Raw genomic sequence first — 56,128 nt, forward strand, 5'->3', positions numbered from 1 at the left:
GATCAAGGCTGACTGAAAACATCAGTCAGCCTTTTTTAGGAGGAACTTATAATGGATTTTAGTCGGATTTATGATTCTATGCCGTATATTCTTGAAGGGATCCCGGTCATGTTCCAAGTCGTGCTCGTCTCGGCGCTGTTCGGGATCACGTTCGGTGTCGTCGTGGCCACGTTCAAGATTGTGCCGAACCGTCTCGTCAACTTCATCGGACACGCCTACACGGCCGTGTTCCGGGGAACACCGCTCATCTTGCAACTCGCCATCATCCACTTCGGCTTGCCGCAGTTGACGGGCTTTATCACGACACCTTATCAATCGGCCGTCATCGCCTTCTCGCTCAACTCGGCGGCGTACATCTCGGAGATCATTCGGGCCGGGATTCAAGCGGTCGACAAAGGCCAGTGGGAAGCGTCTGACGCACTCGGTGTCCCTTATGTCAAACAGCTGCGCTCGATCATCTTGCCGCAGGCGTTTAAAAACATCTTGCCTGCACTCGTCAACGAGATGATCACGCTCACGAAAGAGTCGGCACTCGTCTCGACGGTCGGCGTCCTCGATATTATGCGCCGGGCCCAAATCGTCGGAGGACAGAAGGCGATCTACTTCGAACCGCTCCTGTTCGCCGGTGTGATATACTTTACGATAGTAATGGTGTTGACATACTTTGGTCAACGTCTTGAAAAACGGTTAAGAAAGAGTGATGGCAGATGATACAAGTAAAGGATTTATACAAACAGTTCGGTGACCTTGAAGTGTTGAAAGGGATTACGACTTCGATTGAAAAAGGAGAAGTCGTCGCCGTCATCGGTCCGTCGGGTTCCGGTAAGTCGACGTTCTTACGTTGTTTGAACATGCTCGAAGTGCCGACAAGCGGAACGGTCAGCGTCGCCGGATACGAGTTGACGAAAAAAGGGGCCAACGTCTCGAAGGCACGGCAAAATATCGGGATGGTGTTCCAACAGTTCAACTTGTTCCCGCATATGAACGTGCTCGACAACTTGACGTACGCACCGATCAACGTGTTGAAAGTCAGCAAGGCTGAAGCGATCGAACGAGCGAAGACGTTGCTCGAGCGTGTCGGATTATCGGAGAAGATCGATGCTTATCCGAGTCAGTTGTCAGGCGGACAAAAACAACGTGTCGCGATCGCCCGGGCGCTTGCCATGGAGCCGAACGTCATGCTGTTTGACGAGCCGACGTCGGCGCTCGACCCAGAGATGGTCAATGAAGTGCTCGACGTCATGAAAGGACTCGCCGATTCAGGGATGACGATGGTCGTCGTCACGCACGAGATGGGCTTTGCCCGTGAAGTGGCTGACCGTGTCCTGTTCCTTGATGAAGGCATCTTGATGGAGGAAGGCAAACCGGCCGACCTGCTCCTCAACCCGCAGACGGACCGGGCCAAACGGTTCTTAGAAAAAGTCTTGTGATGACACGTTCCATCTGACACTAGAAAGGGAGGGTTCGAATGAAGATCACTTACTATGGCCATGCGACAGTCCAGCTCGATATCGACGAAATGAGCGTCTTGATCGATCCGTTTTTGACGAGTAACCCGCATACAGACGTCGACCCGGCGACATTGAAAGCCGACTACATCTTGTTGACGCACGCGCATTTCGACCATATCGAGGACGTCGAACTGATCGCAAAGGAAACGGGCGCGACGATCGTCGCGACACATGAACTCGCGACCTATTACGAGAAAAAAGGCTATTCGGTCCACGGCATGAACATCGGGGGCGGGTATTCCTTCCCGTTCGGCCGTGTGACGATGACGCAGGCGTTCCACAGCTCGAGCCTTGACATGGGCGACGTCCCGGTCTATATGGGGATGCCGGGGGGCTTCATCATCGAGACGAACTCGCTGACGCTTTACCATGCGGGTGATACGGCATTGTTCTCGGACATGAAACTGTACGGTGAACGGTTCGAGATCGACGTCGCCTTCCTGCCGATCGGGGACAACTTCACGATGGGGCCGGTTGACGCGCTCGATGCCGCCCATTGGCTGCAGGCGAAACGAATCGTCCCGATCCATTTCGATACGTTCCCACCGATCAAACAAGATGCACGTGCTTTCTGTGACCAGTTACATCAGCGCGGTCTGTTGATCGAACCGAACACGACGATCGAGATTTGATGACGCGTCAAGCGATTCAAGCTACTGAACGTTTCGTGACGAAGCTTCATACCGGGGATCATACCGGGCATGACGTGAGTCATCTCGAACGGGTGCGTCGGCTCGCCGAACATCTCGCTGAAGGGATGGCGGTCGACCCGCTCGTCGTCACACTCGCGGCACTGCTTCATGACGTCGAGGACGCGAAACTCGGTCGAGCCAAAGGGCTCGTCCGACATCATCTCGAGACGATCGCCCTCAGTACAAGCCAGACGGACCACGTACTCGCCGTCATCGCGGAGACATCGTTCTCGCAAGGCAGACTGCCGACGACGCTCGAGAGTGCGATCATTCAAGACGCGGACCGGCTCGATGCGGTCGGTGCGATCGGCATCGCCAGGACGTTCCAGTATGCCGGATCACGCGGGACACCACTCTATGATCCGGATGACCCGTCGAGCGCCATCGCGCATTTTAGTGACAAACTGCTCTTGCTCGCGGACGGGATGCATACGGACCGGGCGAAAGCGATCGCCCGCGACCGTCACGCGTTCATGACGTCTTTCTTGAAGCGGTTCGAGGCGGAATGGGTTGGCGAAGATATGTAAAACGGCCGAGGAGGGATCCTCGGCCGTTTGGCGTTAAAATGGATGTTTATTGAGCCAATGCCCGCCGTCGAGCGAGATGCATTCACCGTTCAAGTAACGCATCTCATCCGACGTCATCCAGAAAGCGAGGTCGGCGATCTCTTCCGGTGTCCCGAAGCGGCCGAGCGGGACGTTGCGGCGGATGCGTTCGACTTCTTTGACGTGGACGGCGAGTTTGTCGGCCCCGCCGGTCCGTTCGATCGGCCCCGGGCTGATCGCGTTCACGCGGGCCCCGAACTGATAGCCCCATTCGACGGCGAGCGTCCGGGTCAAGTTCAGGACGCCTGCTTTAGCGGCGGCGCTTGGTGCGACACCAGCACCCGCCTGCCACGCGTACGACGCGACCATGTTGATGATCGAGCCGTCACGTAGTTGTTCGCGCTCCCAGTGCTTTCCGAGGACGTGCGTACAGTTGAACGTGCCGTTCAAGACGATGTCGATGACACTCGTCCAACCGTTCGGTGTCAAATCGAGCATCGGACAGACGAAATTGCCGGCGGCGTTATTGACGAGCGCATGCACCGGACCGAATCGTTCGACAATCTGATCGAGCGCTTGGGCGCACGCCTCGTAATCGCGGACGTCGTGTTGGACGGGTAACGCTTGTCCCGCACCGATCGCCTCGAGTTCAGCCATCGTTTCTTGCAGGCGCTCCTCGTTACGGCCGCTGATGGCGACGTTCCAGCCTTCGGTTTTAAATTTTAGCGCCATCGCTTTCCCCATGCCGGACGAACCTCCGGTAATCCAAATCGTTTTCAAATGAATCTCCCCCTTTGAATGAATGGTCGTTCATTTTTAGTATTCGGGTTTGACTCTAGGGATTCCTGCAAAAAAAACGACGGCCGTTTGGCCGTCACTGGAGCTGTTTCAAATAGTTTAATCCGAGCTCGCGGTCGATGCGATACATCGTCCCGGCGACTTTCTCGCCCCAATACGGATCCGAGGCGTAGAAGACGTTGACACCTTCCTGTTTGTTGCCGGGGAACGGGCCGCGGTCGTACGATCCGGTCACATACTTCTCGGCGAACAAGCGGGCCGCAGCATCGACACTCGCCTCGACTGAAGCGAACGTCGAGGCGTTTCCGCTCGGGTCGTCATCCGTCGCTTTGAACCCGAAGAGATTATTTTTATCGCGGGCGATCGCGGACGTCCCGTATCCCGATTCGTGACCGGCGACGGCGAGTAAGAACAGGGCGTTAATACCGAACGCGGCTTCAGCGTCCTTGAACGCATCACCTTTTCCGGTGAGCGGACTGTCACCGAGCGTGGCAAGAAATTGATCGAGTTCGCGGGCCGAGTACGGGGATTTGGACTGAATCGAGGCGAATTGGTACGGTGAATCGAAGACGTCCCGGACGTTTTCGGTATAAAACCGGTCCGACGCTTCCTGCGGGGCCGGTCCGACCAAAAACGTCCCAGCCAAGTTCCCGTTCGCTTCGACGGTATGGAGTACTTGTCCGTCCCGCATCTCGTAATAGCCGCGTTTCTCGACGACGGCGTCCGGGTAGAGCGTCATGTCGGCCAGCGGTACGTACACGTCGGCACCGGAGATGGTGACTCGCAAATGGTCGGAACCCTTTCCGACGAGCCTAAGCCGGGTGCCGCCGGCGACGTACGACTGCCGCTCCTTGAACTCGGCATCTTTATACAGGTTCGTGACCCGGTCGGTCGGCGTGACGGCGATCCCGGTACCGGTAAAGTCGATGACTTCGCCGGACGGGCCGAGCAAGGCGCGATTGTCGCCGCGTTCCATGTAGGTGCGGGCTTCAGCGAGCGACTCGAAGTGACGGGACGAGACGTCACCATCAGCGAACGTCTCGACGGTGTACGTCCCATTGCCCCGCTCTTGTAACCAAAGAAAGCCGAAGATGGCAAGTGCTAAGGTGAGCAGGGCGGGCAAGAGCCGGCGTCGTTGTTTTTTCTTCAATAGGATCACTTCCAAACTTGAGGATTGCCAAACAGAGAAAACTAGTAAACAATTTTGTATGAGAGGAGGGAATGATATGAAAATTGGTACACGTACGTTAAAGACGGCGGTCGCGGCGGGGATCGCGATGCTCATCGCTGAGACGATCGATCTCGATTACTACGTCTTCGCGGCCATCATCGCCATCCTCAGCATCCAAGAGACGCGCAAGAAGTCATTCCGGGCCTCATATGAACGTGTCATGGCAAGCTTGCTCGCCATCGGGATGGGCGCGTTGATGTTCACGTTACTTGGCTATTCGCCGGCGACGCTCACACTTTATTTTGTCATGTTCATCCCGCTCGTTCAACAGCTCAAACTGCAGGACGGCATGATCACGAGTGTCGTCATCTTGACCCATCTGTACACCGAAGGACGGTTCTCGCTCGACTTGTTCTTGAACGAACTCCTGTTGATCGCGATCGGGGTTGGCGTCGGGCTCGTCGTTAACATGTATATGCCGACGCTCGATAAAGACATCGAGCGCATTAAAGAGAGTATCAACCGGGCGCTCGCGGTCCACTTCTATGACGTCGCAGCCTGTGTCGAGACCGGTGTGTACAATAACCATTCGATGATGCTGTTGAAGACGCGTGACTATTTAAAGAACGGGAAAGACTTGGCGCTCCGCCGGATGGGAAACTCGATCGGGAAGCGCAACGAAGACATGGACTATCTATACTTTCGGATGCGCGAGCGCCAGTACGATATTTTGAAGCGGATTGCTGATAATGCGCGGGAAATCACGATGGTCGTCAATGAGGCGAAACCCGTCGCCGCGTTTTTACGCCGCGTCGGCGACAACGTCAACGAGCAGGCTGACGCCTCGGCGTTTCTTCGCGAGCTCGAGGACATCATCGACCATTATCGAAAAAACGTACCTCTCCCCACATCGCGTGAGGAATTTGAGGTACGCTCGTCGCTGCTCAATATTTTGTCAGATGTGAAGAGTTACTTGATCTTGAAAGAACGGTACATTCTCCTGTTACAGGAACATGGCCATCCCCGACAAAAACGTGCTAAGCAAGAAGATTGATACGATGACGACGACGCCGATTTGAATGATGCGTTGTCGTTTCTGTTGTTTTTTTCTCATGAGGATCCTCCAAAACGTGTTTGACCTCATTGTACAGAATGGAAAAGGTTCGTGCAAACGACATGAGTTTGTTATAATGACCAAGAAATGTTTGGATGGAGGGATGTTTTTATGGTAAACGAGACACGTGTGCTGGACACATTTTTACAGTTGGTCAGCATCGATTCAGAGACAAAAGAAGAAGCAGTCATCTGTGAGCATTTAAAGTCGGTCTTCACAGAACTCGGATGTGACGTCTACGAAGACGACGCATCGACAAAAACTGCACATTCAGGAAACAATCTTATCGTCACGTTGGCTGCGACGAAACAGGGCGTTGACCCGATTTACTTCACGGCCCACATGGATACGGTCACACCAGGTAAAGGCATCAAAACGAGTATTAAAGACGGTTATATCGTCACGGACGGGACGACGATTCTCGGTGCCGATGACAAGACGGGGCTTACGGCGATGATCGAACTCGTTCGGGTCTTGAAAGAGGAGGCGATCCCACACGGTCAGATCCAGTTCGTCATCACGGTCGGTGAAGAATCGGGTCTCGTCGGTGCGAAAGTGCTCGACCTCTCGAAAATCGATGCGAAATTCGGTTTCGCACTCGACTCGGACGGATCGGTCGGCGATATTATCGTGGCAGCTCCAACCCAAGCAAAAGTGAACGCGAAAATTTACGGGAAGACGGCCCACGCCGGCGTCGCCCCAGAAAAAGGCGTCTCGGCGATTCAAATCGCAGCGAAAGCGATCGCAAAAATGAAGCTCGGCCGGATCGATGAAGAGACGACGGCTAACATCGGACGCTTCGAAGGCGGCCGCGCGACGAATATCGTCTGTGATTACGTCGAAGTGCTCGCCGAGGCCCGTTCGCTTATCCACGATAAGATGGAAGCGCAAGCCGAAGCGATGAAACAAGCGTATATCGAAGCGGCTGAGACGCACGGCGGTCGTGCTGAAGTCGAGATTGACATCATGTACCCGGGCTTCAAGTTCGAAGAAGGCGACGAGGTCGTCGAAGTGGCGAAGTCAGCCGTGACAGCAATTGGACGTCCGATTCGTATCCTTCATTCGGGCGGGGGCTCGGATGCGAACGTGATCGCCGGTGGAGGAATTCCGACGGTTAACCTTGCGGTCGGGTATGAAGAAATCCATACGACGAACGAACGCATGCCGCTCGTCGAACTGTATAAGTTGATTGAACTCGTTGTTGAAATTGTCGGGCAAGTCGCAACACCGGAAACAAACTAAAAAAAGAGCCGACGCTAAGTCGGCTCTTCCTATGTGTTCGTGTGTTTATGCGGCGAACTCCAACGATTCTAAAACGAGTTCGTCTGAGCAGTGAAGTTCGGTCGCTATGTCGTGAATTCGGATCGAGGTGCCTGCTTCTTGTTGGTGTTTGCGATTCATTGAAGTCGCTCGTTCCCGAATTACTTCATACAAAGCGTCGGAATGTTCAACTTTATTCATCACGGATCACATCCTTTTCAACGAGTGACTCAAGTATAGCATGGATTAGGCTAGCAGAAAGGACAAATATATTTATGAAGTTACATTTTTTAGGAACTGGTTCAGGCATGCCTTCGAAACAACGGAACGTTTCCGGGCTCGCACTCACATTGCCTAAACAGACGTGGCTGATCGATTGCGGGGAGGCGACCCAGCACCAGATTCTCCATACCACGATCAAACCGCGAAAAGTATCGGCTGTTTGGATCACGCATCTACACGGGGACCATGTCTTCGGGTTGCCAGGTTTCTTATCGACGCGTTCCGCCCTCGACGGAAAGGATCCGCTCACGCTGTACGGGCCGCGTGGCATCAAGCAATGGCTCGAGCTGACGTTGAAACTGACCGGTTCATATTTAGGCTATGACCTGACGATTGTCGAATATGAGGACGGGGACACGTTCGAGCAAGACGGTCACCTCGTCACGGTGCGGAAGCTCGCGCATCGCTTTCCATCTTACGGGTTTCGCATCGAGGCACCGGCGCGTCCGGGGACGCTCCTCGTCGACAAAGTGAGAGCACTCGGTATTCCGAGCGGTCCAATCTATCGGACAATCAAACAAGCAGACACGTTTGAATTTGCAGGGAAAACATACGCGTCTAAAGAATATGTCACAGAATCGGTCCGTGGAGCGATCGTCGCCATCTTAGGGGATACGACTCCGTGCGAGAATGCATTCGTGCTCGCACAAGCTGCCGACGTCCTCGTCCACGAGGCGACGTTTATGCAAGGGGAGTCAAAACTTGCGAGACAGTACGGTCACTCGACGACGATCGAAGCTGCAATGCTCGCGAACAAGGCGGGCGCGGGCCGATTGATCGTCACCCATATCTCAGCCCGCTACCAAGGCCGGGAAGCAGAATTTGAGGCCGAGGTCGTGTCTGGGTTTGCGGATAGCCATGTGGCAACCGACTTTTCCGAGTTTATAGTGGGGGATTGATGTGACAATACAACTATACGTTTGGCTAGGTTTCATCGTCATCAGCATGTTGCTAGGTGTAAGATTGAATCAGTTGAAAGAGCCAGAACCGAACTTTTTCGCCAAGTTCTTATTCTACTCGTTGCTCGGAATCGTTTCGTTTCCGATCGGCGGGTTTCATATCCCAATCGGATTTTTGATGTCATTCTTGTTCTTTCCGAAACGAAACAGCCGGTATAAATGGTACGGGGCGCTCGTCGGCTTCTTCTTCTTCATCGTTTTACTGTTCGTACCTTTGTTCGACCAATCCGAATTCCGGGCCGAATCTCAACAAATCGGGCCGGTGTCGGTGCAAGACGAGTCGTTCGACCGGATGACAGATACGATTTTACGCCGGATCAACGGCGAGGTGATCAAGCTCGATCGTAGCAAAATGATTGTCGACCGGGACGGTGAACTGCAATCACTCGAGTATTTGCTCATGGTCGAACGCAACAGCTCGTTCCAGCAAATCCGCATCAACTATGACGACTCAGGGGAACTTGAATATCGTCAAGTCGATGAGATGAACAAAGGTTCTGGCCGAGCCTTTTTCGAGAAGCTCGTCGACTTCGAACACGTGATCGAAGCCGTACGGGGGACAGTGTGGGAAGACTTTGCCAAACAAGTCGAGGCACCGCTCTTACAGTTCTCATTTGATGGACTGTACGACATGTACACGTTCGAGAACGAAGCGATGCTCATGATCAACCGGGACGGACGAATCGTCAAATTCTGGCTCCAGCGAGAACCTGTGCTCGCCAACAGTATTCAATTGACCGGTTTGACCCGTGAAGGCAGAGCGACAGGCGAAAAATATACGATTCTTTACAACTATTCCATCCACCAACGAGAGGATTTGACGGATCAATGAAAAAATTGCTCATCATGAGTGTGATGATACCTTTATTGGCAGCTTGTGCCGGAGAAGAGACGTCGAACGGACAAAGTGAGTCTTGTGACGTCGAACCGACGATTTCCGTTTATGACGCGTCGACGGAAGAGACGTTGTACCATGAGAAAAGTGTCTGCCTAGAGGATGGGGCGACGGTGCTCGATGCCCTCAAAGCGACAGAATTACCGATTGATTCTGTCGGAAGCGGGGAGATGACCTACGTCACGGCAATCGGTGGGATACAAGAAAAATCGGCCGGTCAGTCATCTGGCTGGGTGTATGCCTTTAACGGCAGCCCTGGCGATGAAGGGGCGGCTGCAAAAGAAGTCGAGTCCACCGATATTATCCAATGGCGGTTTGAAGAAGATGCGATTTCTTTCTTCGAATGAGGCGGATTTGGAGCGTAGACATGCTGTCACGCTCCTTTTCTTTCTACTCGTCCATCTGTACGTCTTGATTCATGTGAACGGTTCGTTAAGTCTGCTCGCCGGGCTGGTCGGGTTGTTACTGTTGGAGCGGCGCTTTCCCGTCGCGATGCTCGGTCTGCTTGTCGCGTTCGCGCTGATCTCGCTCGCACCGATCCTGTTCCAGTGGGACGTCTCCATCCGTGCGCTCAGCGACCAAATTGTCCGCTTGGCGACGTTTTTATTCGGAATGGTTTGGGCGAGCCGTTTCATGCGATTAGAACGGCTATTGCCGCTCTTGCGACGCTTTCCGCAATCGACCCGGTTGCTATACGGTGCTTGGGCGCTCGTCCCGTCCATGGAACGGGCCATCCGTTTGTCGCTCCGCAGTCACCAGCGACAAGACTGGCGAGAAGCGATCGTCGTCGGGATTGACAGCCAGCGCCGTGAACCCGTTTACGCGTTGCCGCGCCTACGTTCATTCCAAGGCGATGATCTCGTTCATCTGTTCATCCTGTTTATTTGCTTTGTGGCGGCGCTTAAGTGGTCACCACTCATCTGGTTGCTTTACCCGTATTTGACGAAAGGAGGTGTGCGAGATGCGTTGGTTATCCTCAGAGCACGGACGTCAGCAAATTGAGGAGTGGGTCGCTTCAGAGCGGGCCCATATCGTCAATCTCGATGACCCGCTCGCCGGTTCGGTCGCCTCACTGCTCGCCGGTGATGATGCGATGCGCGGCGCCGAACTGGCAGCGCTCTTACAAATCGATCATCTGTCCAAAAAACGATTTGATGAATGCTCGAGCGGAGAACAACAGCTCGTTCGAATCGCTCATGTGCTCGGCGAAAATCCCGATGCGCTCGTTCTCATCGAGCCGTTCCGTTATCTCGATCGATTCCGAAGCGAACACTTATCGATGCTACTTCGGCGGCTAGGACAGCTCGGGATTAGCGTTGCTTATACGGACCGGTCGCGTGAAGGCGGTGCAACACATGCGTTCACGGTCGTTAAGTCGTCTAGTGAAGCATCGATTAACGTCAAAGACGTGTCCTATCGTCATCCGTTGCAACCCGCCTACGCGGTCGAACACGTGTCGTATCGGTCTGACGGACCAGGGTTAACCGTGTGCATCGGGACGAACGGCAGTGGCAAGTCGACACTCCTAGAACTGATGGCGAAGAGCCTGCATCCGTTATACGGGAAAGTGAAGTTATCAGAGCGGCCGCTCTATCTTCCGGCAGACCCCGAGTACGGGCCGTTCCCAAAATCATTGAATCGACGGGTCGAACAGTTGCAGGCGGTACTCGCGTCCACGTCGTCACTCATCGTCCTCGACGAGCCGACGGTCGGACTGTCGGAGAACGAACGCGACGCCTTCGTTGCGGCAATCGTACAAAAAGCCGAGACGGCGCGTGTTTTATGTGCGACCCACGATGAACGCTTGATTGCGGCGGCAGGTCATGTCTTATGTATGGCGAGCGGAGCGGTCGTGTTTGACGGCACGCGCGAACAGTACGTGGATCGGAGTACGTTATGGTCACTTACGTCCTCGCCCTCATAACCGCATTCGCACTTTTGTCGAAGTTTGAGCGGACGAAGTCACCTATTTCCGTATTGACACAGCTTCTCGCGCTCGCCGTCATCGGACGGTGGCTTTTCATGGCCATCCCGAACGTGCAACCGACGACCGCACTATTGATGCTGACCGCGCTCTATTTTGGATGGACGAGTGCAGGCATGCTCGCTTTATTCGTCCCGCTTCTATCGGGACTTTTACTCGGCCTCGGTCCGTTCGTTTTGTATCAGTTTCTCGGTTGGTTGCTCGTGATCACGCTCGTTTACTTGTTACGACCGATCTTGTTGCGGTCGCGCATGTTACTTTGGTCAATCGGGCTCGGCTCTGGTTTTTTATTCGGCTGGACGACGAACTTGTCGTTCGCGGAAGTGATTGGAGCCGACTTTATCAAATTGCTCATCCTTAGCTTGCCGTTCGATTTGGCGCACGGAATCGCAAACGTCTTCTTTTTGATCGTCCTACATGATTTATTCGTTCGCATATTTGTCCGCGAAGACGGGTAAACATGAGTACTACTCGAGTGAGGTGGTTGAGCATGGGCGGATACGTCAATATGTATGAAATCGGTTTGTTCCTCTTCATCGGACTATTGTTTATGGCCGTCAATATCTTCTTGATGTCGCGTCGGCTCATTCGGACACGATACGCGATGTTGAGCATCCTCGCTTCGAGCGTCTGGCCGGCACTGATGATCGTCTTGTCCGTTCAAAACGTCAATCTTCTCGAGGAGATGCGAGCCCGAGCGGCGACACTTGAAGCTGTGTTCGCCTGGTCTCTCGTCGTCACGACGGCGCTCATGACGGTTATACCAGCTTTTATCTTTATTCGACGTCTGATTCAGCTGTCACGCCATGGCGGCTGATTCCTCAACCTAAAAAAGCAGAGCGACTCAAACGTTTGAGTCGCTCTGCTTTTTTAGGTTCAAGATGTCGGGAGCTGTTCGACCGAGGCATCTGTCGGTTTTTGGAATCGACGTAAAATTTCGAGACTGACAGCTCGCGGCATAATTTTCGCGAGTCCGACGAGCGCTTGGTTCGACAAGCCCGGGATGATGACCCGTTTATTTTTCATGACGCCCTTATAACCGAAGAAAGCGACGAGATGAGACGGCATTTTCGATACCATCATTTCGCTGCCGGCCCGGTTAAAGAAACCGGTGTCGGTCGGACCCGGGCAAAGGACGCTGACGTTTACGCCTGTGCCTTTCGTCTCGGCATGGAGCGCTTCTGTGAGTGATAAGACGTACGCTTTCGTCGCGTAATAGACGGCCATATACGGTCCCGGCTGGAATGCGGCGACAGAGGCGACGTTTAAGACGTAGCCGTGATTGCGGGCGACCATGTCAGGCAAGTACGCTTTCGTCAACTCGGTCAAGGCGTTGACATTCAACCGGACCTCTTCGGCCTCGGTTTCCGCATCGAGCTCGATAAACTCGCCGGCTGTACCGAAACCAGCGTTATTGATTAAAAAATCGACCGTGAGCCCGGCATCGTCAATCGCGTTCGTCAACCGCTTCACGGCGTTGTGTTCAGATAGGTCGAGGGCGAACACGTGCACGTTAATTGTGTATCGTTTTTCAAGTACTTTTTTGAGTTCATGTAACCGTGGCTCGCTACGAGCTACGAGAATACAGTCAAATCCATCTCGGGCCGCTAAGACGGCGAGATCTAGACCGATGCCAGTCGAGGCACCGGTAATCAAGGCTGTTTTTGTCAAAATCGTCCACTCCTTCGATTAAAAAGTCATACATTGTTACTGATTTCTTCACCAGTTGTTAAATTCCTGCTTCGTCGACACGCTTGAACGTGTGCTAAAGTATATCAAGAATATGTGATTAGACTCACAAAGTCAGGAGAAGAAGCGAAATGATGATTCAGCTAGTGACTACGGCACAAAGCGTCGACCAAGCAGAGGCGCTGATCATGGCGGGCTCCGACCGCATTTATATCGGAGAATCGAAATACGGGTTACGCCATAAAGGCGACTGGTCGTTACCGGCTGTGAGAGAAGTCACAGCGCTCGCCCATCGTTACGGCAAAGAAGTGACGGTCGCCGTCAATAATTTGATGCATAACGATCAAATCGAGGCGTTACCGGATTATTTACACACGCTCAAGCAAATCGGGATCGACAGTGTGACGGCGGGCGACCCAGGTGCCATCCGCTTGATCCGTAATGCCAATATCCCCTATTGGTACGATGCTCAAACGCTCGTCACGTCGGCGCGACACATTCAATTTTGGGGTAAGCGCGACGCCATCGGGGCAGTCGCGGCCCGTGAAGTGACACTGACCGAACTCGGGATGATTCAACAGCAGATCGGGCTCCCCGTCGAGGTTCAAGTGTACGGACCAACATGTATCCATCACTCGAAACGACCGCTATTGACGAACTATTTCAATGAGATCGGCCGGTCGAGAGAGGAGGCGGAAGTGCGCGAGTACTATATGAGCGAACCGTCTGATGCGGACAGTCGCTATCCCGTCTACCAAGACGACAACGGGACGCACGTCTTCTCCGAAGATTTGACGCTCATGGGTCAATTGCCGGCGCTCTTAAAAGGCGGACTGCATACGTGGAAACTCGAAGGGTGGCATGCCGGGGACGCGTTCGTCGACATCGTCCGTCTGTTCGACAAAGCCCGATCGGATTTGTTGAACGGCCAGTTCGACCGCACGCTCATGGAACGGCGTCTCGCCGAACTCCAACCTGAACAATTCCGGCTTGGGACCGGACTGTTGTTACGAAATCCAGAAGAGATCAAGTGAGGGGATCAAGATGAAAAAACGTCCAGAACTACTAGCTCCGGCAGGAAACTTAGAAAAATTAAAGATGGCGATTCTCTACGGGGCCGATGCGGTCTTTATCGGTGGTCAACAGTTCGGGCTCCGCTCGCGGGCCGGTAACTTCGGATACGAGGAGATGGCCGAAGGCGTCGCTTTCGCGCACGCGCGCGGGGCGAAAGTGTATGTCGCCGCGAACATGGTGACCCATGAAGGGGATATCGATGGCGCGGGCGATTTCTTCTGTCGACTCCGTGACATCGGCATCGACGCCGTCATCGTCTCGGACCCGGCCATGATCGAGGTCTGTCTCACGGACGCGCCCGGTCTTCCGGTCCATTTATCGACGCAGGCGTCGGCGACGAACTACGAGACGCTCCGTTTTTGGCAAGAGGAAGGGCTAGAGCGAATCGTCCTCGCCCGTGAAGTGTCGATGGAAGAGATCAAAGAGATGAAACGTCAAGTCGACGTCGAGATCGAGGCGTTCGTCCATGGCGCGATGTGTATCTCCTACTCGGGACGTTGCACGCTGTCGAACCATATGGCGCTCCGCGATGCGAACCGCGGCGGCTGTGCCCAGTCGTGCCGCTGGAAATACGGCTTCTTCGAGGCGGATGAGCTGTTGACAGACGACATGGCAGCGCGCGATGAGGAACCGTTCTCGATGAGTTCGGTCGATCTTGCGATGGTCCGGCACATACCCGATTTGGTCGATGCCGGCGTCGATAGCTTGAAAGTCGAGGGACGGATGAAATCGATCCATTACGTAGCGACCGTCTGTAACGTCTATCGTCAAGTCATCGACGCCTACTGCGGGGATCCTGAAGGATTCGTCTTCGACCCGGCATGGGAAGAAGAGATTTGGAAAGCAGCGCAACGAGAGCTCGCGAGCGGGTTCTATTACGGCATCCCGACCGAGAAAGAGCAACTGTTCGGCAAGCCGCGCGCCATCCCGCAATATGCGTTCGCAGCGCGCGTCATCTCGTATGAAGCGTCGACAGGCATGGCGACGCTCGAGCAGCGTAACCATTTCCGCCGCGGAGAAGAAGTCGAATTCTTTGGTCCCGGGTTCGTCCGCTTCACGCAACGGATCGACGAGTTGTTCGATGAGACCGGGATGCCGCTCGAGACGGCGAACCAGGCGATGATGACGGTACGCGTCAAAGTCGACCAACCTGTCGCGACCGACTTCATCATGCGAAAACGAAAAGCGGCAGCAGTGAAAGTTCCCGCTTCGAGTGCCCGTTGACACATCCGGCAAGGCAACATAGTCGACCGTTCCATCCAATCTTGCTACCCTATTAACATATACGAAAAAGGGGATGAAAGGATGAATCAGAACACGGAGCAACTTCGGACCGATCCGATCGGACGCCTGCTGTTTAAGCTGTCGCTGCCGGCGATGATCGGTATGCTGGTGACGGCGCTCTATAATATAATTGACACGATTTTCGTCTCGCGTGGCATCGGACCGGCTGCGGTGGCCGCGATCGGGATCGCGTTCCCGATTCAAATGATTCTGATGGCCGTCTCGAGTGCGGTCGGTCTCGGCGGGGCCTCGATCAGTTCGCGGAAACTCGGCAAAGGAGACGACGCCGGTGCCGCCGTCACGTTCATGAACGTGCTCGTGCTCGTTGGTGTGTTCGCCGCGTTCGCGGTCAGTTCGGCCATCTTCATGCTCGATTCGATCTTGACCGTGTTCGGGGCGACGTCGGAGATCATGGAATTGAGTCGTCAATACTTATCGGTCACGCTGATCAGTTCGCCGTTCTTCATGTTCACGCTCGCGGCGAGCGCGATGGTACGGGCCGAAGGACAGGCACCTTATCAGATGAAAGTGATGCTCACGACCGTCGTCGTCAACTTGGTGTCGACGCCGCTGTTCATCTTCACGTTCGGATGGGGTATTTACGGGGCGGCCTGGTCGACGGCACTCGCTCAAGTCGTCGGGTCGGTGCTCATGTTACGCTTCTTTTTCGCAAAAAATCGCCGAACCGAGCTCGACTTCCAATGGCGGAAGTTTCGGCTGCGGTTCGGCGAATTGAAGGAGATTATGGCAATCGGGTCATCCTCGTTCGTCATGATGGTGTCGCAATCGATCTTGTTCGTCTTCGTCAACATCATGCTCGGGACGTATGGTGGGACCCAAGAATTGGCCACGTTCGCCATTTTGAATAAGTTCATGGCGCTCGTCGGAATGCCGATCATGGGCATCGTCCAAGGCATGCAACCGATAGTCGGCTATAACTTCGGGGCGCGACAGTTCGAGCGGATGCGCGAGACGATTTGGACGGCGCTACGGGCTGGGATCGCGATTGCGGTCTTCATCTGGCTGACGCTCCAGCTGTTCCCAGAACCGCTCATGCGCATGTTCACGTCCGACGCGAACTTGATTGCTGGCGGGGTGACGGCGATTCATGTCCTGTTCGCTGTCTCGTTCTTAACGAGCGTCCAAATGCTCGTCAACGGCATCTATCAATCACTCGGGAAAGCCCGGGTCGCGATGTTCTTGTCGTTGTCTCGGCAGACGCTTTATACGATTCCGCTCGTCTTTATCTTACCGAACTTCTTCGGTGTGTTCGGTGTGTGGCTCGCCTTCCCAATCGCCGACGGCTTGACCTTCCTGACAGCGATCGGCATGGCGATTTGGGACCGGAAACTGCTGTTCCGTCCGTCAGAAGATGAGGTGGAAGCGAAAGCGAAAGCGACCAATTTATGAAACGACGTCCGTTCTTGTTGAACGGGCGTCTTCTTTTAGGAACAAGTAAATCCCACCGAGCAAAACGGCCGCGCCGATCCATTGCATCACGCCGAGCCGTTCCTCGAAGAAGACGAAGCCGAATAGCATGCCCCAGAGCGCCTCGCCGAGAATGGTGATGCTGACGACGGTCGCACTGACGCGGGCGAGGGCGTAGTTGAACAAGTTATGGCCGAGGAGCGTCGGGAAGAAGGCGAGGGCGATGAAATACCACCAATTCACTCCTTCGAAGCCGACGAACGTCGTGTCCCGAACGAGCAACATGAAACCGAGAACGAACGTGGCGACGAAATAGACGCTGAACGAGTAGTCGTTCGTCTTCATCTCGGTCCGAATGTGTTGACCGACGAGCCAGTAGCCGGCGATCAACAAGGCGGCGAGAAGCGCGAGCACATCCCCGTAGAGCGCGTCGCGACCGATTTGGATATCACCGGCCGCGACGAGCATGCCGCCGAGGACGGCGACGAGTGCAAATGCCAAACCTTTTCGGGTCGGATGTTTTTTAAAGAACAGGGCGTTCCCGATGAGGACGAAAATCGGGCTCGACGTCACGAACAACGTCGAACTCGCGACGGTCGTGTAGTCGAGCGATAAAAACCAGAGCCAGAAATGGAAGGCGAGGAGCGTCCCGCTGAGCAAGATCGCGTAGCGGGTGTTCGAGCGTAACGAGAAGAGCGAGCGGTAATCGAGAAACGGTAACAACATGAGGCTCGAGAACAGCATGCGGTAGAAAGCGGCCGTCTCCGCCGGAGCGGACGTCCATTTGACGAACAAGACGCTCGTCGACAGGAAAAAGACGGCGGCAAATAAAATTAAATAAGACAACAGGCATCCCCCTTTGGTTTTGTACATATTCCTCTAATGATATAATGAAACATACGAGAAAAAACATTCTTTTTCGAAAGTGTCGTTTCGACGAGATCGTTCGAACGACAACGAAAGTAGGGATCACATGAGATTAATCATTGCGGAGAAACCGTCGCAGGCACAAAAGCTGGCGGCGCCGTATCCATCAAAAAAGAGAAAAGACGAGATTGAAATCGCAGCATGCCAACGTTTCCCGGAAGGTGCCATCGTCGTTTGGGCAGTTGGCCACTTATGTGAACTCCAAGAGCCGTCCCACTACCGCCCGGAGTGGAAGTCTTGGAAGTATGAATCACTTCCGATTGTCCCAGACCGGTTCGACTATCGCATCTCGAAGGGCAAGTCGAAGCCGTTCCAGACAATCAAAAAATGGCTCCACGACCGCTCGATCACGGACGTCATCATCGCTTCTGACGCCGAGCGGGAAGGAGAGGCGATCGTTCGTCTCATCTTGCGCCTTGCCGGCAACAAAAAACCGCTCGAGCGCTTATGGATCTCGAGTTTGACCGAGCAGGCGGTCGACCGCGGCTTCGCGCAGCTGTTGCCGGGAGAGCAGACGATTCCGTATTACCATGAGGCGATGAGTCGTGCCTGTGCCGACTGGCTCGTCGGTATGAACGCATCGCGCGCATATACGACGCTCTTGAAGACGATTGGCATCGAAGACGTGTTCTCACTCGGCCGCGTCCAGACACCGACGCTCGCCTTGATCGTCAATCGAGAGCGCGAGATCAAACAGTTCGTCCCGGAGGCGTACTTCGAGGTCGAAGCGACGCTCCAAAAAGGACGGGGCACGTTCAAAGCGAAATACACACTTGGAAAGACGACGAAACTGAAGACGCGTGAACAAGCTGACGCCGTCGTCGACCGATCGACCGGAACGGCGGTCGTGCGGTCGATTGATAAGGAAGACAAGACGGAACACCCACCGTTCTGGTTCAGCTTATCGGGTCTCCAGGCCGAGGCCGGCAAACGGTTCGGCTTCGGGGCGAAGAAGACGCTCGATATCGCCCAAAAGTTGTATACGAAAGGGTGGATCAGTTATCCGCGGACAGATTCTAGTTTCGTCACGCCCGACGAGGCGACGCTGTTCCCGCAGACGAAAGCACGGCTGTTGAAGTCTGCGGCATATGCTGGACTCGCTGACGTGTTGACCGAGAACCCGTCCCGGAACAGCCGCTACGTCAACGCGAAAAAAGTGAGCGATCACTATGCGATCATTCCGACCGAAGCGTGCGGCGATGTGGGTCGACTTAGCGGGGATGAGGCGAAACTGTATGACTTGATCAACCGCCGCTTTCTGGCGGCGTTCGCCCCCTCGGCCAAACTCGAGAAGACGACCGTCGACTTGATGGACGGGGAAGACTTATACCGGGCAAAAGGGACGGTCGTTGTCAGCCCCGGGTACCGTCAAGTCGTCGAGATGAAGTCAAAAGACGTCGAGCTTCCGGTGCTGACAACCGGTGAGCCGTTGACTGAAAAGAAAGTCGAAGTGTTATCGAAACAGACAGAGCCTCCAAAACGGTATACGGAAGGCGCGCTCATCATGGCGATGAAAGTCGCCGGGAAACAGCTCGACGACGAGGAACTGATCCATATCATGAAAGAAGTCGAGGGGCTCGGCACGGAAGCGACTCGGGCGAACATAATCGACGGCTTGAAGAAGCGGGGTTATGTTGAACTTCAAAAGAAAGAGCTCGTTCCGACCGATAAAGGCCGTCTGTTAATCGATGTGCTCGGCGACAGCATTCTCGCCTCGCCGGCCATGACCGCGAAATGGGAGAAGCGGCTCCATGAGATCGGACAGGCGTCTGCGTCTGCGGCCGAATTCATCGACCAGGCGAAAAAGATGTCGATTCATCTCGTCGAAGAAGCCAAAGCGAGAGTCGCGGCGGCGAATCCGGAAGGCTATACGATTGAACCGAGACGATTCGGGAAGAAATCTGCCTCGCGGCCAAAAGCGTCGTTTGGCGTCTGTCCGAGCTGTGGAAAAGGACTCGTCGAGCATCCGAAGTTCATCGGTTGCAGCGGCTACCGCGAAGGGTGCAAATTCACCGTGTCAAAACAAGTGCTCGGTGTCGGACTCGCGAAAGATGAACTGAAACAGATGATCAACGGCGGGCAGTCAAATGTTCATGCGTTCAAAAAAGGCGACAAGACGTTTGAGGCCACGCTCTATCTTGAAAAAGGGGCGATACGCTTCGAGTTCAATTGAACTACCCCCACCTACGCTTCGCTTAGAGGGGGAGGATTCCTGAGTTATCCGACCTAACAGTCGAAACCTGATCAGGCTAGCCCCGTCGTCCCGACGGTTGAAGAGGCGAAGATACGCCGAGCCTCTCGTTTGAGGTTCAGTCCTGCGTTCACATCGCGGTCGTGGTGGGTCCCGCAGCCCGGGCATGTCCACTCACGCAGACCAAGATGCTTCACGTCTTTGTGTCGATGACCGCAACTCGAACAGAGCTGGCTCGAGGCGAAGGTCTTCCCGACCTTCACGACGGTCTTGCCGTACCAGTCCGCCTTGTATTCGAGCATGCGGAAGAACTCCGACCAACTCACCTCCGAGATGGACTTGCTGAGCGCGCGGTTCTTCTGCATGTTCTTCACCTGCAAGGTCTCGATGCCGATAATGTCGTGGTTTTTGACGATCTCGGTCGATACCTTGTGCAGGAAGTCGGTGCGCTTGTTGGCGATCTTCTCATGGATGCAGGCGACCTTCCGTTTCTGTTTCTGATAGTTCTTCGCCTCCGACAGCTTGATGTTCCGGTTCAGGGCGATGAGCCGACGACGGGAGAGCTTGCGCTGCTCACGTGCCAGTTTCTTCTCGAGCGTGCGAAAGTAGCGGTCGTTTTGGTACACCGTGCCGTCGGACAGGATGGCGAAGTTCTTGAGCCCGACGTCGACGCCGACGGTTGAGCCGGTCTTCGGCAGTTCGTCGATTTCCTGCTCGACGAGGAGGGAGACGAAGTATTTGCCTGAGGCGTTACGTCGGATCGTGGCGTTCAAGATACGGCCCTCGACCTGCTTCGAGTTGGCGAACCGGACCCACTTCAACTTCGGCAGCTTGAGCCGGTTGCCGACGATCGACACCTCAGGAAGTTGAGACTTGCCCTGGATGTTCGTCGTTTAGAAGTGGGCGTATTCTCGCCTAATTTTGATAAAAATAGAGCCATCCGTCGTGGATGGCTCTATTTGTCCTGCTGATCTTGTTCGGTGATGCGGCGATTGATCTCATCGTAGTCGAGAACGATGTCATCTTTGTTGTCTTTGTAGGCGTATCCTTTTTGGATGACGACGACAGAGGCGATCAAGACGAGCAAAATGATCAATCCACTTACGGCAAATATCCATCCCATGGCGCATTCCTCGCTTTCTTTTTTTTAGTATGACAAAAAGCTGAGACGTTCTCCATGTTTGAGCCTCTCACAACTGTTACAGGTTTGAAATGGTTGGTCTCTTGATTAGATATGATACAATAACATATAGAAGAACACTGACAGAGAAGGTAGGGATGACTATGGCGATTTTGATTGTCGACGACGAACCGGTCAATACGATGGTTCTCGAACAATTATTGCATCAACACGATTATGAGACGGTCTCGGTCTCAAGTGGTGAAGATGCTCTCGCGCTCCTCATGGACCCGCAAGCCCCGTCGCTGTATGACCTTGTCCTGCTCGATGTCGAGATGCCGGGCATCTCAGGGATTGAAACGTGCAAACGGATTCGACAAATGACAGGATATGAAGAACTGCCGGTAATCATGGTGTCGGGCCGGACCGAAGAGAAGCAAATTGCCGAAGGGCTAGATGCTGAAGCGTCCGACTATACGACGAAGCCGATCAAAATCACCGAACTCCTCGCCCGGATTCGCTCGGCGCTCCGTTACAAAGCGGCCGTCGATGAACGGAAAAAATATGAGGCTCGTCTCCAATATGACCTGGATTTGGCCCAAAAGATTCAGCAGAGCGCACTGACCCCACCAATCAGTAGCGCGGAAATCGATATGCGGGCGCTGTACCTGCCATCTAAAAAATTGGCGGGTGACATGTACGCCTGGTTCCAAGTCGCGCCTGATCGTTACGGTGTCATCATTTTCGACGTGATGGGTCACGGCGTGTCTTCAGCCTTGATCACGATGGGAATCCGCTCGATCTTGCCAGGCCTTGTCGCCAACGTCCAGTACCCGGTCGACGTCATGACCGAACTGAACCGACAGATGACGTTCCTGTTTTCAGGCGACGATATGCAAAGTTATTTCACGGCCGTCTATTGTTACATCGATACGACGAATCAACGCATCGAGTATGTCAATGCCGGCCATCCGCCTGTGATCGTGACGTCTCCGGAAGGGATGACTCGTCTCGAGACGACTGGGGTGCCGGTCGGCATGTTCGAGGAACCGAATTATGAATCGAAAGAAATCAAGATCACGCCAGGTATGGTCCTGCATATGTACACGGACGGACTGATGGAATGTTATAGCAAAGACATCGATGACGGCATCCGTTGGCTTGAAAAAGACATCGCCACGTACGGCTTAGATTATGCCCGTCACGTTGCCGAACGGCTCGTCCCGAAAATCGAGATTGACGACGACTTGTGCCTCGTCACGGTAAAGCTAACTTAAACGACAAAAGGATGAGACCGTCGCTCATGACGATTTCATCCTTTTGTCTAGAAATAACGTTTCCGCCATAAAATATAAAAGGCGAGACTCGAAAAACCGACCATCATGGCAAGTGCGAACACGAAACCGATTGATTGTCCTTCCCATGGGACTTGGACGTTCATCCCAAAGATCCCGGAAATCATCGTCGGAATACTGAGCACGATCGTGATCGACGCCAAGAACTTCATGACGAAGTTGACGTTGTTCGAGATGATCGACCCGAACGCATCCATCTTAATGCTGATGATGTCGTTATAAATCGAGGCCATCTCCATCGCCTGACGATGCTCGACGAATACGTCTTCTAACAAGTCTTCGTCTTCTTCATGCTTCTCAAGACTCGGCGTCTTGACGATGCGGTCGAGGACGCTGTCATTCGCTTTGAGCGATGTCATGAAGTAGACGAGCGACTTCTGTAAGTTCATCAACTGGAAAATTTCCTGATTTCGCATCGAACGTTGAAGTTCTTGCTCTAGCTCTTCCATTCGCCGGTCGATCTGGCGAAGGAACCGCAAGTACGTCATGCTGACTCGGTGCAAAATCTGGAAGACGAACCGGCTACGATAGTTTGTCCGGAACAAGCGGGCTTTGCCGTTAGCGAACAAGTTGAGTACATCGAGGTCACGCGAACAGACGGTGATGAAATGTCGTCCCGTGACGATGATACCGAGTGGGATCGTATTATAGGCACGTCCCGTATCGTCTTCTTCAACGTATGGAACGTCAATGATCATGAGCAGGCCTTCGTCATCTTTCTCAAAGCGCGGCTTTTCTTCAATATCAAGTGGGTCGTACACGAAGTCTTCAGGAATGCCGGAGGCGGCAATGACTTGATCGGCCTCGTCTTTCGTCGGGTTGACGAGTTGGATCCAGCTTCCTTTGTCAAAGTCTTCGATCTCGTGCACACGACCAGATGCGTCGGTACGGTAAATCGTTAGCATAATCTTCCTCCTACCTTAGCTCAACTTTATTATAGGTAGGCGAGTAGGAGAGTGCAATCGCAAAGAAGGAGATTTTTTGTTTTCTCTCGAAAACATCCTACAGTGAGTTAGAATGTCAGAAGGAATGAGTAGAAGGAGGGATGGAGATGACTCAAACACCCCAAAACGCTCTGTTTAACGAAGATAAATTAGCAGAGCTCCATCAAATCGCAAGTGGAAATAAAGATTTTCTGAAAAAGATTGCCGAGACTTACGTCGCGCAGTTCGAGGCGAAGTTTCCTGAATTAAAGCGCGTGGTCGAGACGAAAGATCATGAACAAATCGAACAACTCGCCCACTTGTTAAAGGGAGCCTCTTATTCGGTCGGACTTGACGAGACGGCGTCGCGTTTCCAACAACTTGAACTCGCCGGTGAGACGAACGAAGTCGAGAACCTTGAACCGGTGCTTGAGGACATCGAGCGTCAAATGCAACGGTTCGCTGTCGAATGGGACGCCTATTTCAATCGATTGGTGTAATGAAAGAGGGGCCGCAATTTTGCGGCCCCTCGGTTTGTCATTTGGCTAAAAACTCATCGAGCGTCGCAATCAACATGCCGATTTCAGGCTTCGTGATTTGTGCGTTCGCGCCGACGGCATCGCCTTTATGTTTCAAGTCGTCTGAGATGAGTGACGAGAAAATTACGATCGGCAACGCCGCGTAGCGGTCCATTTCGCGTAGTCGTCTCGTCAAATGCAATCCGTCCATTTGTGGCATCTCGATGTCGGTGATGAGCAGATCGCATTCGACACCATCTTGCTCGAACGCATCAAGCGCTTCTTTCCCGTTGTTGAAGATTGTCGTGTTGAAGTAGCCTGCATCGTCGAGCGTGTCGATGATCAAGGTGCGGAGCATCTCCGAATCTTCTGCGATCCACACTTGTTTGTTCGAGCGTTCCCTTGCACCGAGTCGTTTGACGGATTCACGAGCCATGATGTCTTTTCGTGACAACTCGAGAGCGATGCGCTCATAGTCGAGAAGAATGATCATTTGGTCTCCTGTTTTGACGACGCCGTTCGTGATGCCTTGGACACCGCGGGCAAGATCTGACGGTGTGTCGATCTGTTCCCATGAGATGCGCTTGATCTCCGTCACTTGGTCGACCCGGAGCACTGATTTCTCGCCGTTAAACTCACAGACGATCAAGCGGTCCCCGTCTCCGGCTTCACGAGGATGACCGATGACCATCGGGAGATCGATGACCGTCATGACTTCGCCGCGCAATTCGATCAATCCCATGATCGCCTCAGGCGTTCCGGGTAACGGGGTAAGTGGAAGCATCGTGATGATCTCGCGAACCTTCATGACGTTAATCCCGAAAATAAACGGGCCTGACTGGAAAATGACGATTTCTAACTCGTTCGTACCTGCTTCAAGTAAAATATTATGATCCATGCTCAATGGTGGTCCCTCCTATATCGCGTTCTCTCTTCCTTTCTATCGGTCAAATCGACCAAAGTCTTCAGTTGAAAAGTGTCAAAGTCGGGTCAAAAATCACGAAAAGTCACTGAGTAACCGCTTACATTACACAAACTGAATCTTTATAGTTGTTCAACGGAATTGATTTTGCATACAATGAGGGTGGCAACGAGATATCACAGCTTACTCAGGAGGCAGATAGAGATTATGAGTATGAACACGTATCCATATTTAATTAACGGGCAATGGCAAGAATCAACAACAAATGAAACGATCGAACTCGTTTCACCTTATACAGAAGAAATCGTCGGACACGTCCAAGCGATGTCGCGCGACGAAGTCGACGAGGCGATTCACGGTGCCAAACGTGCACAACAAGAGTGGGCGGCGCTTCCGGTCAACAAGCGCGCCGAGCTGTTGTACGCATGGGCGGACAAACTCGAAGAGCGCGTCGATGAGATCGGTCAAATCATCATGCGCGAAGTTGGGAAGAACTTGAACGACGCGAAAAAAGAAGTCGTCCGCACAGCTGAGATTATTCGTTATACGGCTGAGGAAGGACTTCGTTTCACAGGTGGATTCATGCAAGGCGATTCGTTCCCGGGCGGATCAAAGAACAAAATGGCGATCATCAAAAAAGAGGCACTCGGTGTCGTTCTCGCGATCTCACCGTTCAACTATCCGGTCAACTTAGCCGCTGCTAAAATCGCCCCGGCCCTTATTACGGGGAACGCGGTCGTCTTCAAACCGGCGACGCAAGGTGCGATCAGTGGCGTCAAAATGGTCGAGGCACTGCAAGACGCCGGTCTTCCGAGCGGATTGTTGAACCTCGTGACGGGTCGCGGTTCGGTCATCGGCGACTACTTGACGTCGCACCCAGGTGTCGACATGATCACATTCACAGGCGGTACAGGAACCGGTCAACATTTGTCACAACAGGCATCGATGGTCCCGGTCGTCTTAGAGCTCGGCGGCAAAGACCCGGCGCTCGTCTTAGAAGACGCGGACATGACGCTTGCGGCGGATCAAATCGTCAGCGGTGCGTTCTCTTACTCGGGTCAGCGTTGCACAGCGATCAAACGCGTCTTCGTGCTCGAAGATCAAGCGGACGAACTCGTCGCCATGTTGAAACAGCGCGTCGAGAAACTCACGGTCGGTTCGCCAGTTGACAACAGCTTCATCGTCCCGCTCATCGACAAGAAGTCGGCTGACTATGTTCAAGGCTTGATCGACGACGCCGTCAACAAGCGTGCGACGGTCGTCCACGGCAACGAACGCGATGGCAACCTGCTCCACCCGACGCTGCTCGACCACGTCACGCGTGAGATGCGTGTCGCTTGGGAAGAACCGTTCGGACCTGTTCTTCCGATCATCCGTGTCAGCTCACTCGACGAGATGATCGAACTGACGAACGAGTCAGAGTTCGGTCTTCAAGCGAGCGTGTTCACGCAAAACGTGAACAGTGCGTTCACGGTCGCCGAAAAGCTCGAAGTCGGTACGGTCCAAGTCAACGGTCGAACGGAACGCGGTCCTGACCACTTCCCGTTCATCGGTGTGAAACAATCAGGTCTCGGTGTCCAAGGGATTGGACGCAGTCTTGAAACGATGACACGTGATAAAGTGACCGTCATCAACTTATAAACGATTGGAGGGGAGACATCCCCTCCTTTTTTTGTGCCATTGAAATCCCTTCATTCTGACAGGTATAATGAATGAAGATAGGTGGAAGGGGTTGTGTGGACGTGGCGAACTGGATTTCAAGTCAACTGGCAAGACTCGATATTCCGACACCGTTTGAGGTCGGTAACGTGAACGTATACATCGTAGAGCATGGGGGCCGGTTTTTCATGGTCGACTGTGGGCCAGATACGGAAGAGGCATGGGCGTCCTTGAACGACGAATTGGCTGAACTCGAACTGACGCTCGCGGACATCGATTTTCTATTTTTAACGCACCATCATGCTGACCATGCCGGTCAAGCTTGGCGGCTGCGGGATGTCTCGATTCCAGTCTATGGTCACGAGAAGCTCGTTCGTTATTTGGAACAGACACCGAACTTTATTAAAAAAGGCAATCACTTCTTATATGAACTGGCTCATTGGTTTGGGGCACCGGAGTCGATCATCACCAAGTTGCCGGACTACCGGGAGGCGCTACGTTGGATCGGTCCGACGACCGTCACGATGACGTTCGAAGAAGGACAAGACGTGACGAGCGACGGGGCTTGGAAGACGATTCATCTACCGGGACACGCGAGCGATCAACTCGGACTGCTCGGGCCGGGCGGCGTCTTGATCGCCGGTGATCATTTGATCGATGCGGTCGAACCGAACCCGTTGATCGAACAACCGTATGAGGACGAAGGGTTTGCGTCACCGGTCTTACTTTATCTCGATTCGCTTAGAAAGTTACAGGCGCTTGATATTAAGCTTGTCGTGAGCGGACACGGCAATCCGATTCAGCATCCGCGGGTACTCATCGAATCAAGGATCAGTCAACGCTATGAACGGAGCGAGCAGCTGCTGAACGACTGGGCCGACGGCTTGAGTGTGTTCGATTGGTCGATGCGGCTGTACGGGCGGAAGATGCGCCGGGCGATGCCGCTTGTCTTCAGCGAAGTGTTCGCGCGGTTGACATTGCTCGAGGAACGCGGTCATGTCGTCAAGCAGTTAGCCGATGGCAAATGGATTTATGTGAGAGTGGAGGAAGCAATGGAATGAGACATATTGTGATCACAGGTGCGTCGAGCGGCTTTGGTGCCGCTTTGGCGCATTCTTTTTCGGCAGCGGGCTATAAGCTGACGTTAATTGCCAGAAACGAGACGCGCCTTCGAGAGCTCGGGACGAAACTATCTGCAGACTGGATGGTCACGGATGTTTTGACAAGTTATGAGACGCTCGTCGACGATGTCGTACAGAAATATGGACCGATCGACGGTTGGATCAACAACGCCGGCGTCGGTGAGTTTGACCGGGTCGTTGATCAAACGACGGACGTCATCGAAGAGACGATGCGCTTGAACGCGATCGCGCCGATGGTGATGTCGCGTGACTGTGGGCGCCGGATGAAGCGAGGCGGGACGATCATAAACGTTTGCTCGCAAGCTGCCAAAGTGCCGACCCCGAAGTCGGCCGTGTACGCCGGATCGAAAGCGGCATTGCTCCAGTTTTCAAACGCGCTCCGGCTCGAGCTGAAGCCGGCAGGTGTCCATGTACTGACGGTCAATCTTGGTCCGATCAACACGCCGTTCTTTGACCGGGCTGATAAGACGGGGCGCTATGAACAGAGTGTGCGTCGTATCATGCTCGACCCAGATCAGTTGGCACAGCGGGTCGTCTCAGCGTTTGAACAGTCGAAACGTGAAGTCAACGCCCCGTGGTGGATGGACTTAGGCGGAAAACTGTACGCAATGTGCCCGATTTGGTTCGAACGGTTGGCAAAACGGGGATTTGACAAAAAGTAGTAGAGAGAGGGGAAGTACGATGCGACGAATACGACAATTAGGGCTGCTGTTTGCGCTTGTTTTCCTCAGCGCCTGCGGGACGACGGGAGCAGACCTGGCCCCGACGTTTGACGAGGCGGTTCAAGAGGCTGAGCAAACGACGGTCAACTTTTACTTGTGGGGCGGGGACGACGGCATCAACCGTTACATCGATGACTACGTCGCACCACGCCTGAAAGAGACATACGATATCGAGTTGAATCGCGTCCCGATGGACACGGCCGAATTCATTCGCCAACTGTCACTCGATAAACGTTCGAATCGAGAGGCGGGCACGATCGACCTCATGTGGATCAATGGCGATAATTTTAGAAACGCGGCCGAGGCGGAGCTTCTACAAGGCGACCTGCTCGATAAAATCCCGAACGCAGCACTTTTGAACGAGACCGCGCAAGCGACCGACGCCGGGACGCCGACCGACGGACTCGAGGTGGCGTGGGGCAACGTTCAGTTCGTGCTGCACTATGATGCCGACAAAGTGACGAATCCTCCGGCGACGTTCGAAGAACTACATCGTTGGACCGAAGCAAATCCAGGCCGTTTCACGTATCCTGAAGTGACAGACTTCACCGGTAACGCGTTCGTCCGCCATCTGCTCTATGCCGAGTACGGGGAAACGATCCGAAGCGATCAAACGATCCCGGATGCATTTTGGGATGAACTCGCGACGTGGTCACCGAATCTGTGGAAACAAGGAGCGACGTATCCGAAGTCACTCGCCCAACTCGACCAACTTTATGCGAAAGGTGACGTGTGGATGACGATGGGATTCAATGAGCGTCGTGCTGAGGCCGAGCGAAACGACGGCGTGTTTCCAGACGGGACGCGTGCACTCGTCCTCGACCATTCAATCGCCTCGACGCATTTTCTCGCGGTCCCGTTCAACGCAAGCAATCCGAACGGTGCCATCGTCGTGATCAATGAATTGTTGTCACCGGAAGCCCAACTCGCCAAACAAGATGCGACGTATTGGGGTGACGGGACATCGCTCGATTTGACGAAGCTTGAACGAGCGGACCGGGAAGCCTTCCTCAAACTGGACACGGGCGTCACGTATCCAGACCCTGAACAACTTGCCGAACGTTCGATTGCCGACTTCGGGCCGAGCGTGATCGATCAAGTTCGTGAAGGATGGTCCCGTGTCGCGAGGTAGCGTCGGCTTGAGCGTCATCGTCTTATTGCTACCGCTCGCCGGTCTTGTATTTCTAGCCGGTGAGACCGCTTCATTCGAATGGACGTCACTTTGGCGCGATGCGGCGTGGCGGGCGAGTTTAGCCGTCACGCTTTACGTGACGCTCGTCTCGACGACGATTTCGCTACTCATCGGGACGTGGTTGGCACGAACGGTCCGGATTCGAGAGGCGGTTTGGCTTTCAGCGCTGCTCAAATTGCCGATGTTCGTGCCGCATGTCGCAGGTGCGTATTTATTTTTGTTGTTGTTCTCGGGCGGTTTTCCGTTTTACGGGCTTGTGGAAGCGAACGAGCGCCATCACTTTGTCGTCATATTGACGTATGTGTGGAAAGAAGTGCCGTTCGTCTTTTTGATGATGCTCGGCACATACGGGCAACTGAATCGCGGCTATCTCGATATGGCGAAGACGCTCCAACTCACACGGTTCGAGCAGTTCAAAGTCGCGGAGTGGCCGTTTTTACTGAAGCCACTCTTGGACTCGTTTTGGATTTTAGTGGCGTTCATCTCGTTCGCTTACGAGGTACCGGCCCTGCTCGGGGTCACATTCCCGGAGCTGCTCGGGGTGCTCGCATACGAACGGCTGACGACAGGGTTGTTTTTAAACGCGAATGAATCCTACGCGGTCGCACTCGTTTGGACACTATTGATCTCAGTCGGGGCTTTTGTATCGTATCTCGTTACGGCCAAACGAAGACGCCGGATTGAAAAAGGGGTGAGGCGATGAGTCGGGTCCTTATCATTAGTTTCATCTTGTTCCCGTTTCTCGGCTTACTCTTCGGTTTGCCTTCTCCGATCCGATTGGATGAAGTGCTCATGAACACGGTGTTCTACGTCGTCAGTTTGGCCGTCATCAATGTCTGGCTCGGTCTCGGGACAGCGTGGTGGCTGATTTTTACAGAGTCGAGATGGCGGACACTCGTCGAGTGGCTCGTCTTTATCCCGTTGTTCATTCCGGTCATGGCGAGTATGTTCGGTATGTACATCGTGCTCGCGAACGTCGGGCTCGTCGGGACGTATGCCGGTGTCTTGCTCGTCTTGCTCGTCTCGACGCTCCCGTACTCGATCCGGCTCGCCTACAATGCGATGTATGTGATCGGACGCCCGCTCCTTGAGCAGACGATGACACTGCCGCCGCTTCCTCGATTTAGCATGGTGCTGTTTCCTTTGTTGGCGGCGACGATGCGGGCGATCGTCTTGTTCTCGACGGTCATCGTTCTCGGTCAGTTCGTGCTCGTGCAATTGATCGGTGCGGGGCTCATCCCGACCGTCACGACACAACTGTATCAATCGTATGCGGGAAATGACGTTTCATTGGCACTACAAAACACGTGGGTCCTCATCTTGTTGCCGGTCTTGTTGTATATCGGTCTCGGAGGATTGTTCCGCGTAGCGGTACGAATTATGAAGGAGCGGTTAAGATGAGTTTAGTCGTTACAGGAATACAAAAGAACTTCAAACAACGCGACGTATTGAACGGGGTCGACCTGATCGTTGACAAGAAAGAGATCCATGCGCTTGTCGGGGTGAGCGGGTCCGGGAAGTCGACGTTGCTACGGATTATCGCCGGACTTGAGACGGCAGACACGGGGACGGTGACGTGGGACGGAGAGCCGCTCCTCGGGACGCCTCCTCACAAGCGGCGCATCACGATGCTGTCACAATCACCGCTTCTGTTCCCGCATTTGTCGGTCGGGGAGAACGTGACGCTCGCGACTCAAAATCGGTCACGGGAGCAGGCAGAGGCGTGGCTTGCCCGTGTCCGCCTTCCGGGCCGATATGACGATGACATCCACGAACTTTCCGGAGGCGAGCAACAGCGTGTCAGTTTTGCCCGTGCCCTTGCGGCCGAGCCGCGGCTCATTTTGTTAGATGAGCCGTTCACGAATCTCGATCCGGATTTGAAATACGAGTTGCAGCGGCTGATCCGGGACCTCGTCCAACAACTCGAGTTGACGGCGTTGCTCGTGACCCACGACCGGGAAGAAGCGATGCTCGTCGCCGATCGGGTGACGTTGCTCGAAGACGGAGAAGTCCTGGCGACGGGGACACCAGGCGAACTTTACGAGACTGAGCCGGCGTTTGGAGACTTTATCGAGCTTTCAGGTTCGTCTTATCCGGCGACGATGATGGAAGTGACGAAACAAGCAGGCGAACCGGTCGTACTCGTCCGACAGTTGAATCGCTTCGGCAATCGGCTAGGCGAGTATCGCCTCGCGACCGGTACGTACGTCATTCTCCCCCGGGACGAATCGTTTCAGATCGGGGAGACCTACTATTTGCGGAAGAAAAAAGGAGTGGTTTGATGCTAGACACGTACGGAAGCCGCTGGGTTCGTCCCATCGTTGAACGAGGGGCCGATCGGCTTCTAAAATGGAATTTCACACCGAACGAAGTGACAATCCTTGGAGGGATCATCGGGATCTCGGTCGGGTTCTTTATTTATAATGACATGCTTTGGACAGCGGTCGCCCTGCTTTGGTTATCGGGTCTTCTCGATGTCATTGACGGGACGATGGCGCGCCGCTCTCGGAAGACGGGGTTTGGCACAGTGCTCGACCTCGTCTTCGATCGCATCGTCGAGATCTCGGTCGTCGTCGCGCTGGCGCTTCGTTATCCTGAGCACATGCCGGTCTTTCTCTTCTTGCTCGGATCCTTCGTCGTTGCGATGACGCTGTTTCTCGCCGTCGGAGCCAGCAGTTCAAAACGTTCTGAGAAATCATTTTATTATCAACCGGGTCTCCTTGAACGGACGGAGTGCTTCATCTTGTTCACGCTCATGATTTTGTTCCCGTCGTGGATCGGGGTCGTCGCGACGCTGTTCCTCATCCTTGAAGTGTTCACGATCAGCCAGCGCCTGTTGGAAGCACGGCGGATTTTACGATGAAGCCGCGGCTCGTCCTAGTCGGGCTCGGTCACGGGCAACTCGAAATTTTAGCGCGGATCGAACAGTTGCGTGAACGGTACGAGGTCAGTTATGTCGGACTTGAGGAAACGGTTTATACCGGGGCGTTCCCCCAAGTGATCGCAAATGAGATGGCTTCGGCAGTCGTCAACTTGCGACCGGATGTCACACCGGTCGCGAGCAGACTCATCTCGCTCGACCCGGTCAAGCGAATCATCGAGACCGATCAAGGTATGATCGCTTATGATCACCTCGTGCTCGCGACAGGTGCGAAGAGCCGAGGGATCGGAACGGGCTTGAAACCGATGACGGACGTAGCAATCGAACACATTCAAGCGAGCCGTGCGGTCACGATCGTCGGAGGGGGCAAAGCTGGCGTCGAGCTCGCTTTCGCTTGCGTGAGGTCGAAGCAACACGTCACGCTCTATGCGAAGCAGATTTTGCCGGACTTGCCGAACCGGGTCGGCCGTCACATTGCCCGTCGTCTCGTTGCAAGCGGGGTGACGCTGATCGCGCAACAGTATGAGGGTGGGGACGCGCCAGACGGTCTTGTCCTTGACGCGACTGGAGTCGTGCCGGTCGAGTGGTGGCACCGCTCAGGCCTTGCCGAGGAGGGGTCGTTTATTCCGACCGACGCTTATTTGCGTCACGCGACGTATCAAGATATTTACATCACCGGGGATATGGCAATGGGCTTGAACGGAGGCGTCGACGCGGTCCGATCGGGCCGTCACGTCGCGTCGGCGCTCCTCGGTGACCAAAAGCCATATAAACAGCGGACGTCGCTCAATATTTTATTGACGACTCCGGGACACGCCTTACTCACGTTTGGGCGCTTGACGTGGCACGGCCGGTGTTCGTATTGGATCAAGCGTCAAATCGACAGGCGCTACATGCAGAAATTCACGCACTAAAAAAGACGACCGCGGTCGTCTTTTGATTAGGCGTTCAACGTGTCGAGGAACGACCGAATTTGCATTTCCGTCTTCGCATGCGCCGAATGAAGGTGTTCTTGTTTGACGCCTTCTTGATAGAAGAGCAGTGACGGGATGCCACGGACTTCCTGCGTGTCAGACAGTTCAGGCAGTTCGTCGCGATCGACGACGTACCAGTTGAATTGCGGGTAGTCTTTGACGAGTTCGTCGACGTACATGTCGAGGCGGCGGCAGTCTGGGCACCAAGACGTCGTGAAGATGACCATTCCTTTATCTTGAATGGCAGTTTGGAATTGTTGTTCAGATTGTATTGGTTTCATGATTGATCACTCCTTTCTCTCATTGTCTGTGTCTTCGGTGCGCCCGTCAACCGATTGACATTCTCGGACTTACAAGAGATTGTGCTACACTTAAAAAAACTGAACTGCAAGGGAATGGTGATGGTTATGGCGTTACGTCATGCACTACTCGGGTTGTTGACCCATCAGCCTGCGACCGGCTACGCCTTGAACGCGACGTTCAAAGCGCAAATGATCCACTTTTGGCACGCCCATCATACACAGATTTATCGGGAACTGTTAAAGATGGAAGACGAGCACCTCGTTTCGTCAGAGCATGTGACCCAACATGATCTTCCCGATAAGAAGATCTATTCGATCACAGCGGCGGGACGTCAAGAGTTGATTGACTGGCTCAGACAACCGACGTCGTTTCAGCCGAAGATGAAAGATGAGAACCTGTTGCGCGTCAGCCTGCTGCAACTGCTTCCGCTCGACGAGGCGATCCGTTACGTCGAGGAGACGAAAACGCATCATGAACAAGTCGCACATCAAATTCGTGCGTTCCAAGCAGCCCATCAATCGGAAGCGGACACGCTCGGGTACTTATTGACGAGTGAATATGCGATCCGCATGATGGAAAACTATGCCGATTGGGCCGATTGGGCGATCGAACAAATGAAACAGCGCGGTACACATACGACCTGACGTTCAGGTCGTATGTTTTGTATACGGATGAATCGGCAGACGAGCCAGCAGTTTATCGAGTGCACGCTCATTGATGTCACCATGATATGCGTCAATCGTCTGCTGCAACTGCTCGACAGAAGAAGCGCCAGGCAAGACGACGGCACACGTCCGTTTCGCAGCAGCGAGCGCATACGCTTGAATCGGGTGTGGCAACGTCGACAGGAGGTTGCGTAACTCGGGTTCGCTCCAAGACTCGAAGCCCTTAGCGCTCAAGCGCTCGGACCATTCATCGGTCAACAACCCTTTAGCGAGCGGTCCCCGACCGACGAGCGGAACGTCTTGCCCGAGCGATTCGATGCGGCGGTCGAGCAGTGAGTACGGTGTCATCAAGACATCGAGCCCCCCGTGCTCAAGCCAGTAGCGGATCACGTTCGGACGAATCGAGGAGAGTCCGATTTGACGGATGACCCCGGCCTGCTTTTGTCGGCGCATGAAATCGATCGTCGCGTCAAGGTCGTCTTCCATCGTTCCACCATGTACGTAATACAAGTCTAAGTAATCCGTCTGTAGTCGTTCGAGAGAACCGTGAAGCGCCTGTTCTAAATAAGAAGGGGCTGGGTTCCAGCGCATTCCGTCTTCGGTCCATTCATTTCCACCTTTGCTCGTCAAAAACAAGTCGTCCCGCCGACCGGCGAACGTCTCACCGACGAGCCGTTCGACATCGTGACGGTCATAGACGTCAGCCGTGTCAAAATGACGGATCCCTGACGCATAAGCCGCTTCGAGAATCTGTCGGCCCTCATCGTCTCCTTGTTTTAAAATCGACATCGTTCCTAGTCCAAGTTCTGCCATCGATAATTCCTCCTTGTTCCGTCCATTGATTTGACTCATAATTACAGTATATAAGAAAACGTGAGGAGTACATAACCATGGAAGAGAAAACGATTGAACGGGAAGTCATCTATCAAGGGAAGATTTTCGATGTCGAGAAGCATGTCGTCGCGCTCCCGAACGGAGGAACGTCGGTCCGAGAGCTTGTGTATCATAATGGGGCCGTCGCGGTATTATTGATCGATGAGGACGACAAGATCGTTCTCGTCGAGCAATACCGGAAAGCGTTCGAATCGATGTCACTCGAGATTCCGGCCGGTAAACTCGAGGTCGGAGAAGAGCCGCTCGCGAGCGCGAAGCGTGAACTTGAGGAAGAGACCGGTTATAAAGCTGAGTCGCTTGAAAAGATATTCTCGTTTTACGGTGCACCCGGATTTTGCAGCGAACGCGTCGACGTGTTCGTCGCCAAAGGTTTGACGGCGGGAGCGATGAACCTAGACGAGGATGAATTTTTACAAGTCGAGCGTTACACGTTCGAAGAAGCGAGCGAACTTTTAGCGAGCGGGCGGATCACCGATGCCAAGACGATTATGGCGATTCAGTGGTGGCAATTGTCTAAATTGAAATAATTCTAATCTGAAGTAGGTTGTGATAAACTTACATAGTAATAATTTTAATTTGAAAAAACGACGGAATTTCGGTATGCTTTGAATAGTGAATTATGTAAAGAGGGGGCGCCTTATGGAAACGCGAATTGAACGGATCAAACAGCAATTGAGCGCCAAAGGATATAAATTGACACCGCAACGAGAATCAACGGTCCGTATCTTGCTTGAGAACGAGACGGACCATCTAAGTGCAGAGAACGTGTTCATGCTCGTCAAGAGTATCGCACCCGAAATCGGTCTCGCGACCGTGTACCGGACACTCGAACTGTTGACCGAGCTCGGCGTCGTCGACAAAGTCAACTTCGGTGACGGTGTCGCCCGGTTCGACCTCAGACCAGAAGGGGCGAACCATTCGCACCATCACCTCGTCTGCGTCGAGTGTGGATCAGTCGAAGAGATTATGGAAGACCTGCTCGTCGACGTCGAGAAGAAAGTCGAGAGCAAGTATGAATTTTTAATCAAAGACCATCGTTTGACGTTCCATGGCATCTGTAAAGTGTGCCAAGCGAAAGGCGTCACGCTCGAAGGGCATAAAGCCGTCATTAACGGTTAACGAAACAAAGGAGGACAAGCCGAGCGGCTTGTCCTCCTTTCTGTTCATCATGCCGTCAAATCGTCAGTTCGATTTTGTTTCGTTCTGGATCGTGGACGACGCTCTCATAATAGCCGTCCCCGGTCAGGCGCGGTCCATCGACGAGTTCATAGCCATCAGCCTGCAAGCGCGCCGTCAATTCGTCGACGGCCTCGGCGCTGCCTAGCGCGAACGCCACATGCGCCCAGCCGAGTGTCGGCATCGCTTCGCTTTGGATGTCGGATCGGCACATTAGCTCAAGTCGGCACGCTGATTCCGGAAACGTTAAAAAATACGATGTGAACTGTTTGTGCCGATTCGTGTATTTGTCGTTGGCGCTGGCACCAAAATACGTCTCATAAAAGTGGCGCATCCGTTCGAGGTCGTGGACCCATACGGCAACGTGTTCGATGTTCATCGTCATCACTCCTTTTCAACTACGTTCATCTTACCAGTGATGCAGCGGGATTGTCAGTCGATTTCCTGGAGAAAACGGGCGTGGAATCGATGACAAAAAACTGTCAAAAAAACTTACAAAAAAATGAGGTCAGACGTCTTCACAACGGTTTACATAAGTGATATGATGTAAGCGTATTCAGGTGTAGCGAGGAAGGAGGGGGATGTCATGCGTTCGCAAGTCGAGTCGTTTTTACAATATATGACGGTTGAGAAAAGAATGTCCACCAACACGAGACAAGCCTATGCGAGCGATTTGACCCAGTACTTATCGACACTAACCCAACTTGGGGTGACCGAGTGGAATGAAGTCACGCGCTCACATATCGTCAAGCATTTAGAGGAACTGTCGCAAGCGGGTCGGGCCGCCTCGTCACTGCGACGAGCCGTCAGTTCGATTCGCACGTTTCATCACCATCTGAAGATGAGCGGCGGCGCCTCGACCGATCCGGCACTTTATTTAGAGACGCCGAAAGCGGAGCGGCATCTGCCGGACACGTGGTCGCAAGACGAAGTCGAGCGGTTGCTCGATAGCGTCCCGACGAACGATCCGCTCGCGCTTCGGGATCGTGCCATGCTCGAACTGCTCTACGGGACAGGCATGCGCGTCAGCGAACTTCTCGGTCTTGATTTGGATGATTTACAGTTTGAACTGGGGTATTTACAGTGTGAAGGCAAAGGCGAGAGCGCCCGGATCATTCCGGTGTCGTCGGTCGCCCAAAATTTTGTCGAACGTTACATCCAGCAAGCGCGAAACGGCCTCGGTGGTCGGGAGACCGAGGCGTTGTTCTTGAACGGACGTGGCGGTCGGCTTAGCCGCCAAGGCTTTTGGAAGATCATTAAGCGACGGGCGAAAGACGCCGGTATCCCGAAAGAGATCACACCGCACGTGCTGCGTCACTCGTTCGCGACGCACTTGCTCGAGAATGGTGCCGATCTGCGCGCCATCCAGCAAATGCTCGGCCATGCCGATCTCTCCACTACTCAAATCTACACACATGTCAACAAGGCGCGGCTCCACGATGTGTACCGTAAGCATCACCCGCGGGCCTAGACACTTAAAGGAGGAACTTTTGTGAAGAAATTTAAACGTATATTCTTAGTCGTCATGGACTCAGTCGGGATCGGGGAAGCCCCAGATGCCGACCAGTTCGGAGACGTCGGTTCAGACACGTTAGGTCACATCGCTCGTGCGCATGGCGGCTTGAACATGCCGAACATGGGCAAGCTTGGGTTAGCGAACATTAAACCGATCGAAGGCATCGAACCGTCAAGCGCGCCGAGCGCGTTCGGCCGGATGGAAGAAATTTCGGCCGGGAAAGATACGATGACTGGTCATTGGGAAATCATGGGTCTCCACATCGATACGCCGTTCCGTGTGTTCGAGGAATTCCCGGACGATTTGATCAACCGGCTTAAAGAGTTCAGTGGACGCGACATCATCGGCAACAAGCCGGCGTCAGGAACGGAAATTTTAGACGAGCTCGGTGAAGAGCATGTCGCGACAGGTGCGTTGATCGTCTATACGTCGGCCGACTCGGTGCTTCAAATCGCGGCCCACGAAGAAGTCGTCCCGCTCGAAGAACTGTACCGCATCTGCGAATACGCGCGCGACATTACGCGCGAAGATCCGTACATGCTCGGACGGATCATCGCCCGGCCGTTCCTCGGAACGCCTGGTGCTTGGGTCCGGACGTCAAACCGTCACGACTATGCGCTCAAACCGTTCGGCAAGACGGTCATGAACACGCTCGAAACAGCTGGTAAAGACGTGATTGCCCTCGGGAAGATCAGTGATATCTATGACGGAGAAGGCGTGACGAAAGCGGTCCGTACGAAGTCAAATATGGACGGAATGGACAAACTCGTCGCTTCGCTTGATGAGGAGTTCGAAGGGCTCTGCTTCTTGAACCTCGTCGACTTTGACGCATTGTTCGGCCATCGCCGGGATCCGGAAGGATATGCGGTCGCGCTCGAAGAGTATGACGCCCGTCTTCCTGAAGTGTTTGCTCGCTTGCGTGAAGACGACTTGCTGATCATCACGGCCGACCACGGTAACGATCCGACGGCACCAGGGACGGACCATACGCGGGAATATGTCCCGCTCATCGTCCATCACCACGGTTCGACTGCGGTCGACCTCGGCGTTCGCGCTACGTTCGCAGATATCGGCGCCACGGTGGCGGATAACTTTGACGTCGACGCACCAGCAATCGGAAACAGTTTCTTAAACGAAATTTGAGGAGGCACTACACATGGTAAATTGGAACGAAACAAAAGCATTTTTACAGGAACGCATGAACGGAACGCCAGAAATCGGACTCATTCTCGGATCGGGTCTTGGCGTGCTCGCCGACGAGATCGAGAATCCGGTCGCGATTCCTTACGAAGATATTCCGCACTTCCCGGTCTCGACAGTCGAAGGCCATGCCGGACAGCTCGTCTTTGGTGACCTTGAAGGGAAACGTGTCGTTGCGATGCAAGGACGGTTCCATTTCTATGAAGGATATTCGATGGAACAAGTCACGTTCCCGGTCCGTGTCCTCAAATTGATCGGTGTCGAGACGCTCATCGTCACGAACGCCGCTGGTGCTTGCAACGAGGCGTTCAACCCGGGCGACTTGATGATCATCACGGACCATATCAATTTCTTCGGCACGAGCCCGCTCATCGGCAAGAACGCGAGCGACTTCGGGACACGCTTCCCGGACATGTCAGAGGCGTATGACAAACAACTCGTCGCGTTGACAGAGCGGGTCGCGTCAGACCTCGGTCTCAAGATTCAAAAAGGCGTTTACTTCGGGAACACCGGTCCGACATACGAGACACCGGCTGAAGTCAAGATGGCCCGTCTGCTCGGCGGCGACGTCGTCGGCATGTCGACCGTACCAGAAGTCATCGTGGCTCGTCACTCAGACATGCGTGTCCTCGGAATTTCGTGCGTCTCGAACATGGCCGCAGGTATCCTTGACCAACCGCTCAACCACGAAGAAGTCATCGAGACGACAGAGCGCGTCCGCCAAGACTTCCTTTCACTCGTACGTGGCACGATTAAAAGCATGTGACTAAAACAATTCTAGGAGGACAAAACTTATGCGTATGGTCGACTTGATTTTGAAAAAACGTAACGGTGGAGAATTAAACGAACAGGAGATCCGCTACGTCGTGGAAGGCTTCACGAATGAGACGATTCCAGACTATCAAATGTCTGCTTTGTCGATGGCGATTTATTTCAACGGCATGACCGAGAAAGAGACGGCGGCGTTGACGATGGAAATGGTCAAGTCAGGTGACGTCATCGACCTTTCTAAAATTAAAGGGAAAAAAGTCGATAAGCACTCAACAGGTGGCGTCGGCGACAAGATCAGTTTGATCGTCGCCCCACTCGTCGCCTCGATCGGTATCCCGGTCGCTAAAATGAGCGGGCGCGGGCTCGGTCATACAGGTGGGACGATCGACAAGCTCGAATCATTCCCAGGGTTCAACGTCGAGCTGACGGAAGCGCAGTTCACGAAGCAAGTGAACGACATCAAGATGTCGATCATCGGGCAGACGGGCAACTTGACGCCGGCCGACAAACGTCTTTACGCGCTCCGCGACGTGACGGCGACGGTCGAGTCGATCCCGCTCATCGCGAGCTCGATCATGTCGAAGAAGATCGCTGCCGGTGCCGACAGCATCGTCCTCGACGTCAAGACAGGCTCTGGTGCGTTCATGAAGTCGTTCGACGACGCGAAAGCACTCGCTGAAGAGATGGTCGCCATCGGGAAGAACGTCGGTCGCAAGACGATCGCCGTCATCACCGATATGGACCAACCGCTCGGCTTTGAGATCGGGAACGCGAACGAAGTGAAAGAGGCGATTGAAGTATTGTCTGGGAAAGACGTCAAAGACTTGAAAACGATCGCACTCACGATCGCCGGTCATATGGCCGTCCTCGGTGAATTTTATAAGACGTTTGACGAAGCATACGCCGATCTTGAACGCCGGATGGCCGACGGTCACGCGCTTGAAGTGTTCCGTCAGTTCGTCGCGGCACAAGGTGGGGACGCCTCACTCGTCGATGATGTGACTAAATTCCCGCAAGCGAAATTTGAGACGACGTTCGTCGCGAAGACAGCCGGTTACGTCGAATCGATCATCGCGGACGAGGTCGGTGTCGCAGCGATGCTCCTCGGAGCGGGACGGGCAACGAAGGACGACTTGATCGACTTCGCGGCCGGTATCACGCTCGAGAAGAAAGTCGGCGACAAAGTCGAGGCGGGTGACGTCATCGCGGTCCTTCGTTCAAACATCGAAGACATGTCTTCGGCACTTGAACGCATGGATCATGCTTACACGATCGGCGCCACTCAACCAGAGGCACGTCCGCTCGTCCACGCGGTCATCCAGTAAGTCAGAACGTCTGTTTCCACAAAACAGTGGAGGCAGACGTCTTTTTTTGATAAGATGGGTAATGTGAGTGATTATTGACTATATGAACATAAAAGGGGTATTTCCATATGAAAAAAGGATCAATGAAATTAGAGAACGGTGAAATGATTGAATTTGATTTATTCCATGACGCAGCACCGATCACGGTCGACAACTTCGAAGAGCTCGCGAACCGCGGCTTCTACGACGGATTGACGTTCCACCGTGTCATCCCAGGCTTCGTCAGTCAAGGCGGATGCCCGGACGGAACAGGTATGGGCGGTTCAGGTAAAACGATTCCTTGTGAGACGTCGACTTCGTTCCCGTACAAACATGAAGCCGGCTCGCTTTCGATGGCACACGCCGGGCGCAACACGGGCTCATCACAGTTCTTCATCGTCCATGCGCCACAACCGCACCTTGATGGGGTTCATACTGTGTTCGGTAAAGTGACGTCAGGTCTTGAGCATGCGGTCAAACTTCGCCAAGGCACGAAGATGGCTGAAGTCAAAGTTTGGGATGAGAATTGATTTCTGCCTAAACGTTATGGCACAATGAGCCATGTCTCTCACGTGTTCACTTCGTGAAACATGTCTGACTAAAGGTGGTGAGACCAGCCATGCTGGTGAAGTATAAACAATCGCACGAGAAGACGGCAATGGGGCTGCTCGCATTTGCATGTAGCGACAAGTCTCCGCTCGCCCTTCTCGAACTCGTACGGTCTTACGAGGAAGACGCTTCGAAGTTCCTCTACTTGTGGAAAGTCGAAGAAGACTTCGTCGGGATCATCGGGATGGAACAGCTTGAGACGACGATGTGCATCCATCATATCGCCTTGTCGCCTTCGTTCCGTGGCGAGAAACGTTCATATGAACTGCTCGATGAGACACGGAACTTGTTACCGTTCGACTTGACACTTGTCGGTCACGGGAAGACGAGCGACTTGCTCGATAAATGGAATCAAGTCTCGATATAAAAAGCTAGGCTCAGCGCCTAGCTTTTTGTCGTTGTTCTAGCGCGAGCAGACGCTCTTTAACGACGGGCGTCCGGTCACGGTGGATATGTTTATGGACGAGCTCGTCGAAAGTCAGGGAGGTCGGCTCGAACGTGGGTTTCAACCGGTCGATTTGTCGGCGTGTCGGCTCGTCTAGCGGGAGTGTGTCCGGGAGCGGCCAACGTTCCAAGTCACGTGTGAACGCCTCCATGTCGATGCCGAGCGGTTCAAGGGCGCTTGCGGCCAAAGGAAGCTTTTGCTTCAACGCAGCGACGCTCTTGACGGCCCCGGCCGTGTTGCCCCGACGGAAGTGATAGTGGGCGACGGCGTACTGGATCAAGACGGCATAGCCGAGATGTTCGCGGTTCCCATCCTGCCACGCCTCTTCGAGCACCTCGTGGCACTCGAAATAATCGGCATGACATTCAAACAGCAACGTATACTGATAAAAAGGGGTAAGCATCAATTTTCTCCTTTCGTGGTCACTGTACTACAAAACATGTTATACTAAAGCGCAAAAATGTTAAATGGCAGGTGTCTCTATGGAAGCGTATAACGTCAAAATCGATACGTTCGAAGGCCCGCTCGACTTGTTGCTCCACTTGATCGGCAAGATGGAGCTCGATATCGCCGACATCTCTGTTTCGGAAGTCACGGACCAGTATGTCGCCTTTATCCGGACGATGCAAAAGTTTGAGCTCGATGTGGCCAGTGAATATTTGGTCATGGCGGCGACGTTGCTCCAATTAAAGAGCAAACAACTGTTGCCACCGGTCCCGATCGAGGACGATGAGATTCCGGATTTCGGCGAAGAGCCGACTCGGGAAGGGTTGATTCGACAGTTGATTGAATACAAAGCTTATAAAGAAGCGGTCGTCTTCATGCGTGAGCAAGAAGAGCAACGGCTCGAACTATATAGCCGTCCCGGCGAAGATTTGACACGGTACATGTCTGAACTGGTCCAACCTTACGATGGGCCGCTCAACTTTTCGGATTTGTTGCACGCCTATTCAAAGATGGTCGAGCGGAAGCGTTGGAAAGAACGGCGTAAAAAGACGATCAAGCGGGAAGAGCGGACGCTCGAACAGCAGATGACCCGTCTGCATGAACATGTGTCGGCGAACCGGAACACGTCGTTCTTTGCATTCTTCGAAGAACGGCCGGACGTGTCCGACCTTGTCGTCACGTTCATGGCGCTGCTTGAGTTGATTAAGTTACGAGTCGTCACGACAAAGCAAGTCGACCGAGATATTCACATTTCGTTTGTCGAAGCGTCAAAGGAAAGGGATGAAGCCGTTGTTGTCTTATGAAACGATCATTGAAAGCCTATTGTTTGTCGTCGGAGAAGAGGGCATGGAAGTCCGGGCGCTAGCAGACACGCTCGATATTTCTGAGGCCGCTGCCCGCGAACAATTGAATAAGCTCGAGGCGTCGTTCACGGACTCGGGGCGCCCGTTTCAATTGATCGAATCGGGCGGTGTGTATAAGCTCGTGACGATCCCGGACGTGTCCGAGTACATTCAACGGTATGTCGGGACGATGGCCGAACAGGCGCTGTCTCGTGCGGCCATGGAGACGCTCGTCATCATCGCCTACAAGCAGCCGGTCACACGGGCCGATATCGAGGAAGTCCGTGGTGTCAAAGTCGAACGCGTCATTCATACGTTGTTGTCAAAAGGGCTGATTGAATCAGCCGGCCGGGCGAAGACGATCGGGCGCGCGAAACTGTACCGGACGACCGAGCATTTCCTTGACCATTTCGGATTCAATTCACTCGAGGAGTTGCCACCATTAACGTTTGTTGACGAGCTGGCAGACGAAGGCGATCTGTTCTTCGGCCAGCCAGCTTCGATTACGGAAGATAGATTGGAGAATGATTAAATGGAACGTTTACAAAAAGTGATTGCCCAAGCGGGTATCGCCTCACGGCGTAAAGCCGAAGAAATGATTTTAGACGGACGGGTTCGCATTAACGGCAAAGTCGTTCGTGAACTCGGGACGAAAGTCGGACCGAAGTCGGAGATTGAAGTCGACGGCGTCAAAATTGAACAGGAAGAACACGTCTACTACGTGCTCTACAAACCGAGCGGCTACGTGTCGACGGTCGACGATGATAAAGGACGCAAAGTCGTTACCGATCTCGTTCCACCAGGGTCACGCGTTTTCCCGGTCGGTCGTCTCGATTACAATACGACGGGACTCATCATCTTGACGAACGACGGAGAGTTCTCGAACATGATGACTCATCCGAAGTTCAAAATCCCGAAACGTTACGTCGCGAAAGTGAAAAACATCCCTTCGTATATCGCCATCAAGCAGCTCGAGTCAGGCTTAGAGCTCGATGACGGTTATAAGACGGGCAGCGCGAAAGTCAGAATGAAGACAGTCGACCATAAGAAGAACTCGGCGATTCTTGAAATCGTCATCTCGGAAGGGCACAACCGTCAGATTCGCCGCATGCTCGAAGCAGTCGGTTCGGAAGTCATCAAACTGAAGCGCGAACAGTTCGGTTTCTTGACGCTCGATGGACTCACGACAGGCGACTGGCGCGAGTTGTCACGCAAGGAAGTGAGCAAGCTCCGTGAGCTAGCGAACCCGGTCGTGCCAAATGAACCACGAGGCAAGAAAAAGAAAAAATAACAAGCTAAAAATCGTCCTTACACAGGATGATTTTTTCTTTTGTGGAGATTCTGTGACAAAAAGATGAAAAAAGTCTGTTAATGTGCGTTATCGTTGTTTTTTCAGTACAATAGCAACTGAAGGATGGTGTGAAATCATGACGAAAGAGACAAAACAAGGCGATCGGATGAATCAAGCGATGGCCCATAAGAAAAAACGGTCATTTTGGCGCCTCATGATTATGACGATGGTGCTGTTTGCCGGTGCGGTCGTCATCATGCAATTGATCGAGCAGGCCGGGAATGATGGCCGGGTCGAGGCCGGAGACGACGCGCCGAACTTTAAACTCGTCAGTCTTGACGGGGCGACGATGGTCGAGCGCGAAACGTATGATGGGAAAGGGATGCTGTTAAATTTCTGGGGTACGTTCTGTGAACCGTGCGAGAAAGAGATGCCGGTCGTACAAGACAACTATGCCACGCTTCAAAATATGGGCGTGGACTTTTGGGCCGTGAACGTCGGTGAGACGCCGCTGCGGGTCGACAACTTTATCAATGACCTCGGCGTCGAGCTCGACTATCCGATCTTGATGGATACACGTAGCGAAGTCGAGAAGGCGTACGGCATTTATAACTTACCGGTGACGTTTGTCATCGATGCCGACGGAAAAGTCATTGAAAAGTATGAAGGTGAACTCACGAAAGAGAAACTGTTAGAGTTAGCCGAGAAGTCATTGTAAGCGAACGGGGGGCGCACACATGCTAGATATGAAGTACGACGGCGCCGATTTACGGTCGAAGCGTCGTCCGAGATCTTGGATTGACCGTGCCTGGAGTTTCTTTGCATCGGTCAAAGTCGGTCTTTGGTTGATTGGACTCATTATCGTCGGCTCTGCGGTCGGGACGACTTTTCCACAAGAGATGTATATTCCGCAACAATTGCCGGCGAGTCAATACTACACCGAAGAATATGGTACGCCAGGAACGATTTATTACACGTTAGGATTCCATAACTTATATACGTCGTGGTGGTACATCACGTTGATCGTGATGCTGACGTTGTCACTGATCGTCGTCTCGATCGATCGATTCTTTCCCCTGTATAAAGCGTTGAAATATCAACCGGTCCGACGCACCGACCGCTTCATGCGCGGGCAACGCTTGATCGGTGAAGGTAAAGGAACGGACGAACAGATCGACGCGCTCGGTGAGGCATTGAAGTCTAAGCGTTACCAGGTGAAACGCGACGGCGATGCATTACTCGCCGAAAAGTATCGGTTTGGTCGTTGGGGCCCATACATCAACCACATCGGGCTTGTCATCTTCTTTATCGGGGCGATGCTCCGCGTCTTCCCGGCATTTCACACCGATACGCTCGAATGGGTACGGGAAGGCGAGACGGTGGCGCTCGAGGCGACCGACGACACGTATTACCTTCGCAACGATCAGTTCATCCTCGAGATGTATGATCCAGAAAATAATCCGGAGGACGCCAAGTTCGCCGAGGCGATTGAAAAAGCCGGGGCTGTCCCGAAAAACTATGAGACGGAACTGACACTGTTCAAGAAGACCGGGACGAACGAGGACGGATCGCCGCAACTCGAGGAAGTCGAAACCGGTTCGACGAAAGTGAACCATCCGTTCAAATTCGATCAGTACGAAGTGTATCAGGAGCAGTATTCAAGCCGACCCGAGTTTTTGTCGATGTCGTTTAACGTCGGTGACAAACAGACAGGTGACGTGTACGGGCCGTTCACGGTTGATTTGACGGACCCTGAGACGACGTACGATCTCGGTGAGGTCACGGTGACGCTCAACGACTTATATCCGGACTTTGAAGTTCGAAATGGGCAACCGGATACGAAGTCACCACGGGCGTTGAACCCTGCCTTCTTCTTAGCAGTCGAAAACCCGGATGGGACGACCGAATCGAACTTGATTGGGATTCGACTGAACGTTGCCGATGAAGACAATCGTTACGCGATCCAGTTCGCAGGAACGGAAATGGCGAGTACGAGCGGACTTCGGGTCAAGAGCGACTCGACGTATCCGATTTTAATTGTCGGTGGGACGATCTTCATGATCGGGATCGTCATGGGGATGTATTGGCCGCACCGCCGGGTCTGGATTCGACGTCATAACGAGACGGACGTGCTCGTGGCTGGATTCACGAACAAGAACCCGTCGTCGCTTCACCGTGAGATCACACCGCTCCTAGAAAAAAATGGGCTGCCGATTTGGGAAGACCAGGCTCGGTTCGAACAAAAGGCAGACATCGACTCAACTAAAGAAAGAGGGGAATCATAATGGAGTGGATTCAGTGGAGCAGCCGCCTGCTCTTGATCGCGTTCATTCTTTACGCCGTGGCGACCGTGTTGTTCACAATCGCGGTCAGCGGCATGCGCAAAGACCGAAACGTCAACCGGATCGCTTACGGTAAGTATGCGTTCACGCTAGCCGTCATCGGCTTTGTCGCCCAAACGGGATATTTTATCATGCGTTGGATCGGGGTCGGCTACGCGCCGGTCTCTAACCTTTACGAGTACACGACATTCTTTGGGATGATGATGGTGCTCGGTTTCCTTGTCGTCTATGGGATTTATAAAAACGATGTGCTCGGCTTGTTCGCCATGCCGGTGGCGCTTCTCGTTATCGCGTTCGCATCGATGTTCTCAAGCGAAGTGGCACCGCTCATTCCGGCACTGAACAGTGTCTGGTTGAAAATTCACGTCACGACGGCCGCGCTCGGTCAAGGGATTCTCGCCATCAGTTTCGCCTCAGGTCTCATCTTCTTGCTCAACGAGACGTCGATGCGCGAACGATCGAAATCGCGCACATGGCTAGAAGTGACGATGTTCGTCCTCATGTGCACGCTCGGCTTCATCCTCGTATCGATGCTGTTTAAAGCAATCGGTGCCGGCGGTGTCGTCGAATTTACGAATGACCGCGGTACGCAAGAGTCGTACGAATATTTCATGCCGATCTTGTTCGTACCGGAAGGCGCACAACTGTTATCAGGTGCGAGTGGACTATCGCTCGAATTGCCGACGTTCATCAACACGTTGAAGTTGAACACGTTGCTCTGGTCGATTATCGCTGGCGCCGTCATTTACCTTGTGCTCCGGTTCGTCGTCTTACGCAAACGTATTGCGGAAGCGTTGCAACCGCTCGCGAAGAAAGTCGATCTTGACCTCGCGGACGAGATCAGCTACCGTTCGATTGCGATCGGATTGCCGGTCTTCATCCTCGGTGGGCTCATCTTCGCCATGATTTGGGCGCAGATTGCCTGGAACCGTTTCTGGGGCTGGGACCCGAAAGAAGTATGGGCGCTCATCACGATGCTCATCTATATTTATTACTTGCATATGCGCATCCAGCGGGGCTGGACGGGGACGAAAGCAGCATGGCTCTGTGTCGGCGGATTCGCCGTCATCATGTTCAACTTAGTGTTCGTCAACCTCGTCATCGCCGGATTACATTCATACGCTTGATGAAAAAGAAGTCACTTCGGTGGCTTCTTTTTCGTAAGGGCATACAACTCACCGTTGTTAAGCGAAATAATAGAGTGGTATAGTTATGAAAGAGAGCGAAATGTTCACAATTGTGCAACATTCGCTACATCTTGTAATGGTTCTCTGGGAGGTTTAGTTGATGGCTGATAAAACAAAAATTCTAGTAGTCGACGACGAAGAAAGAATTCGCCGACTGTTAAAAATGTATCTAGAACGGGAGCAATACGTGATCGAAGAAGCGACGAACGGTGAAGAAGCGCTTCAACTCGCACTCGAAGGCGACTTTGACGTCATTTTGCTCGACTTGATGATGCCGAAGATGGACGGGGTCGAAGTGTGTACCGAACTCCGTAAAACGAAAGCGACACCTGTCATCATGCTGACGGCGAAAGGTGAGGAGATCGACCGGGTTCAAGGCTTCGAGGTCGGCGCGGACGACTACATCGTCAAACCGTTCAGTCCTCGTGAAGTCGTCTTGCGCGTCAAAGCGCTACTCCGTCGCTCAGGTTCGACAAAATTTTTGCAAACGGCCGAAAAGTCGAAAGACTTGATCGTGTTCCCGCATTTGACGATCGACAATGACGCACACCGTGTCACGGTCGACGGGGAAGAAATCGCCCTCACGCCGAAAGAGTATGAGCTATTATTCTTCCTTGCCAAACAAGTCGATAAAGTGTTCTCGCGGGAGCAACTGTTAAAAGAAGTATGGAACTATGAATTTTTCGGAGACCTTCGAACGGTCGACACGCACGTGAAACGGCTTCGTGAGAAATTGAACCGTGTCTCTCCATCCGCGGCCCAAATGATCACGACGGTATGGGGTGTCGGGTACAAGTTTGAAGTCGTCAGTGAGTGATGATTCGCCGCAATAGTATTGTCACGAAGCTGTGGCTGACGATCCTCGTGTTGGTCAGCCTGATTTTGTTCATCGTATCCGTCCTGATGCTCGAGTTCTTCAACTCGTTCCATATCGATCAGGAACGTGGTCATTTAGCGAAACTCGGTGGGCAAGTCCAGTCTGTCTTGCTAGAAGAAGGCGATTCGTCACGGACGGTCGACCAAATCATCGAAGTGTACGGAGCGAACTATATTTTAGAGAACGGGTCGGTCCGTTCGAACTTCGGCACGGAAGTCGATGGCTTGATGACTGAACTCGGGCGTCAGTCTTGGAGTCCTTATCAAGCTGTAGGGGAGACGGCGATCGGGAACTTCTCGTCGTTCGATGACCAGGCTGCCTTGGCGTATCGGACGACGTTCTCCCTTGAGACGGGCGAGTATACACTCTATTTGTTTGAGCCGCTCAATGCGATCTCAAGCGCGAATGAAGGGGCGCGGACGATCATCTTTTGGACGGTCGCCTCGGCGATCATCGTCACGACCGTGTTCGCTTTCTTCTTATCAACCCGGATCACGGCCCCGCTGCGTGAGATGAGGGACGCCGTCAATAAGACGGGTGAAGGACAGTTCGATCTGCGGCTCGTCCAGAAGACGAACGACGAAATCGGTGAACTTGCCGGCTCATTCAATGCGATGAGCAGCCAGCTGTCAACATACGTGAACGCGCTCGACCGTGAACGGTTGCAGCTCGCTTCGATTCTGCGTTCGATGGCAGACGGTGTCATCACGCTCGATCGCCATGCGAACGTGATCGTGACGAACCCGCAGGCACAGCCGTTGTTGAACGATGATCAACCGCACGAAGTCGTGCTCGCGCTTTACGAAGACCTCGTCGGCGGTGCGCCTGAGAAGACGATTGAAGTGAAGCAAGACGATCGCTACTATACGTTGACGGTCACACCGCTCCTCGGGGAGGAAGATTTTGAGGGAGCGGTCGTCGTCATCCGTGATACGACCGAAAGTCACCGCCTCGACAAGATGCGGACCGACTTCGTCGCCAATATCAGCCACGAGCTGCGGACACCGCTCGTGACGCTCCAAGGCTATTCCGAGGCCATCATCGACGGCATGACCGAGAGTGACGAGGCGACGAAAGAATTCGCTTCGATCATTTACGACGAGTCGTTACGGCTTGCCCGGCTCGTCAACGATTTACTCGATTTGGCAAGAATCGAATCAGGGAAAGAGACGATGCAGTTCGCGGCGTTCGATTTCGGCGAATTTTTACCGCGGGTGATGCGCAAGTTTAACCAGATGGCGAACGAGAAAGGAATCACGTTGTCGACCGTGGCTCCGAAGCGGAAGATTGAAGCGGATGGGGATCGGTTAGAACAAGTGTTCACGAACTTGATCGGCAACGCCATCGCCCACACCGAGAGCGGAGCGATTCGGCTCGAGGCGACCGAAGAAGCGGACGGCTTCTTGATCCGTTTGACCGATACCGGCAGCGGGATCCCGAAAGAGGACTTGCCGTTTGTGTTCGAGCGGTTCTATAAAGCGGACAAGGCCCGGACGAGCGGCGGGAAGACAGGAACAGGCATCGGACTCGCCATCGTCAAGAACGTCATCGATGCCCACCATGGCACGGTCGACGTCACGAGCGTGTACGGCGAAGGGACGACGTTCATGATTCGGCTCCCTTACGACCAACCGCATTCATAACGACAATGGTGACTCCTATGGGTCACCATTTGTGGCATAGAGGAGGAAATGACATGAAGCGCTATACACGTGGAGGCGACAAGGGTGAAACGTCATTGATCGGCGGACGCGTCTTGAAAGTACACCCGCAAATCGAGGCGATGGGATTGTTAGATGAATTGAACAGTCACATCGGTCTCGCGCTCGCGCACCAGACGGACGCGACGTTACGGGATCAACTGACAAAAATCCAGCACGATCTGTTCGACCTCGGTTCAGAACTGATGTACAAACAAGATCCGCCGCAGCAAGTCGACTTAGCGATCGTCACCGAGCTCGAGATGTGGATCGATGAACTAGAGACGAAGTGTCCGGAACTCGTCCGCTTCATTCTGCCCGGGGGCAGCGTGGCCTCGGCGAGTCTGCACGTCTCCCGGACGGTCTGTCGCCGCGTCGAACGCGAGCTCGTCAACATCGATGCGGCCGCTCGTCAATTGTCTTACTATAACCGCTTGAGCGATTATTTGTTCACAGCCGCCCGTTATGCCAACGTGGTGGCGGGCGTACCCGATCAAGAGTATGCGCGCGGTGCGTCCGTGTTCCAACCGAAAACGAAAAAGGAGTAGATGATTCATGAAAGGGATCGAACAATTCCGTAACCAGCTCCACTACTCGGTCTATCCGACCGATAAATTTAAAACGACGACGTGCCTCGTCTCGTTCGCGGCGCCGTTGTCTGCAGAGACGATTGCCGACCGGGCGCTCCTGCCGTACGTCATGGAAAAAGCGACGGCGGCGTATCCGTCGATTGAACTGTTTCACACACCGCTCGAGCAATTATATGATGCTAGCCTATTCGCTGGTGCGTCAAAAGTCGGGAAAGAGCATGTCATCCAGTTCCAACTAGAAGTTGTGAACGACCGGCTCGTCGGGGAACCGGTCCTGTCTCAGGCGATCAAGCTATTAGAAGAAGTGTTGCTCCGCCCGAACGTTTACGACGGCGCGTTCCAACCGCTCATCGTCGAACAAGAATCCCGTCTGCAGCGTCAACGCATCGAGTCGGTATACGATGATAAAATGCGCTTCGCCCAGCAACGATTGCAAGAACTGCTCGGCGGAGAGCTCGCGATCCCGTCGCTCGGGACGCTCGAACAACTCGACCAGGTGACGCCGCGATCGCTCTATGAGGCGTACACGTCCATGATCAAGCACGACCGCATCGACGTCTACGTCGTCGGGGACGTCACGCGTGACCAAGTGACCGAGGCGTTTTTGCCACTCGAGACGCTCGGCTCGCCGCTCGTCCGAGAGTATCCTGAACCGGTCGACCGAGAATTTCAGCGACTTGAGGAACAGCAGGACGTGAAGCAGAGTAAACTTCACCTCGCCTATGAGGCCAACGTTGACCCGCGCAGCGAGGACGCGATCAAGATGCAAGTCGTCAACGGCTTGTTCGGTGGGTTCCCACACTCAAAACTGTTCATGAACGTCCGTGAAAAGGAGAGCTTGGCGTACTATGCGGCGTCGCAATACAGTTCGCTTAGCCGGATGTTGTTCGTCTACGCCGGGATCGATGCCTTGAACCAAGTGAAAACAGAACAAATCATTGCCGACCAACTTGCCGACCTGCAAGCAGGGGAGTTCGATGACATGACGCTCGAGCAGACGAAAGAGATGTTGTTCCATCAACGGCGCCAACTCGGTGACAGTCCGCGTCAACTGATCGCCTGGATGAGCGGTTCGGACATCCGCCCGTTCTCACTCGAAGAAGAGATGGCCATCCTTGCCCGGACCACGCGAGAAGACGTGGCCGCGCTCTCGAGTCAAATCAAACTGAAGGCGATTTATTGTTTAAAGGGGGGGACAGCATGAAACTAGATTTTCCAAACGTCGGTGAGACGATTCATCACGTCGTTCTCGATAACGGGCTGACGGTCTACTTGCTGAAGAAAGTTGGATATGAAAAGACGTACGCCACATTCACGACAAAATACGGTTCAATCGACCGTCGCTTCAAAACAGACGACTGGATCGAAGTACCCGACGGCATCGCCCATTTCCTTGAACATAAAATGTTCGAAAAAAAGGACGGCGATGTGTTCCAGAAGTTCGGACAGCTCGGGGCGTCAGCGAACGCCTTCACATCATTCACCCGGACCGCCTATTTGTTCGGTGCCACGTCAAACGTCGAGGCGAACTTAAAGACGTTGATTGATTTCGTCCAAGACCCGTACTTTACAGAAGCTTCGGTCGAGAAAGAGAAAGGCATCATCGGCCAGGAGATTCAAATGTATCAAGACAACGCAGGGTGGCGTCTTTATTTCGGTTTGATCGAGGCGATGTATGAAGCGCATCCGGTCAAGATCGATATCGCCGGAACGATCGATTCGATCAGCGCGATCACGGCCGCTGACCTTTATGCGTGTCATCAAGCGTTTTATCACCCGAGTAACATGACGCTGTTCGTCGTCGGCAACATCGACCCTGACATCGTGCTCGAACAGATCCGTTCGAATCAGGCCGCGAAAACGTTCGAACCGCCTGTACTCAGTGAACGCGAACACGTGCAAGAGCCGAGAACGGTCCGCTTAGCTGCGCGTGTCATCGAGATGGACGTATCGGTCCCGAAAGTCATGATCGGCTACAAGGACACGCCGCGCGCCGGGGAAGACGGGATGAAACAAGAACTGGCCGTCGAACTGCTCATGCACGCCTTGTTTGACACGACGGCGCCGCTCTATGCAGAGCTTTACGCCGAAGGGTTGATCGATGATGCCTTCTCGTTCGACTATACGTCGGAAGAATCGTTCGCCTTCGCCGTGTTGTCGATGGAGACACCGCATGTCGATGCGTTCGTCGCCCGCATCACCGAGGTGCTCGAGCGTCCGCTCGACATCGGAAATGAGACACTCGACCGTAAGAAGCGGATGATGAAAGGGCAGTTTTTGAAGGCGCTCAACTCACCCGAGTTCATCGCCAACCAGTTTTCACGCTACGCGCTAACGGGTGGGAATATGTTCGATTTGCCCGAGCTGCTAGACGCGGTCACGCTTGAAGAACTATACGACACGTATGACCGACTGTTCAAACCGGATCAACGGACCGTCTGTGTCGTCAAAAAACCATGACGACACTCATCACCGGGGCGAGTGGGGCGATCGGTCGTGCCGTCGCCCTTTCCTTTCGCGATGATGAGCTCATCTTACATGCGCACGCGAACACGGAAGCGCTCGAAGCGTTCGTGAAGACAGAGGGTTTGTCAGGCCAAGTCGTCACGTGCGACCTCGGCGACGACCAGGCGCTAGACGCTTGGCTCGCTACGGTCGGCGCGGTCGATCGGATTATTCACGTCGCCGGTAACCACGCCTACGGGCTGCTCGTCGACGCGGACATCACTGAACTCGATCGTCTCTATCGCGTTCATGTGCGCGCGATGGTTCGACTCGTTCAACACGTCGTCGGGCAAAAAGCTTACGATCGCCCGCTCGACATCGTCATCGTCTCGAGCGTCTGGGGGGAAGTCGGAGCGGCCGGAGAAGTGATGTACTCGACCGTCAAAGCGGCACAGCTCGGCTTCGTCAAAGCGTTCGCGCGCGAGGCCGGCCCGTTTAATGTTCGCATCAATGCCATCACGCCGGGGTGGATTGAGACGCCGATGAATGATACGGTAGAAGAGACGAAACAAGACGTTCGAGATGAGATTCCGCTCGGCCGTCTCGGTCATGTCACAGAAGTAGCCGAGACGATCCGTTTCCTCTGTTCACCGTCCGCGTCCTACGTGACCGGCACGGTGTTACGGGTCGATGGCGGTTGGCAGTGAAAACTTTGTCGCCGCGGTTGAAACGAGTTCTTTTCAATTCTTCTAAAATAATTTAGAATGAACAAGGTAGCGAGCCTACATTCGGAAAGGGTGGACGAGATGGATCATAAGTTCGAAGAATGGTATCTCGAATATGAACTTTGCCAAAATCGCCCCGGCATCCTCGGCGATATCGCCTCGCTGATGGGGATGCTCCAAATCTCGATCGTGACCATCAACGGGGTCGATCTTCAACGTCGCGGGATGTTGCTCAAGGCACCGGCCGCCGATCACGTCCATCGGCTCGAGCATATTTTGCGGAAGATGGAAGCAATCGTCGTCATCAAACTCCGCCGCCCGAAACTGAGGGACCGGATTGCGATCCGTCACGGCCGCTATATCGAACACGACAACGATGACAAAAAGACGTTTCGCTTCGTGCGCGAAGATCTAGGGGTACTCGTCGATTTTGTCGCTGAACTAATGAAAGAAGAACGACATCTGTTGATCGGTGTCCGGGGCAACCCACGCGTCGGCAAAACGGAGTCGATCGTCGCGGCGAGCGTCTGCGCAAACAAACGTTGGCTGTTTCTTTCGTCGACACTCATGAAACAGACGGTCCGGACGTCACTGTTTGAAGAAGAGCGAGAAGGTGATCACATCTACATAATCGACGGCGCCGTTTCGACGCGGACGATGGACGAACGTCATCGTCAGTTGATCCGGGAAGTCATGCGTCTTCCTGCCGTCAAAGTGATCGAGCATCCCGATCTTTACGTCCGTAATACCGATTGTGTGTTTGAGGACTTTGACTATATTATCGAACTGCGAAATAACCAAGATGAAATCATCATCATTCCGCAAGAAACGAATCGTGAAGCAGAATGGTTTGAATAATTAATTGAATGGAAGGTGTGGACCCCTTTGACAGAACTAGGGACTTTTTTGAAACAAAGGCGTGAGGCGAGCGGTCTGACGCTTGACCAAATTCAGCAGACGACGAAGATTCAAAAACGCTATATCATCGCGATCGAGGAAGGTGATTATAAAAATCTCCCTGGTTCGTTTTATGCACGGGCGTTCATCAAAACGTATGCGGAATCGCTCGGGCTTGATGTCGATGAGCTTTACGAGACATATGCAAAAGATTTACCGAAAATCGAACCGCAACCGACCGCTCAATTATCACGTAAGCAAACTTATTCAAAAGCTTCCGAGACGTCGAGCCGCGTCTCAAGATGGGTGCCGAAAATCATGCTCGTGCTTGTCGCCTTCTTGCTTGTGACAGCGGTCTACTACGTTGTTAGAAATCTCGATTTTGGAGGTGGACAGGACGCGACACCGGCTGAACCACCGGCTTCAGGCGTGACGATCAATCAAAATGAAGACGTTCCTGAAGAAGAGCCGACGGAAGAAGCGCCGGTCGAAGAAACACCGGCCGAGGAAGAGCCGCCAGAAGAAACCGGACCGATCGCGGTGACGGAAACGAACGGGGCCGACCTCACGTATGAGATCGCAACAGCTGACAAGCTGACGACCGAGATTCACGTCAAAGAATCACCGGCGACTTATGTCGGCGTTCGCGAT

General features: G+C 53.6%; 63 protein-coding genes and 1 pseudogene (1 of these 64 running past the window's edge). 51 read left to right on the forward strand and 13 right to left on the reverse strand.

What is annotated here, in order from left to right; all coding sequences use genetic code 11:
• Window positions 1-51 precede the first annotated feature (51 nt).
• Genes EVJ30_RS02020 through EVJ30_RS02035 form a run of 4 tightly spaced genes read left to right on the forward strand, consistent with a single transcriptional unit; the run spans window position 52 to window position 2,730 of the window.
• Window positions 52-711 (forward strand): amino acid ABC transporter permease, encoded by a 660-nt coding sequence (locus tag EVJ30_RS02020; RefSeq protein WP_201738347.1) that lies wholly within the window; start codon window positions 52-54, stop codon window positions 709-711.
• Window positions 708-1,430 (forward strand): amino acid ABC transporter ATP-binding protein, encoded by a 723-nt coding sequence (locus tag EVJ30_RS02025; RefSeq protein ID WP_070327076.1) that lies wholly within the window; start codon window positions 708-710, stop codon window positions 1,428-1,430. The genes EVJ30_RS02020 and EVJ30_RS02025 overlap by 4 nt, the downstream gene beginning before the upstream one ends.
• A 38-nt stretch (window positions 1,431-1,468) precedes the next feature.
• Window positions 1,469-2,143: a metal-dependent hydrolase gene (locus EVJ30_RS02030; protein ID WP_071397698.1), complete on the forward strand. Its 675-nt coding sequence runs from the start codon at window positions 1,469-1,471 to the stop codon at window positions 2,141-2,143.
• Complete coding sequence (locus EVJ30_RS02035; RefSeq protein ID WP_131458503.1) at window positions 2,143-2,730, forward strand: HD domain-containing protein; 588 nt, start codon at window positions 2,143-2,145, stop codon at window positions 2,728-2,730. Before EVJ30_RS02030 ends, EVJ30_RS02035 begins: the two co-directional genes overlap by 1 nt.
• Before the next feature lie 33 nt (window positions 2,731-2,763).
• On the opposite strand, the gene fadH is transcribed toward EVJ30_RS02035, so the two are convergent.
• Window positions 2,764-3,534: a 2,4-dienoyl-CoA reductase gene (gene fadH / locus EVJ30_RS02040; RefSeq protein WP_201738404.1), complete on the reverse strand. Its 771-nt coding sequence runs from the start codon at window positions 3,532-3,534 to the stop codon at window positions 2,764-2,766.
• A gap of 88 nt (window positions 3,535-3,622) precedes the next feature.
• Entirely contained in the window at window positions 3,623-4,705 is a 1,083-nt protein-coding gene (locus EVJ30_RS02045) for an N-acetylglucosaminidase (RefSeq protein WP_236635532.1), read from the reverse strand.
• A gap of 67 nt (window positions 4,706-4,772) precedes the next feature.
• Between EVJ30_RS02045 and EVJ30_RS02050 the strand changes: the two genes are divergently transcribed.
• The gene (locus EVJ30_RS02050; protein WP_131467868.1) at window positions 4,773-5,771 is read left to right on the forward strand and encodes an aromatic acid exporter family protein; all 999 of its coding nucleotides are present in this window, start codon (window positions 4,773-4,775) and stop codon (window positions 5,769-5,771) included.
• Window positions 5,772-5,942: 171 nt separating this feature from the next.
• Entirely contained in the window at window positions 5,943-7,073 is a 1,131-nt protein-coding gene (locus EVJ30_RS02055) for a M20/M25/M40 family metallo-hydrolase (RefSeq protein ID WP_131467870.1), read from the forward strand.
• 45 nt (window positions 7,074-7,118) lie between these two features.
• Here the strand turns inward: EVJ30_RS02055 and EVJ30_RS15260 are convergent, their stop codons facing one another.
• On the reverse strand, window positions 7,119-7,292 hold the full coding sequence (locus EVJ30_RS15260) for a hypothetical protein (RefSeq protein WP_173647369.1): 174 nt from the start codon (window positions 7,290-7,292) through the stop codon (window positions 7,119-7,121).
• 74 nt (window positions 7,293-7,366) lie between these two features.
• On the opposite strand from EVJ30_RS15260, the gene rnz reads away from it, so the two are divergent.
• Genes rnz through EVJ30_RS02090 form a run of 7 tightly spaced genes read left to right on the forward strand, consistent with a single transcriptional unit; the run spans window position 7,367 to window position 12,028 of the window.
• Complete coding sequence (gene rnz, locus EVJ30_RS02060; protein ID WP_131467872.1) at window positions 7,367-8,272, forward strand: ribonuclease Z; 906 nt, start codon at window positions 7,367-7,369, stop codon at window positions 8,270-8,272.
• A 1-nt stretch (window position 8,273) separates the two neighbouring features.
• On the forward strand, window positions 8,274-9,164 hold the full coding sequence (locus tag EVJ30_RS02065; RefSeq protein ID WP_131467874.1) for a hypothetical protein: 891 nt from the start codon (window positions 8,274-8,276) through the stop codon (window positions 9,162-9,164).
• 14 nt (window positions 9,165-9,178) lie between these two features.
• Window positions 9,179-9,574 carry a DUF4430 domain-containing protein gene (locus tag EVJ30_RS02070; protein WP_236635965.1) on the forward strand — a complete coding sequence of 132 codons (396 nt, stop codon included), beginning with the start codon at window positions 9,179-9,181 and terminating at the stop codon, window positions 9,572-9,574.
• 7 nt (window positions 9,575-9,581) lie between these two features.
• Entirely contained in the window at window positions 9,582-10,229 is a 648-nt protein-coding gene (locus EVJ30_RS02075; protein ID WP_236635530.1) for a hypothetical protein, read from the forward strand.
• On the forward strand, window positions 10,189-11,151 hold the full coding sequence (locus tag EVJ30_RS02080) for an ATP-binding cassette domain-containing protein (protein WP_131467880.1): 963 nt from the start codon (window positions 10,189-10,191) through the stop codon (window positions 11,149-11,151). Before EVJ30_RS02075 ends, EVJ30_RS02080 begins: the two co-directional genes overlap by 41 nt.
• Window positions 11,124-11,669: a hypothetical protein gene (locus EVJ30_RS02085; protein WP_131458471.1), complete on the forward strand. Its 546-nt coding sequence runs from the start codon at window positions 11,124-11,126 to the stop codon at window positions 11,667-11,669. Before EVJ30_RS02080 ends, EVJ30_RS02085 begins: the two co-directional genes overlap by 28 nt.
• A gap of 17 nt (window positions 11,670-11,686) precedes the next feature.
• Window positions 11,687-12,028 carry a hypothetical protein gene (locus tag EVJ30_RS02090; RefSeq protein ID WP_236634049.1) on the forward strand — a complete coding sequence of 114 codons (342 nt, stop codon included), beginning with the start codon at window positions 11,687-11,689 and terminating at the stop codon, window positions 12,026-12,028.
• A gap of 59 nt (window positions 12,029-12,087) precedes the next feature.
• On the opposite strand, the gene EVJ30_RS02095 is transcribed toward EVJ30_RS02090, so the two are convergent.
• Entirely contained in the window at window positions 12,088-12,885 is a 798-nt protein-coding gene (locus EVJ30_RS02095) for an SDR family NAD(P)-dependent oxidoreductase (protein ID WP_070327908.1), read from the reverse strand.
• A gap of 146 nt (window positions 12,886-13,031) precedes the next feature.
• On the opposite strand from EVJ30_RS02095, the gene EVJ30_RS02100 reads away from it, so the two are divergent.
• The 3 genes from EVJ30_RS02100 (at window position 13,032) to EVJ30_RS02110 (ending at window position 16,668) form a co-directional block, all read left to right on the forward strand.
• Window positions 13,032-13,934 (forward strand): peptidase U32 family protein, encoded by a 903-nt coding sequence (locus EVJ30_RS02100; RefSeq protein WP_131467883.1) that lies wholly within the window; start codon window positions 13,032-13,034, stop codon window positions 13,932-13,934.
• A gap of 10 nt (window positions 13,935-13,944) precedes the next feature.
• On the forward strand, window positions 13,945-15,198 hold the full coding sequence (locus EVJ30_RS02105; RefSeq protein WP_131467885.1) for a peptidase U32 family protein: 1,254 nt from the start codon (window positions 13,945-13,947) through the stop codon (window positions 15,196-15,198).
• A gap of 81 nt (window positions 15,199-15,279) precedes the next feature.
• A complete protein-coding gene (locus EVJ30_RS02110) occupies window positions 15,280-16,668 on the forward strand; it encodes an MATE family efflux transporter (RefSeq protein ID WP_131458465.1) in 1,389 nt (462 codons plus the stop codon).
• On the opposite strand, the gene EVJ30_RS02115 is transcribed toward EVJ30_RS02110, so the two are convergent.
• Complete coding sequence (locus tag EVJ30_RS02115; RefSeq protein ID WP_236634050.1) at window positions 16,663-17,532, reverse strand: DMT family transporter; 870 nt, start codon at window positions 17,530-17,532, stop codon at window positions 16,663-16,665. The two genes, EVJ30_RS02110 and EVJ30_RS02115, sit on opposite strands and share 6 nt — an antisense overlap.
• A 127-nt stretch (window positions 17,533-17,659) precedes the next feature.
• Between EVJ30_RS02115 and EVJ30_RS02120 the strand changes: the two genes are divergently transcribed.
• Window positions 17,660-19,786: a DNA topoisomerase III gene (locus EVJ30_RS02120; RefSeq protein ID WP_131467887.1), complete on the forward strand. Its 2,127-nt coding sequence runs from the start codon at window positions 17,660-17,662 to the stop codon at window positions 19,784-19,786.
• Between the two features lie 71 nt (window positions 19,787-19,857).
• On the opposite strand, the pseudogene EVJ30_RS02125 reads toward EVJ30_RS02120, so the two are convergent.
• Both EVJ30_RS02125 and ytzI read right to left on the reverse strand, forming a co-directional pair.
• Window positions 19,858-20,694, reverse strand: a pseudogene (locus tag EVJ30_RS02125) (RNA-guided endonuclease TnpB family protein); the annotation flags it as partial.
• Between the two features lie 65 nt (window positions 20,695-20,759).
• On the reverse strand, window positions 20,760-20,927 hold the full coding sequence (ytzI, locus tag EVJ30_RS02130) for a YtzI protein (protein WP_131458459.1): 168 nt from the start codon (window positions 20,925-20,927) through the stop codon (window positions 20,760-20,762).
• Window positions 20,928-21,088: 161 nt separating this feature from the next.
• On the opposite strand from ytzI, the gene EVJ30_RS02135 reads away from it, so the two are divergent.
• Complete coding sequence (locus EVJ30_RS02135; protein WP_070327094.1) at window positions 21,089-22,201, forward strand: PP2C family protein-serine/threonine phosphatase; 1,113 nt, start codon at window positions 21,089-21,091, stop codon at window positions 22,199-22,201.
• 47 nt (window positions 22,202-22,248) lie between these two features.
• On the opposite strand, the gene EVJ30_RS02140 is transcribed toward EVJ30_RS02135, so the two are convergent.
• A complete protein-coding gene (locus EVJ30_RS02140) occupies window positions 22,249-23,184 on the reverse strand; it encodes a magnesium transporter CorA family protein (protein ID WP_071397678.1) in 936 nt (311 codons plus the stop codon).
• 146 nt (window positions 23,185-23,330) lie between these two features.
• Here EVJ30_RS02140 and EVJ30_RS02145 point away from each other — a divergent pair, with 146 nt between their 5' ends.
• Complete coding sequence (locus EVJ30_RS02145; protein ID WP_236634051.1) at window positions 23,331-23,702, forward strand: Hpt domain-containing protein; 372 nt, start codon at window positions 23,331-23,333, stop codon at window positions 23,700-23,702.
• A gap of 37 nt (window positions 23,703-23,739) precedes the next feature.
• Here EVJ30_RS02145 and EVJ30_RS02150 read toward each other — a convergent pair whose 3' ends face one another.
• Window positions 23,740-24,618: a chemotaxis protein CheV gene (locus EVJ30_RS02150; protein ID WP_131458499.1), complete on the reverse strand. Its 879-nt coding sequence runs from the start codon at window positions 24,616-24,618 to the stop codon at window positions 23,740-23,742.
• A 228-nt stretch (window positions 24,619-24,846) separates the two neighbouring features.
• Between EVJ30_RS02150 and EVJ30_RS02155 the strand changes: the two genes are divergently transcribed.
• The 9 genes from EVJ30_RS02155 (at window position 24,847) to EVJ30_RS02195 (ending at window position 33,152) form a co-directional block, all read left to right on the forward strand.
• Window positions 24,847-26,283 carry an NADP-dependent glyceraldehyde-3-phosphate dehydrogenase gene (locus tag EVJ30_RS02155; protein WP_131467934.1) on the forward strand — a complete coding sequence of 479 codons (1,437 nt, stop codon included), beginning with the start codon at window positions 24,847-24,849 and terminating at the stop codon, window positions 26,281-26,283.
• A 101-nt stretch (window positions 26,284-26,384) separates the two neighbouring features.
• Window positions 26,385-27,362 (forward strand): MBL fold metallo-hydrolase, encoded by a 978-nt coding sequence (locus EVJ30_RS02160; RefSeq protein WP_236634052.1) that lies wholly within the window; start codon window positions 26,385-26,387, stop codon window positions 27,360-27,362.
• A complete protein-coding gene (locus EVJ30_RS02165) occupies window positions 27,359-28,105 on the forward strand; it encodes an SDR family NAD(P)-dependent oxidoreductase (protein WP_236635966.1) in 747 nt (248 codons plus the stop codon). The genes EVJ30_RS02160 and EVJ30_RS02165 overlap by 4 nt, the downstream gene beginning before the upstream one ends.
• Before the next feature lie 19 nt (window positions 28,106-28,124).
• The gene (locus tag EVJ30_RS02170; protein ID WP_131467891.1) at window positions 28,125-29,297 is read left to right on the forward strand and encodes an ABC transporter substrate-binding protein; all 1,173 of its coding nucleotides are present in this window, start codon (window positions 28,125-28,127) and stop codon (window positions 29,295-29,297) included.
• Window positions 29,284-30,060, forward strand: a complete 777-nt coding sequence (locus tag EVJ30_RS02175; protein ID WP_131458450.1) for an ABC transporter permease — start codon at window positions 29,284-29,286, stop codon at window positions 30,058-30,060. Before EVJ30_RS02170 ends, EVJ30_RS02175 begins: the two co-directional genes overlap by 14 nt.
• Window positions 30,057-30,758 carry an ABC transporter permease family protein gene (locus EVJ30_RS02180; protein WP_131467893.1) on the forward strand — a complete coding sequence of 234 codons (702 nt, stop codon included), beginning with the start codon at window positions 30,057-30,059 and terminating at the stop codon, window positions 30,756-30,758. Before EVJ30_RS02175 ends, EVJ30_RS02180 begins: the two co-directional genes overlap by 4 nt.
• Entirely contained in the window at window positions 30,755-31,639 is an 885-nt protein-coding gene (locus EVJ30_RS02185; protein ID WP_131458446.1) for an ABC transporter ATP-binding protein, read from the forward strand. The genes EVJ30_RS02180 and EVJ30_RS02185 overlap by 4 nt, the downstream gene beginning before the upstream one ends.
• The gene (locus tag EVJ30_RS02190; RefSeq protein WP_070327104.1) at window positions 31,639-32,220 is read left to right on the forward strand and encodes a CDP-alcohol phosphatidyltransferase family protein; all 582 of its coding nucleotides are present in this window, start codon (window positions 31,639-31,641) and stop codon (window positions 32,218-32,220) included. Before EVJ30_RS02185 ends, EVJ30_RS02190 begins: the two co-directional genes overlap by 1 nt.
• The gene (locus EVJ30_RS02195) at window positions 32,217-33,152 is read left to right on the forward strand and encodes an NAD(P)/FAD-dependent oxidoreductase (protein ID WP_131467895.1); all 936 of its coding nucleotides are present in this window, start codon (window positions 32,217-32,219) and stop codon (window positions 33,150-33,152) included. Before EVJ30_RS02190 ends, EVJ30_RS02195 begins: the two co-directional genes overlap by 4 nt.
• 26 nt (window positions 33,153-33,178) lie before the next feature.
• Here EVJ30_RS02195 and EVJ30_RS02200 read toward each other — a convergent pair whose 3' ends face one another.
• On the reverse strand, window positions 33,179-33,493 hold the full coding sequence (locus tag EVJ30_RS02200; protein ID WP_070327106.1) for a thioredoxin family protein: 315 nt from the start codon (window positions 33,491-33,493) through the stop codon (window positions 33,179-33,181).
• Between the two features lie 126 nt (window positions 33,494-33,619).
• Between EVJ30_RS02200 and EVJ30_RS02205 the strand changes: the two genes are divergently transcribed.
• On the forward strand, window positions 33,620-34,159 hold the full coding sequence (locus EVJ30_RS02205) for a PadR family transcriptional regulator (protein ID WP_131458442.1): 540 nt from the start codon (window positions 33,620-33,622) through the stop codon (window positions 34,157-34,159).
• A 3-nt stretch (window positions 34,160-34,162) separates the two neighbouring features.
• On the opposite strand, the gene EVJ30_RS02210 is transcribed toward EVJ30_RS02205, so the two are convergent.
• Window positions 34,163-34,993, reverse strand: a complete 831-nt coding sequence (locus EVJ30_RS02210; RefSeq protein ID WP_236635967.1) for an aldo/keto reductase — start codon at window positions 34,991-34,993, stop codon at window positions 34,163-34,165.
• A 77-nt stretch (window positions 34,994-35,070) separates the two neighbouring features.
• On the opposite strand from EVJ30_RS02210, the gene EVJ30_RS02215 reads away from it, so the two are divergent.
• Window positions 35,071-35,601: an NUDIX domain-containing protein gene (locus tag EVJ30_RS02215; RefSeq protein WP_131458438.1), complete on the forward strand. Its 531-nt coding sequence runs from the start codon at window positions 35,071-35,073 to the stop codon at window positions 35,599-35,601.
• A gap of 112 nt (window positions 35,602-35,713) precedes the next feature.
• Window positions 35,714-36,193, forward strand: a complete 480-nt coding sequence (fur, locus tag EVJ30_RS02220) for a ferric iron uptake transcriptional regulator (protein ID WP_016509373.1) — start codon at window positions 35,714-35,716, stop codon at window positions 36,191-36,193.
• Between the two features lie 55 nt (window positions 36,194-36,248).
• On the opposite strand, the gene EVJ30_RS02225 is transcribed toward fur, so the two are convergent.
• Window positions 36,249-36,629, reverse strand: coding sequence for a VOC family protein (locus EVJ30_RS02225; RefSeq protein ID WP_131458436.1), 381 nt, complete (start codon window positions 36,627-36,629; stop codon window positions 36,249-36,251).
• Window positions 36,630-36,836: 207 nt separating this feature from the next.
• Here EVJ30_RS02225 and xerD point away from each other — a divergent pair, with 207 nt between their 5' ends.
• From xerD to EVJ30_RS02255, 6 genes are all read left to right on the forward strand, one after another.
• Window positions 36,837-37,721, forward strand: coding sequence for a site-specific tyrosine recombinase XerD (xerD, locus tag EVJ30_RS02230; RefSeq protein ID WP_016509359.1), 885 nt, complete (start codon window positions 36,837-36,839; stop codon window positions 37,719-37,721).
• A gap of 21 nt (window positions 37,722-37,742) precedes the next feature.
• Window positions 37,743-38,909: a phosphopentomutase gene (gene deoB / locus EVJ30_RS02235; protein ID WP_131467899.1), complete on the forward strand. Its 1,167-nt coding sequence runs from the start codon at window positions 37,743-37,745 to the stop codon at window positions 38,907-38,909.
• A gap of 13 nt (window positions 38,910-38,922) precedes the next feature.
• A complete protein-coding gene (locus tag EVJ30_RS02240) occupies window positions 38,923-39,732 on the forward strand; it encodes a purine-nucleoside phosphorylase (RefSeq protein ID WP_131458432.1) in 810 nt (269 codons plus the stop codon).
• 28 nt (window positions 39,733-39,760) lie between these two features.
• Window positions 39,761-41,062: a pyrimidine-nucleoside phosphorylase gene (locus tag EVJ30_RS02245; RefSeq protein ID WP_131439774.1), complete on the forward strand. Its 1,302-nt coding sequence runs from the start codon at window positions 39,761-39,763 to the stop codon at window positions 41,060-41,062.
• Window positions 41,063-41,169: 107 nt separating this feature from the next.
• Window positions 41,170-41,610, forward strand: a complete 441-nt coding sequence (locus EVJ30_RS02250; RefSeq protein WP_035386247.1) for a peptidylprolyl isomerase — start codon at window positions 41,170-41,172, stop codon at window positions 41,608-41,610.
• An 89-nt stretch (window positions 41,611-41,699) separates the two neighbouring features.
• Window positions 41,700-42,056 (forward strand): GCN5 family acetyltransferase, encoded by a 357-nt coding sequence (locus tag EVJ30_RS02255; protein WP_131458428.1) that lies wholly within the window; start codon window positions 41,700-41,702, stop codon window positions 42,054-42,056.
• Window positions 42,057-42,066: 10 nt separating this feature from the next.
• On the opposite strand, the gene EVJ30_RS02260 is transcribed toward EVJ30_RS02255, so the two are convergent.
• Entirely contained in the window at window positions 42,067-42,537 is a 471-nt protein-coding gene (locus EVJ30_RS02260; protein WP_131458426.1) for a DUF309 domain-containing protein, read from the reverse strand.
• A gap of 79 nt (window positions 42,538-42,616) precedes the next feature.
• Here EVJ30_RS02260 and EVJ30_RS02265 point away from each other — a divergent pair, with 79 nt between their 5' ends.
• The 14 genes from EVJ30_RS02265 to EVJ30_RS02330 all read left to right on the forward strand — a co-directional run.
• A complete protein-coding gene (locus EVJ30_RS02265; RefSeq protein ID WP_070327115.1) occupies window positions 42,617-43,384 on the forward strand; it encodes a segregation and condensation protein A in 768 nt (255 codons plus the stop codon).
• Entirely contained in the window at window positions 43,362-43,955 is a 594-nt protein-coding gene (gene scpB / locus EVJ30_RS02270; RefSeq protein WP_201738345.1) for an SMC-Scp complex subunit ScpB, read from the forward strand. Before EVJ30_RS02265 ends, scpB begins: the two co-directional genes overlap by 23 nt.
• On the forward strand, window positions 43,956-44,714 hold the full coding sequence (locus tag EVJ30_RS02275) for a pseudouridine synthase (RefSeq protein WP_071397662.1): 759 nt from the start codon (window positions 43,956-43,958) through the stop codon (window positions 44,712-44,714).
• A 136-nt stretch (window positions 44,715-44,850) separates the two neighbouring features.
• Window positions 44,851-45,432 (forward strand): redoxin domain-containing protein, encoded by a 582-nt coding sequence (locus EVJ30_RS02280; protein WP_071397661.1) that lies wholly within the window; start codon window positions 44,851-44,853, stop codon window positions 45,430-45,432.
• Between the two features lie 19 nt (window positions 45,433-45,451).
• Window positions 45,452-46,999 (forward strand): cytochrome c biogenesis protein ResB, encoded by a 1,548-nt coding sequence (gene resB, locus EVJ30_RS02285; RefSeq protein ID WP_236635526.1) that lies wholly within the window; start codon window positions 45,452-45,454, stop codon window positions 46,997-46,999.
• The gene (ccsB, locus tag EVJ30_RS02290) at window positions 46,999-48,183 is read left to right on the forward strand and encodes a c-type cytochrome biogenesis protein CcsB (RefSeq protein ID WP_131458424.1); all 1,185 of its coding nucleotides are present in this window, start codon (window positions 46,999-47,001) and stop codon (window positions 48,181-48,183) included. The genes resB and ccsB overlap by 1 nt, the downstream gene beginning before the upstream one ends.
• A 160-nt stretch (window positions 48,184-48,343) precedes the next feature.
• Window positions 48,344-49,060, forward strand: coding sequence for a response regulator transcription factor (locus EVJ30_RS02295; RefSeq protein ID WP_070327120.1), 717 nt, complete (start codon window positions 48,344-48,346; stop codon window positions 49,058-49,060).
• A complete protein-coding gene (locus tag EVJ30_RS02300; protein WP_131458489.1) occupies window positions 49,060-50,763 on the forward strand; it encodes an ATP-binding protein in 1,704 nt (567 codons plus the stop codon). The genes EVJ30_RS02295 and EVJ30_RS02300 overlap by 1 nt, the downstream gene beginning before the upstream one ends.
• A 53-nt stretch (window positions 50,764-50,816) precedes the next feature.
• On the forward strand, window positions 50,817-51,368 hold the full coding sequence (locus tag EVJ30_RS02305) for a cob(I)yrinic acid a,c-diamide adenosyltransferase (RefSeq protein WP_131458423.1): 552 nt from the start codon (window positions 50,817-50,819) through the stop codon (window positions 51,366-51,368).
• A gap of 7 nt (window positions 51,369-51,375) precedes the next feature.
• Entirely contained in the window at window positions 51,376-52,614 is a 1,239-nt protein-coding gene (gene yfmF / locus EVJ30_RS02310) for an EF-P 5-aminopentanol modification-associated protein YfmF (protein WP_071397657.1), read from the forward strand.
• The gene (gene yfmH, locus EVJ30_RS02315; protein ID WP_131458420.1) at window positions 52,611-53,870 is read left to right on the forward strand and encodes an EF-P 5-aminopentanol modification-associated protein YfmH; all 1,260 of its coding nucleotides are present in this window, start codon (window positions 52,611-52,613) and stop codon (window positions 53,868-53,870) included. The genes yfmF and yfmH overlap by 4 nt, the downstream gene beginning before the upstream one ends.
• The gene (gene ymfI, locus EVJ30_RS02320; protein WP_131458418.1) at window positions 53,867-54,562 is read left to right on the forward strand and encodes an elongation factor P 5-aminopentanone reductase; all 696 of its coding nucleotides are present in this window, start codon (window positions 53,867-53,869) and stop codon (window positions 54,560-54,562) included. The genes yfmH and ymfI overlap by 4 nt, the downstream gene beginning before the upstream one ends.
• 99 nt (window positions 54,563-54,661) lie before the next feature.
• A complete protein-coding gene (locus tag EVJ30_RS02325; RefSeq protein ID WP_131458417.1) occupies window positions 54,662-55,438 on the forward strand; it encodes a DUF3388 domain-containing protein in 777 nt (258 codons plus the stop codon).
• Window positions 55,439-55,486: 48 nt separating this feature from the next.
• Window positions 55,487-56,128: the 5' portion of a helix-turn-helix domain-containing protein gene (locus EVJ30_RS02330; protein ID WP_233589550.1), read on the forward strand. 213 nt of this gene lie beyond the right edge of the window; only the first 642 of its 855 coding nucleotides appear in the window; it begins with the start codon at window positions 55,487-55,489; its stop codon lies beyond the right edge, outside the window.

Source organism: Exiguobacterium sp. SH5S13 (assembly GCF_004337085.1).
GTDB classification, from domain to species: Bacteria; Bacillota; Bacilli; order Exiguobacteriales; family Exiguobacteriaceae; genus Exiguobacterium; species Exiguobacterium aurantiacum_A.

Coding starts and splice junctions, on each gene's coding strand:
- EVJ30_RS02020 (WP_201738347.1), top strand. CDS start 52: ATGGATTTTAGTCGGATTTATGATTCTATGCCGTATATTCTTGAAGGG.
- EVJ30_RS02025 (WP_070327076.1), top strand. CDS start 708: ATGATACAAGTAAAGGATTTATACAAACAGTTCGGTGACCTTGAAGTG.
- EVJ30_RS02030 (WP_071397698.1), top strand. CDS start 1,469: ATGAAGATCACTTACTATGGCCATGCGACAGTCCAGCTCGATATCGAC.
- EVJ30_RS02035 (WP_131458503.1), top strand. CDS start 2,143: ATGACGCGTCAAGCGATTCAAGCTACTGAACGTTTCGTGACGAAGCTT.
- EVJ30_RS02050 (WP_131467868.1), top strand. CDS start 4,773: ATGAAAATTGGTACACGTACGTTAAAGACGGCGGTCGCGGCGGGGATC.
- EVJ30_RS02055 (WP_131467870.1), top strand. CDS start 5,943: ATGGTAAACGAGACACGTGTGCTGGACACATTTTTACAGTTGGTCAGC.
- EVJ30_RS15260 (WP_173647369.1), bottom strand. CDS start 7,292: ATGAATAAAGTTGAACATTCCGACGCTTTGTATGAAGTAATTCGGGAA.
- rnz (WP_131467872.1), top strand. CDS start 7,367: ATGAAGTTACATTTTTTAGGAACTGGTTCAGGCATGCCTTCGAAACAA.
- EVJ30_RS02070 (WP_236635965.1), top strand. CDS start 9,179: ATGAGTGTGATGATACCTTTATTGGCAGCTTGTGCCGGAGAAGAGACG.
- EVJ30_RS02080 (WP_131467880.1), top strand. CDS start 10,189: ATGCGTTGGTTATCCTCAGAGCACGGACGTCAGCAAATTGAGGAGTGG.
- EVJ30_RS02085 (WP_131458471.1), top strand. CDS start 11,124: ATGGTCACTTACGTCCTCGCCCTCATAACCGCATTCGCACTTTTGTCG.
- EVJ30_RS02100 (WP_131467883.1), top strand. CDS start 13,032: ATGATGATTCAGCTAGTGACTACGGCACAAAGCGTCGACCAAGCAGAG.
- EVJ30_RS02105 (WP_131467885.1), top strand. CDS start 13,945: ATGAAAAAACGTCCAGAACTACTAGCTCCGGCAGGAAACTTAGAAAAA.
- EVJ30_RS02110 (WP_131458465.1), top strand. CDS start 15,280: ATGAATCAGAACACGGAGCAACTTCGGACCGATCCGATCGGACGCCTG.
- EVJ30_RS02120 (WP_131467887.1), top strand. CDS start 17,660: ATGAGATTAATCATTGCGGAGAAACCGTCGCAGGCACAAAAGCTGGCG.
- ytzI (WP_131458459.1), bottom strand. CDS start 20,927: ATGGGATGGATATTTGCCGTAAGTGGATTGATCATTTTGCTCGTCTTG.
- EVJ30_RS02135 (WP_070327094.1), top strand. CDS start 21,089: ATGGCGATTTTGATTGTCGACGACGAACCGGTCAATACGATGGTTCTC.
- EVJ30_RS02140 (WP_071397678.1), bottom strand. CDS start 23,184: ATGCTAACGATTTACCGTACCGACGCATCTGGTCGTGTGCACGAGATC.
- EVJ30_RS02145 (WP_236634051.1), top strand. CDS start 23,331: ATGACTCAAACACCCCAAAACGCTCTGTTTAACGAAGATAAATTAGCA.
- EVJ30_RS02150 (WP_131458499.1), bottom strand. CDS start 24,618: ATGGATCATAATATTTTACTTGAAGCAGGTACGAACGAGTTAGAAATC.
- EVJ30_RS02165 (WP_236635966.1), top strand. CDS start 27,359: ATGAGACATATTGTGATCACAGGTGCGTCGAGCGGCTTTGGTGCCGCT.
- EVJ30_RS02170 (WP_131467891.1), top strand. CDS start 28,125: ATGCGACGAATACGACAATTAGGGCTGCTGTTTGCGCTTGTTTTCCTC.
- EVJ30_RS02180 (WP_131467893.1), top strand. CDS start 30,057: ATGAGTCGGGTCCTTATCATTAGTTTCATCTTGTTCCCGTTTCTCGGC.
- EVJ30_RS02185 (WP_131458446.1), top strand. CDS start 30,755: ATGAGTTTAGTCGTTACAGGAATACAAAAGAACTTCAAACAACGCGAC.
- EVJ30_RS02190 (WP_070327104.1), top strand. CDS start 31,639: ATGCTAGACACGTACGGAAGCCGCTGGGTTCGTCCCATCGTTGAACGA.
- EVJ30_RS02195 (WP_131467895.1), top strand. CDS start 32,217: ATGAAGCCGCGGCTCGTCCTAGTCGGGCTCGGTCACGGGCAACTCGAA.
- EVJ30_RS02200 (WP_070327106.1), bottom strand. CDS start 33,493: ATGAAACCAATACAATCTGAACAACAATTCCAAACTGCCATTCAAGAT.
- EVJ30_RS02205 (WP_131458442.1), top strand. CDS start 33,620: ATGGCGTTACGTCATGCACTACTCGGGTTGTTGACCCATCAGCCTGCG.
- EVJ30_RS02210 (WP_236635967.1), bottom strand. CDS start 34,993: ATGGCAGAACTTGGACTAGGAACGATGTCGATTTTAAAACAAGGAGAC.
- EVJ30_RS02215 (WP_131458438.1), top strand. CDS start 35,071: ATGGAAGAGAAAACGATTGAACGGGAAGTCATCTATCAAGGGAAGATT.
- fur (WP_016509373.1), top strand. CDS start 35,714: ATGGAAACGCGAATTGAACGGATCAAACAGCAATTGAGCGCCAAAGGA.
- EVJ30_RS02225 (WP_131458436.1), bottom strand. CDS start 36,629: ATGAACATCGAACACGTTGCCGTATGGGTCCACGACCTCGAACGGATG.
- xerD (WP_016509359.1), top strand. CDS start 36,837: ATGCGTTCGCAAGTCGAGTCGTTTTTACAATATATGACGGTTGAGAAA.
- EVJ30_RS02240 (WP_131458432.1), top strand. CDS start 38,923: ATGGTAAATTGGAACGAAACAAAAGCATTTTTACAGGAACGCATGAAC.
- EVJ30_RS02245 (WP_131439774.1), top strand. CDS start 39,761: ATGCGTATGGTCGACTTGATTTTGAAAAAACGTAACGGTGGAGAATTA.
- EVJ30_RS02250 (WP_035386247.1), top strand. CDS start 41,170: ATGAAAAAAGGATCAATGAAATTAGAGAACGGTGAAATGATTGAATTT.
- EVJ30_RS02255 (WP_131458428.1), top strand. CDS start 41,700: ATGCTGGTGAAGTATAAACAATCGCACGAGAAGACGGCAATGGGGCTG.
- EVJ30_RS02260 (WP_131458426.1), bottom strand. CDS start 42,537: ATGCTTACCCCTTTTTATCAGTATACGTTGCTGTTTGAATGTCATGCC.
- EVJ30_RS02265 (WP_070327115.1), top strand. CDS start 42,617: ATGGAAGCGTATAACGTCAAAATCGATACGTTCGAAGGCCCGCTCGAC.
- scpB (WP_201738345.1), top strand. CDS start 43,362: ATGAAGCCGTTGTTGTCTTATGAAACGATCATTGAAAGCCTATTGTTT.
- EVJ30_RS02275 (WP_071397662.1), top strand. CDS start 43,956: ATGGAACGTTTACAAAAAGTGATTGCCCAAGCGGGTATCGCCTCACGG.
- EVJ30_RS02280 (WP_071397661.1), top strand. CDS start 44,851: ATGACGAAAGAGACAAAACAAGGCGATCGGATGAATCAAGCGATGGCC.
- resB (WP_236635526.1), top strand. CDS start 45,452: ATGCTAGATATGAAGTACGACGGCGCCGATTTACGGTCGAAGCGTCGT.
- ccsB (WP_131458424.1), top strand. CDS start 46,999: ATGGAGTGGATTCAGTGGAGCAGCCGCCTGCTCTTGATCGCGTTCATT.
- EVJ30_RS02295 (WP_070327120.1), top strand. CDS start 48,344: ATGGCTGATAAAACAAAAATTCTAGTAGTCGACGACGAAGAAAGAATT.
- EVJ30_RS02300 (WP_131458489.1), top strand. CDS start 49,060: ATGATTCGCCGCAATAGTATTGTCACGAAGCTGTGGCTGACGATCCTC.
- EVJ30_RS02305 (WP_131458423.1), top strand. CDS start 50,817: ATGAAGCGCTATACACGTGGAGGCGACAAGGGTGAAACGTCATTGATC.
- yfmF (WP_071397657.1), top strand. CDS start 51,376: ATGAAAGGGATCGAACAATTCCGTAACCAGCTCCACTACTCGGTCTAT.
- yfmH (WP_131458420.1), top strand. CDS start 52,611: ATGAAACTAGATTTTCCAAACGTCGGTGAGACGATTCATCACGTCGTT.
- ymfI (WP_131458418.1), top strand. CDS start 53,867: ATGACGACACTCATCACCGGGGCGAGTGGGGCGATCGGTCGTGCCGTC.
- EVJ30_RS02325 (WP_131458417.1), top strand. CDS start 54,662: ATGGATCATAAGTTCGAAGAATGGTATCTCGAATATGAACTTTGCCAA.